The organism is Peribacillus simplex, assembly GCF_001578185.1.
GTDB lineage: Bacteria > Bacillota > Bacilli > Bacillales > DSM-1321 > Peribacillus > Peribacillus simplex_A.
In genome coordinates, this window is sequence record NZ_CP011008.1 from 2,624,945 (window position 1) to 2,682,615 (window position 57,671).

The 57,671-nt window shown below is 37.4% G+C and carries 41 protein-coding genes and 9 pseudogenes (1 of these 50 cut by a window edge); 7 read left to right on the forward strand and 43 right to left on the reverse strand.

Annotated features, from left to right (window positions below; translation table 11 throughout):
• Positions 1–330 carry the 3' portion of a TetR/AcrR family transcriptional regulator gene (locus UP17_RS12240; RefSeq protein ID WP_061463263.1) on the forward strand. Its footprint begins 267 nt before the window's first position, so the window shows 330 of its 597 coding nt (coding positions 268–597); its start codon lies beyond the left edge, outside the window; its stop codon occupies positions 328–330.
• A 594-nt stretch (positions 331–924) separates the two neighbouring features.
• On the opposite strand, the gene UP17_RS12245 is transcribed toward UP17_RS12240, so the two are convergent.
• The 18 genes and pseudogenes from UP17_RS12245 to UP17_RS12330 form a co-directional block, all read right to left on the reverse strand.
• Complete coding sequence (locus tag UP17_RS12245) at positions 925–1,497, reverse strand: site-specific integrase (protein WP_250211804.1); 573 nt, start codon at positions 1,495–1,497, stop codon at positions 925–927.
• Between the two features lie 481 nt (positions 1,498–1,978).
• Positions 1,979–2,950: a UV DNA damage repair endonuclease UvsE gene (gene uvsE / locus UP17_RS12250; protein ID WP_061463264.1), complete on the reverse strand. Its 972-nt coding sequence runs from the start codon at positions 2,948–2,950 to the stop codon at positions 1,979–1,981.
• Positions 2,951–3,147: 197 nt separating this feature from the next.
• The gene (locus UP17_RS12255; protein WP_061463265.1) at positions 3,148–4,323 is read right to left on the reverse strand and encodes a trans-sulfuration enzyme family protein; all 1,176 of its coding nucleotides are present in this window, start codon (positions 4,321–4,323) and stop codon (positions 3,148–3,150) included.
• Positions 4,324–4,383: 60 nt separating this feature from the next.
• Positions 4,384–4,605, reverse strand: coding sequence for a hypothetical protein (locus tag UP17_RS12260; RefSeq protein WP_061463266.1), 222 nt, complete (start codon positions 4,603–4,605; stop codon positions 4,384–4,386).
• A gap of 661 nt (positions 4,606–5,266) precedes the next feature.
• Positions 5,267–5,959, reverse strand: a complete 693-nt coding sequence (locus tag UP17_RS12265) for a hypothetical protein (protein WP_061463267.1) — start codon at positions 5,957–5,959, stop codon at positions 5,267–5,269.
• Positions 5,956–6,696 carry a hypothetical protein gene (locus UP17_RS12270; protein ID WP_061463268.1) on the reverse strand — a complete coding sequence of 247 codons (741 nt, stop codon included), beginning with the start codon at positions 6,694–6,696 and terminating at the stop codon, positions 5,956–5,958. Before UP17_RS12270 ends, UP17_RS12265 begins: the two co-directional genes overlap by 4 nt.
• Positions 6,677–7,579, reverse strand: coding sequence for an ATP-binding cassette domain-containing protein (locus UP17_RS12275; RefSeq protein ID WP_061463269.1), 903 nt, complete (start codon positions 7,577–7,579; stop codon positions 6,677–6,679). The genes UP17_RS12270 and UP17_RS12275 overlap by 20 nt, the downstream gene beginning before the upstream one ends.
• Entirely contained in the window at positions 7,576–7,971 is a 396-nt protein-coding gene (locus UP17_RS12280) for a GntR family transcriptional regulator (protein WP_250211805.1), read from the reverse strand. Before UP17_RS12280 ends, UP17_RS12275 begins: the two co-directional genes overlap by 4 nt.
• Before the next feature lie 272 nt (positions 7,972–8,243).
• A pseudogene (locus UP17_RS28305) lies at positions 8,244–8,947 on the reverse strand (AAA family ATPase).
• 522 nt (positions 8,948–9,469) lie between these two features.
• Positions 9,470–9,973, reverse strand: a complete 504-nt coding sequence (locus UP17_RS12285) for a PCYCGC motif-containing (lipo)protein (protein ID WP_061463270.1) — start codon at positions 9,971–9,973, stop codon at positions 9,470–9,472.
• Positions 9,974–10,431: 458 nt separating this feature from the next.
• Entirely contained in the window at positions 10,432–10,641 is a 210-nt protein-coding gene (locus UP17_RS12290; RefSeq protein WP_061463271.1) for a hypothetical protein, read from the reverse strand.
• Positions 10,628–10,855 (reverse strand): annotated as a pseudogene (locus UP17_RS26500) (hypothetical protein); the annotation flags it as partial. The pseudogene UP17_RS26500 and the gene UP17_RS12290, both read right to left, overlap by 14 nt.
• 297 nt (positions 10,856–11,152) lie before the next feature.
• A pseudogene (gene pulA / locus UP17_RS12295) lies at positions 11,153–13,144 on the reverse strand (type I pullulanase); the annotation flags it as partial.
• A gap of 310 nt (positions 13,145–13,454) precedes the next feature.
• Positions 13,455–15,584, reverse strand: coding sequence for an ATP-dependent Clp protease ATP-binding subunit (locus UP17_RS12305; protein WP_061463274.1), 2,130 nt, complete (start codon positions 15,582–15,584; stop codon positions 13,455–13,457).
• Positions 15,585–16,352: 768 nt separating this feature from the next.
• Positions 16,353–16,796 carry a C40 family peptidase gene (locus UP17_RS12310; RefSeq protein ID WP_250211806.1) on the reverse strand — a complete coding sequence of 148 codons (444 nt, stop codon included), beginning with the start codon at positions 16,794–16,796 and terminating at the stop codon, positions 16,353–16,355.
• Positions 16,797–17,022: 226 nt separating this feature from the next.
• On the reverse strand, positions 17,023–17,649 hold the full coding sequence (locus tag UP17_RS12315) for a metal-dependent hydrolase (protein ID WP_061463275.1): 627 nt from the start codon (positions 17,647–17,649) through the stop codon (positions 17,023–17,025).
• Between the two features lie 498 nt (positions 17,650–18,147).
• Positions 18,148–19,062, reverse strand: coding sequence for a hypothetical protein (locus tag UP17_RS12325; protein ID WP_061463277.1), 915 nt, complete (start codon positions 19,060–19,062; stop codon positions 18,148–18,150).
• Positions 19,063–19,306: 244 nt separating this feature from the next.
• The gene (locus UP17_RS12330) at positions 19,307–20,200 is read right to left on the reverse strand and encodes a selenium metabolism-associated LysR family transcriptional regulator (RefSeq protein WP_061463278.1); all 894 of its coding nucleotides are present in this window, start codon (positions 20,198–20,200) and stop codon (positions 19,307–19,309) included.
• Positions 20,201–20,333: 133 nt separating this feature from the next.
• Here UP17_RS12330 and UP17_RS12335 point away from each other — a divergent pair, with 133 nt between their 5' ends.
• Positions 20,334–21,359, forward strand: coding sequence for a YeiH family protein (locus UP17_RS12335; protein ID WP_061466082.1), 1,026 nt, complete (start codon positions 20,334–20,336; stop codon positions 21,357–21,359).
• Between the two features lie 23 nt (positions 21,360–21,382).
• Here UP17_RS12335 and speD read toward each other — a convergent pair whose 3' ends face one another.
• The 13 genes and pseudogenes from speD to UP17_RS12400 form a co-directional block, all read right to left on the reverse strand.
• The gene (gene speD, locus UP17_RS12340) at positions 21,383–22,219 is read right to left on the reverse strand and encodes an adenosylmethionine decarboxylase (RefSeq protein WP_061463279.1); all 837 of its coding nucleotides are present in this window, start codon (positions 22,217–22,219) and stop codon (positions 21,383–21,385) included.
• Positions 22,220–22,405: 186 nt separating this feature from the next.
• Positions 22,406–23,068, reverse strand: a complete 663-nt coding sequence (locus UP17_RS12345) for an ABC transporter permease (RefSeq protein ID WP_061463280.1) — start codon at positions 23,066–23,068, stop codon at positions 22,406–22,408.
• A gap of 17 nt (positions 23,069–23,085) precedes the next feature.
• Positions 23,086–24,003 carry an osmoprotectant ABC transporter substrate-binding protein gene (locus tag UP17_RS12350; protein ID WP_061463281.1) on the reverse strand — a complete coding sequence of 306 codons (918 nt, stop codon included), beginning with the start codon at positions 24,001–24,003 and terminating at the stop codon, positions 23,086–23,088.
• Between the two features lie 11 nt (positions 24,004–24,014).
• On the reverse strand, positions 24,015–24,668 hold the full coding sequence (locus UP17_RS12355) for an ABC transporter permease (RefSeq protein ID WP_061463282.1): 654 nt from the start codon (positions 24,666–24,668) through the stop codon (positions 24,015–24,017).
• A 12-nt stretch (positions 24,669–24,680) separates the two neighbouring features.
• On the reverse strand, positions 24,681–25,826 hold the full coding sequence (locus UP17_RS12360) for a betaine/proline/choline family ABC transporter ATP-binding protein (protein WP_061463283.1): 1,146 nt from the start codon (positions 25,824–25,826) through the stop codon (positions 24,681–24,683).
• A 202-nt stretch (positions 25,827–26,028) separates the two neighbouring features.
• Positions 26,029–27,204: an acyl-CoA dehydrogenase family protein gene (locus UP17_RS12365; RefSeq protein ID WP_250211807.1), complete on the reverse strand. Its 1,176-nt coding sequence runs from the start codon at positions 27,202–27,204 to the stop codon at positions 26,029–26,031.
• Positions 27,205–27,623: 419 nt separating this feature from the next.
• Positions 27,624–28,095, reverse strand: a pseudogene (locus tag UP17_RS26505) (transposase); the annotation flags it as partial.
• A gap of 362 nt (positions 28,096–28,457) precedes the next feature.
• Positions 28,458–29,285, reverse strand: a complete 828-nt coding sequence (locus UP17_RS12375) for an RnfABCDGE type electron transport complex subunit D (protein WP_061463285.1) — start codon at positions 29,283–29,285, stop codon at positions 28,458–28,460.
• Complete coding sequence (locus UP17_RS12380; protein WP_061463286.1) at positions 29,263–30,174, reverse strand: FAD:protein FMN transferase; 912 nt, start codon at positions 30,172–30,174, stop codon at positions 29,263–29,265. Before UP17_RS12380 ends, UP17_RS12375 begins: the two co-directional genes overlap by 23 nt.
• 9 nt (positions 30,175–30,183) lie before the next feature.
• Positions 30,184–30,690 carry an FMN-binding protein gene (locus UP17_RS12385; RefSeq protein WP_061463287.1) on the reverse strand — a complete coding sequence of 169 codons (507 nt, stop codon included), beginning with the start codon at positions 30,688–30,690 and terminating at the stop codon, positions 30,184–30,186.
• Positions 30,691–30,840: 150 nt separating this feature from the next.
• On the reverse strand, positions 30,841–32,109 hold the full coding sequence (locus UP17_RS12390) for a sensor histidine kinase (protein ID WP_061463288.1): 1,269 nt from the start codon (positions 32,107–32,109) through the stop codon (positions 30,841–30,843).
• Complete coding sequence (locus tag UP17_RS12395) at positions 32,099–32,776, reverse strand: response regulator transcription factor (protein ID WP_061463289.1); 678 nt, start codon at positions 32,774–32,776, stop codon at positions 32,099–32,101. Before UP17_RS12395 ends, UP17_RS12390 begins: the two co-directional genes overlap by 11 nt.
• A gap of 502 nt (positions 32,777–33,278) precedes the next feature.
• Positions 33,279–34,398: pseudogene (locus UP17_RS12400) on the reverse strand (IS3 family transposase).
• A gap of 76 nt (positions 34,399–34,474) precedes the next feature.
• Between UP17_RS12400 and UP17_RS12410 the strand changes: the two are divergent.
• A pseudogene (locus UP17_RS12410) lies at positions 34,475–35,413 on the forward strand (IS4 family transposase); the annotation flags it as partial.
• Positions 35,414–35,656: 243 nt separating this feature from the next.
• Here UP17_RS12410 and UP17_RS29250 read toward each other — a convergent pair.
• The 5 genes from UP17_RS29250 to UP17_RS12430 form a co-directional block, all read right to left on the reverse strand.
• A complete protein-coding gene (locus UP17_RS29250; RefSeq protein ID WP_284149573.1) occupies positions 35,657–35,791 on the reverse strand; it encodes a hypothetical protein in 135 nt (44 codons plus the stop codon).
• A 493-nt stretch (positions 35,792–36,284) separates the two neighbouring features.
• A complete protein-coding gene (locus UP17_RS12415; RefSeq protein WP_061463291.1) occupies positions 36,285–37,550 on the reverse strand; it encodes a glutamate-5-semialdehyde dehydrogenase in 1,266 nt (421 codons plus the stop codon).
• A gap of 21 nt (positions 37,551–37,571) precedes the next feature.
• On the reverse strand, positions 37,572–38,687 hold the full coding sequence (proB, locus tag UP17_RS12420) for a glutamate 5-kinase (protein ID WP_061463292.1): 1,116 nt from the start codon (positions 38,685–38,687) through the stop codon (positions 37,572–37,574).
• Between the two features lie 49 nt (positions 38,688–38,736).
• Positions 38,737–39,579, reverse strand: coding sequence for a pyrroline-5-carboxylate reductase (gene proC, locus UP17_RS12425; RefSeq protein WP_061463293.1), 843 nt, complete (start codon positions 39,577–39,579; stop codon positions 38,737–38,739).
• Between the two features lie 894 nt (positions 39,580–40,473).
• Positions 40,474–41,019, reverse strand: coding sequence for a helix-turn-helix domain-containing protein (locus tag UP17_RS12430; RefSeq protein WP_061463294.1), 546 nt, complete (start codon positions 41,017–41,019; stop codon positions 40,474–40,476).
• Positions 41,020–41,170: 151 nt separating this feature from the next.
• On the opposite strand from UP17_RS12430, the gene UP17_RS12435 reads away from it, so the two are divergent.
• Positions 41,171–42,532 carry a D-serine ammonia-lyase gene (locus UP17_RS12435; protein ID WP_061463295.1) on the forward strand — a complete coding sequence of 454 codons (1,362 nt, stop codon included), beginning with the start codon at positions 41,171–41,173 and terminating at the stop codon, positions 42,530–42,532.
• Positions 42,533–42,659: 127 nt separating this feature from the next.
• Here the strand turns inward: UP17_RS12435 and UP17_RS28800 are convergent.
• The 6 genes and pseudogenes from UP17_RS28800 to UP17_RS12465 all read right to left on the reverse strand — a co-directional run.
• Positions 42,660–43,470, reverse strand: a pseudogene (locus UP17_RS28800) (transposase); the annotation flags it as partial.
• A 636-nt stretch (positions 43,471–44,106) separates the two neighbouring features.
• Positions 44,107–45,464 (reverse strand): annotated as a pseudogene (locus UP17_RS12445) (IS1182 family transposase).
• A gap of 541 nt (positions 45,465–46,005) precedes the next feature.
• On the reverse strand, positions 46,006–47,037 hold the full coding sequence (meaB, locus tag UP17_RS12450) for a methylmalonyl Co-A mutase-associated GTPase MeaB (RefSeq protein WP_250211836.1): 1,032 nt from the start codon (positions 47,035–47,037) through the stop codon (positions 46,006–46,008).
• Between the two features lie 97 nt (positions 47,038–47,134).
• A complete protein-coding gene (gene scpA / locus UP17_RS12455; RefSeq protein ID WP_061463298.1) occupies positions 47,135–49,327 on the reverse strand; it encodes a methylmalonyl-CoA mutase in 2,193 nt (730 codons plus the stop codon).
• Positions 49,324–51,453 carry a methylmalonyl-CoA mutase family protein gene (locus UP17_RS12460; protein ID WP_061463299.1) on the reverse strand — a complete coding sequence of 710 codons (2,130 nt, stop codon included), beginning with the start codon at positions 51,451–51,453 and terminating at the stop codon, positions 49,324–49,326. The genes scpA and UP17_RS12460 overlap by 4 nt, the downstream gene beginning before the upstream one ends.
• A gap of 304 nt (positions 51,454–51,757) precedes the next feature.
• Complete coding sequence (locus tag UP17_RS12465) at positions 51,758–52,411, reverse strand: GntR family transcriptional regulator (RefSeq protein ID WP_061463300.1); 654 nt, start codon at positions 52,409–52,411, stop codon at positions 51,758–51,760.
• 370 nt (positions 52,412–52,781) lie between these two features.
• On the opposite strand from UP17_RS12465, the gene UP17_RS12470 reads away from it, so the two are divergent.
• From UP17_RS12470 to UP17_RS12490, 3 genes and pseudogenes are all read left to right on the forward strand, one after another.
• On the forward strand, positions 52,782–53,996 hold the full coding sequence (locus tag UP17_RS12470; protein WP_061463301.1) for a CaiB/BaiF CoA transferase family protein: 1,215 nt from the start codon (positions 52,782–52,784) through the stop codon (positions 53,994–53,996).
• Between the two features lie 356 nt (positions 53,997–54,352).
• A pseudogene (ilvC, locus tag UP17_RS28310) lies at positions 54,353–54,985 on the forward strand (ketol-acid reductoisomerase); the annotation flags it as partial.
• A 281-nt stretch (positions 54,986–55,266) separates the two neighbouring features.
• Positions 55,267–56,574 (forward strand): SLC13 family permease, encoded by a 1,308-nt coding sequence (locus UP17_RS12490; RefSeq protein ID WP_061463305.1) that lies wholly within the window; start codon positions 55,267–55,269, stop codon positions 56,572–56,574.
• Positions 56,575–57,180: 606 nt separating this feature from the next.
• Here UP17_RS12490 and UP17_RS12495 read toward each other — a convergent pair.
• The gene (locus UP17_RS12495; RefSeq protein WP_061463306.1) at positions 57,181–57,450 is read right to left on the reverse strand and encodes a hypothetical protein; all 270 of its coding nucleotides are present in this window, start codon (positions 57,448–57,450) and stop codon (positions 57,181–57,183) included.
• Positions 57,451–57,671: the final 221 nt, after the last annotated feature.

Below are 57,671 nucleotides of genomic sequence, written 5' to 3' on the forward strand. Positions count from 1 at the left end.
CTTAAATATATAGTCAATGGTGCCATTGATAATATCCATAAAAACCCGGAAGTCCATCGCTTCTATCTACACCTACAAACACAGCCAGAGGCTGATGAAGAGTTGATTAAATACACTCATCTCCTTATCGGGGAAAACACTAGGCAGTTTGAGTTTCAATGCAAAATATTTGAAATAATGGGAGAAAAGGAGCCAAGGAAACGATCGTTATATTTTTCATCTGTGCTCCAAGGTATTATGTTGATGATATCTACCTACCCACAGAAGTTTCCGATAGAAGAAATAAAGAAGCAGATTATAAGGGAGTTTTGTAACAAGTCTATCGTTTAAAAGCCGCTTATCTTGAATAAAGTTTAAACAAGGATCCTTCAACAACTGGGCGCTTTTCTTGAGTGAAAAATTGCGCTCTTTTCACAGATAAGTGTTCATAACAAATAACCAGCTAATATCTTGACCCGATATTGGCTGGTTATTCTCCGATCAAAATGATAAAAACTATGACACTTTCGCTCCCCCGAGTATCAGTTACAATTTTCCCATTTGTTAATAATTTATTTTCCAAGTTCTTATTCCAATTGTATACAATTCCTTCACTTCCGTACGAAAAACAGCGTCCAATTTCATTACTGAATCCAAACTCTTGTAATTTTCAAAACTCTCAGTGAGGTTTTTTCCCTTGTAAAAGGCGTATCCAACTCCTTTCTACATCAACTAAATGGAAAAATGTTTGGATTATGCCCCCACTCCGCTAGTTGTGGAACGGAGAAGCTCTTCCTCTTTCATCTCTCCGATTAAAGACCAGTCTTCTTTAACCATCCAGTTATATCGAAATAATGTTTGCGCTGGAATACCTCCCTATTATAGGAATGTGGTAACCAATAACAAACTGAGTAATACTGGTCGGCTATAAATCGGCCCGGTCAGTTAATAATAGAAATCCATTAATGTTTCGTCCATTAAATCTTGTGTAAGACCTATGTAAATCATCGTATCTTTTGGATTGGAGTGATTTAGGATTTGCTGCAGTAATGCGATATCCTTGAATTTTTGGTAATGCAAATAACCGAAAGTTTTTCTTAAGGTATGTGTACCTACATCCGGAATGTCTGCCATTTCAGCTGCTTTGTTCAAGACCCGGTAGGCTTGTACCCTAGTGATCGGTCCATTCCCTTTTCGACTTGGAAATAAATATTGTTCATTATTCAGGTTCATTTTCCGGACATACTTCTTTACTTCCTTTCGAAGTTGAGGATTGACAATGAACCGTTTAATTTTATCTGTCTTTTGCTCCACAATGACTATATGCGTGCCTTCTAGGATATCTTTCACTCGCAATTGTAAAAGATCCCCTATACGCAAACCAATATTTATCCCAATTGAAAACATCATATAATCCCTGTAGCTGCAATATTTTAATAGTGACTTTTTCATCTTTTCTATGTGATCGAGCCGGCGTATCGGCTGGACATTCTTGATTCTTTGAGAGGTCGCTTGCATGAATGACTCATTCCCCTTTCCCCTTCTTTCATTGTACGTGAACAGGCGAAAAAAAGGCAAGTTTTTTTAATTTCAATACCCTTATAAACCTTGATTTAACGCGATTTCGAATGTATCAATAGAGGCCCTTTGTTACATTCGGAATATTCTTGCGAAATCACCCAATAAGCCCTTAAAATCTGCCAACGTCCTTTAAACGTCTGTATAGAGCCATATAGCGTTTTTAAGACAGTTTTGATTAATGACTCTATGGATTTAAAACAACGGCTTTAAAAACTAAATATGAAGCTCATTTTTTTTAATATTTTTGTAAGTTAATGTATACTTTTGAATATTTCTATCATTTAATCATATTGTTCATTTTTATAAAACCAATTCGATTGACCATAACTATGTTATGTAAACAGTGTCTTCAATTATTATTTATTACATTTGATAAAGAGAATCTTATGCACCCTCTTTATCAAATCACCTCAATTTATTAATGAATATAAAAACTGGCTCCATCAATGATCTCTATATCTTTGTATACTTGCAGCTGATCCATCAACTGGAAAAGTGCTCCATCCTTTTGTTTTGCTTCAATCATACAATCCAATTGTGGTAAACTCCCCTTAATTTGTTGCAAAAAATCCATGAAGATTCCTGTATCCACAAAGTCAGCATGTGCTCGAAATTCTTTATCGGACCTTGGACTTGAAATATGCATTTTAGGAGGCAGTTTGGAATTACTCCAGGTATTTAATATTCGGTCCCAATGATCTTTCCAATTTTCACTTGGTAACCGATGTGCGAGGTAATGGTGATAATCAAAAACTATTGGAATCCCCAATTTCTCACATAAGTAAAGTGTTTCCGTCAAAGTAAAGGTAGTATCATCATTCTCGAGAATGACCATTCTTTGAATCGATTCAGGAATCAACCCCCAATTATGAATAAACTGCTCCAAAGCCTGTACATGTTCGCCATAACCACCGCCAACATGCAGAACACAGCGATGCTCAGGGTTAATCCCCATTTTCTCCAATAAAGTATAATGCATCCTTAATGTTCTTAATGATGTCTTCAGTATATCTATATTTGAACTATTCAAGATGACGTAATGATCTGGGTGAAAATCTATCCTTATTTTTGGATGATTTGTAATAAATGATTTTAATTTGGCAAGTTCCTCCAAAAGAGGATCTATGTAATCCCACTCTGGCATTTCTGGATGATTGGCTAAAGGTATGAGTTTAGAAGAAAGTCTAAAGAATTGAATATTATTAGCTTCGTTATGTATCAGTAAACGCCAACAATTATGAAGATTGGAAATCGAAATGCGTTCAAGTTTCCTTATCGCCGCATCTTTGTCCTTAATTTTCGAAAACTGAGCAAAAGTCATCGTTTGCGATGGTGAACAGTTTGGCACATGAGTACTCATGGCTACATAACCTAGGCGGATTAATGTCAAATGGATATCTCCTTTACATTTTTTGTTTATTGGAAGTATCCCATTAAATCATTAATAAATCCATATGGGAAAAAATCCATCTCTAACAGCAATTATAAAAAATAGATCGCATACACAAATGCCTGTTATACTTAAGTAATTCCCCATTCTAGTGTCAAAAGGATGATACATTTCAGGTTATCCTGCAAACAAAGATCTCATAAATCTAGTGCTTGTTCAAGATCTGCAATTAATTTTTCCGCTGGTTCCATTCCTACAGAGAGACGAATTAACCCAGGGCTTACATGTTCCTTGATTAGATTGTCAGCATTGTTACCTAAGTTTGGAGACATAATAAGACTCTCGAAAGAACCCCAGGACACACCAATTTTAAAGATCCTCACTTTGTTTATCACTTCCTTTACTGCTTCATAATTTGCACTTTTAAGTTCGAAAGTCAATAAACCCGAGAAGCCAGTTAGCTGTTGATTATTTATTTCTGTATTACGCGGCGAGCGAAGTCCAGGGTAATTTACCCTTGATACAACTGGATGGGAAGAAAGGAAACCTGCGATTTGCTTAGCGTTTTCTTGATGTACTTTCATACGTAATGGCAATGTTTGCAATCCCCGCAACAATAGTGAGGCTTCGCGCGGCCCCATCGTTCCACCAAACAATAAATACTCCTTATTAAAAAGATCCTTCATTACTTCACCACTAGTAATTAATGCACCGCCTAACAAGTCACTATGTCCTCCTAAGTATTTAGATGCGGAATGAACTACAATATCAATCCCATAAGTTAAAGGCTTTTGAAAGAGGGGGGTGGCCCATGTATTATCAATGATCGTACGAACACCACAAGACCTTGCCATATCACCAATAACCTTAAGATCGACAAGTTTGAGATTCAAATCTGTTGGATTTTCCAGGTATATTAATTTTGTATTTGGCATGATAGCTCTCTTGATATCTTTCTTCACAGTCGAGTAAACAACTGAATGGTTAATCCCAAACTTCTGCAAATAAGTTAACAGATCCATTGTGGATTTATATATATTACTTATACATAACACATGGTCTCCGGCTTTTACACTGTTGAAAATTGCTGCAGTAATCGCAGCCATTTCTGAAGCAAAACATTTACATTGCTCCCCCTGCTCCAATGCGGCTAATTTTTTTTCGGCGATTTCAACAGTTGGGTTAGTCCCTCGTGTATATACATAATGATTTTGTTGATCATTTTCTGCTTTGACAAACTCTTCATGTGTAGGGTAGACAAATAAAGAATTCCCGAATATTGGAGGAATGATCGCTCCACCAAACAGATCGGACCCCGTATCAAAGTGCATACAAATTTCTTGATCACTAAAGAAGTTCTCAGGATTCTGCATGGTTTCCTCCTTCTATTTACCTTTTTATGAGTAGCTTTAAAAGTGATTACCCTTTTAGGATCAAATCAAGCTCCCTGCTTTATCCAATTCTTTGATTTCTATAATATAAGAAGTTAATTGTATAGTGGCAATCCGGTTCACTTTAATGGATATTTGTATTTCGGGGTCCATATTAACGGGTATAGGAATGTAGGTAGTTGTGGGCTGCAAATGAACATCTTTTAGCGGTAATGGTTTTACACCTTCAATAAGAATAAAACAACTCTCTCCTGTATACTCCATATCCGTATATCCATTAACTCTCATCTGGGCTATTAAAGTATGTCCCTATTCTATAAAATTTATCCGTACTTAATTTTATAAAACAGGTTCATGATTCACAACCACTCTATTTTTTCATACACCCATCCACTCGTTCTGAATGTGTTACTTGCACAATAAAAGAACATTTCCTTTCCCCTTTAAAAACTTGACCCTTAAGTCGTTTCTCTGCTATTTCTTACTACTATCACAAATACCATCTTTAAAATAGAAAATGCTCTGATGACACAACCCCAGAGCATTTTTTACTATTTTAGATATATATTAACATTTTCTGTTAATGGCTTTTACACGAACGTTCGTAAAGTGTTTTCTACCTTTTATAATGCATTATAATAATACATGGAATTATATAGATCTGTTCCTACATCATTATGATAACTTGCATTTCAGTATGGATTAGATGATGCATTATACCTGTTAGAGAAATCCCCATAATCTTATTGATAGTTCACATAACAACTCCGTTTTATCTATTAGGGTTAGGGGTCCTGCCTTAACCATTATCACTTTTTTATTCTCTTCGTTTTCTTCAGAAGTCTTTGATTTTCTATATTCTCATACAACCTTTATAACGTGGTTGTATTCTATGCAAAGAGATGAAAATATCTCAACCATTCGTTTACTTCTCAATAAATTCAAGAAAAACATGATCATCAGCTATTAACTCAAGATTATTGGGTATTCGTAAATAAACGACTTGGTCGGTACTGAAAGATGGATTTATGATCGATTCACCTGTAAATTGTCGTATTGGAAAATCAGCTTTAGTTATTATAAGATTAATATCTTGTTGTTGAAGAAGATTAATGGTAAGGGTATCATCCGTTAACTCAAGATGATAAGGCTTCAGTTTTCTAGAAAAATCGTAACCGTCTATTATTAATCCATTGCCAAAAATGAAGGCTTCAATCGTGTCATCGTTATTTGTCTTTCTTTCTACCAAAATTTGCGAACCGTCACTGTTACTAGATTTGACCTTTATTGTTTTATTTTGGTGATTACTAAAGTTCCTTTCTTTCATTAAATACTTTGCATCAACCTGGTCGATCTCTCCCTTATTAAGATTCGAATATAAATCACTTAATTCCCGGTCTGTATCCACCACTTTTTCCATTCCTTTCTGACTCATCGAATCATCAATGATGAAAGGGACAAAAGCCGTGCCTAGTAGTAGTACGCCAATATAGATGAAGAGAAGCCAGTGAGTTACTTTGGGAGTTGCAAATTTTCCGGCAAACCTAACCATAAAAATGAAAACTCCAAATATAAGAATCAGAATGACTAACGGCAATATTGCTGTCATAACGGTCATCGTCTTACCTCCATTCGATTCAAGATGCTTATAGCAACTGAAAAAAATACAGCAACCGTTACAATCACTTTGATAATAAATAGAGAAAGCGTCGATTCCATCGTATAAAATGTAAATACATTTACGAGAAAAGGCTCTTTTTGAATTGAGGCCTCAAGAAATAGCGTTCCAAATAACAAAACAGAAATAAGAATGATAAACAATTTACTTACTTGGACTAGTGTCCCAATAAAGTAGCCAATGGAGCTAACTAAGAAAACATAAAAAATTGTTACACCTATACCCATAACAAGTTCTTGTAACCCAGAATGAACGCCATAAATCCGCTCATCAAGAAAAATAAAAGCTAAGACTTTCAACAAATTCCCAGCCAGAATGGCAGTGATGCCCCCAACGATACTTGCCGTTAATAAAAAGAGAATATTCGATAGACTACTACTAAGGCGATTGGTTACGAAAGTAAAATCATGATTTCTGTATGGTTTCGTAGTTATTGTAATCGCTGTAACGAAAGCCCAAATGAGTGTGAAACCAATGACTAAATCTGCAGAATAGTATTCTATATTAACACTAATGTTACTTCCTCCCATTCCAGCTGAGCCAACACCACCAATTGAAAAGAGAAGTGCTAATAACTGGATTCCAATGAGTGAACTAAAAGCATCTATATTTGCTTTTAGCTTAAAAAAGTATTGTTTTTTTATCGTTTTCTTCAAATTAACTTTTGTTAAAGACATCATCAATTCCTCCTTTCGTTTCATTGGTTAAGTAAACACATAAATCACTTGATTGAACGGGTAAGATTTCCATTCCTACAATGCGAGCTTTATTAAGTAAGGACTCTGAAAAGTCATTTTTTACAACCGCATACATCGTATTCACACCTAAGTATTCCTTAAAAAGGATTTCCTTTCCACTCGTTAAATTAAGTACTTCTTCCGTTGTTCCTTTTAATCCGATTGCCCATTCCTTTAACTCAGAGATTGACATTTGGAAATGTTTCTTCCCACCTTTAATGAGTAACACATCTTCCAGTAAATCCTCAATTTCATCCAAGTGATGGCTAGATAGAATAATAGTACGTGGATAAGCAATATAATCCTTAAGCAATGCTCGATAGAAGTCTTTTCTTACTGCCACATCCATTCCTGTAGTTGGTTCATCAAAAATTGTTAATGGACAACGGGATGCTAAGCCGATAACCATATTAAAGGTACTTGTTTTTCCTTTCGAAAGCCGATTATGATAAGATTTTGAATCAAAAGAAAAATAGTCAAGTAAGCGCTTAGCTAATTTCCTATCCCAATTTGGATAGAAGTTCCCTGCCACTGTTAATATTTCACCAAGTGGTATGGCTGGTGGAAAACTCATTTGGTCGTCCACAAAGATGGAGTTTATAGAGACGTTCAGGCTGTTATATGGTCTTTCAGAAAAAACCTTGACCTGTCCTGACGTTTCTTTGATGAACCCAGCAATAATTTTAAGTAAGGTCGTTTTTCCAACTCCATTTCGACCAATTAATCCCGTTATTTTATTTTCTTCAATTGAAAAAGAGAGCTTATCTAAAATATTTTTCCTTAAATAAGTTTTCGTTAAATCCGTACATTCAATCACCCTCATTGTTCAGCCTCCTGATTATTTGCTACTTTTATCATTTTGATTAATTCTATTTTACTTATTTGTAATCGATTAGCTTCTAAAACCAACTCCCGTACTAATCGCTTCAATGTTTGGTTTTTTCGTTTATAGATGATGATTTCTTTTGCATCACCAGCGACAAACATACCAAGTCCTCGCTTTTTATACAGGATATTTTCGTCCACCAGAAGATTGAGGCCCTTTGCTGCAGTTGCAGGATTGATCGTATACATTTCAGCTAATTGGTATTGTGAGTACACCTTTTCGTCACTTTTAAAATGACCATTTAAAATTTCCGATTCAATCCACTCTGCAATTTGCACATAAATAGGCTTAGTACTATCCGTATTTAGAATTGTTTCCTCCTCCTTCAAATGTAGTACATTACTGTTGTAATGTAGTATATATTAATTTGGAATATATTACAATAACTGTTTTTATTTGCTTTGTTAGGTTGGTATCTCCAGTTTGTACTTTATTCCATACATAAACGACCGTTTTTTGGTTATAGAAAAGAGATTCTCTAAAAAATATCTGTCATAATTTGCGCTTATTTTAAATGCTATTTTTTCACATTCAAGTTTAAAACCCAGCTACCTTCACATGAGAAGATTAGCTGGGTTCCGTCATTATTTACCTCCAATTACTAGCTAGCTAGTGCAGCTTCTACGACTTCTGTCGTAATGGAAGTCAGTTGATTGATTTCAAGAATACGTTCAATTTGAGTAAATAGCCGATGAATGAGTTTAAAATTGCCGTTGTGACTTTCATGATGTTAGTGAGTGCCTCATAATCGGAAAGGTCCTCTTTATTAATAGAGATCCCGAGTTCATCCAATTAGTATTCTAAGATATGGTGCATCTCGTCTTTACTAAGCTTCTGAAATTCGTGTGCAAAACCGATACGGAAGTAAGGCTGAGGGTAACGCGCAAACCTTATTTCCTTCCCTGGCATCCCGATGAATCATGGCTACGCCATGTTGAACATAAATATCACGAAGTTGTTCCTAATGTTTCAGTTTTAAACGATCGATTTCATGGACTATAATTAAGTGAATCTCCTCGAAAGCGTTAGAAGTGTTCTTTTCTTTCTCACTAATACGTACCCGATAGAAGTCCTTCACTTTATTGAATCTTATCCCCGATACATGAATGGCACTGGTTAATTTCGTTGCAATGACGGGTGGGGCAGTATAGAAAAGTGTATGACAATCTAAGATTTTTTCATCAGCATGAGCATCTATCCATTCAACTTTTTCATAATTGATTTGCTTCTCGAGATATTCCCACTGGGCATACTGTCAGCTGACAGTGTTTTCCCGACACCTGGTAGACCATAACAAATGCCCATATATTGATACTTGATATTGGCATCACAAAACTCGGCAAATCGCTTATATTCCTTCGTTTCAAAAAATGATTGATAATTTCTATAATATTAATAGGCAGCCTTATATAATTCTACTTGGCATTGGAATAGGGGAAGCATAGAGCAGTTTATTGAAACATCGTAAAAAAAATGTTAGTAATTAAGATCTTCGATAATCGGGCGCTTTTCCGGTGTAACGATAAAAGTCCAATTTCTCAATTTTAATGCTGAGAAATTGGACTTTTTTATATTCACTTATAGTACAAAATCACTCCTGAAGTGACACCTCGGGTATTACTATCACTGCCAGCGTTATGATAACAGTAGACAACTTCCTGTTTTTTGTTAGGTTATAACTGTAGTTTTTCCCCAAGTTGCCGTCCAGAACATGTGTATTTTGCCTGACTTTGAACTGAACTGCACCATTTTTTATTTAAGATGTCTGTCTGGTTCTTGAACTACTTCTTTACTAGAAAACACTTAGTTTTTTTACCTTTCGATTCCTTAAACCTCAGGGGTTGGTGTCGGTTTGGCATATCCACTTTTGTATTTTTCATCCACTTTATTCCGGATATCTTTAATGCTCATACCTTCATTCCAATCTAAAATGGATTGTGCAGCTATTTCTAAGCAAACTCCACATCTTGTCCCGTGGTCATCCCAAACCACTTCCCCATTTTTCTTATTCTCATGGATAAAACAATCGTAATTGTTTTTATGGTTCGCTGATTCCCCGCAACCACAGTAACAAGGTATTTTTTCTAGTAAATCTTTATTTTGAGCAACAGCTAAATAGATCGTCTTCATTTCTTCTGGTTTTTCAGATAAGAAATCCGGTGCTATGTCCTTACTGCCTGTCTCTTCCTGAAGGTCACCGGATACTGTATGTGCTGGATGTCCTTCATGACTGCTTTCTTTTTGAACAACACTTTCTCCTTCACTCGAACAGCCTGAAAGTAATAAAGAACAACAGATCCCAAAAGTCATGGTCATTAATTTAGTCTTCATTTATACACTCCTTGAATATTATTGATACTTCCATTTTATGTTATGGGATGCACTTTCTACAAGATAATTCACAAAAGGTACATAAATCTCCTTTAATTGATATGATAAGGGTCTTCGAATCATGATAAGGACTCATAAAAATAATAAAAAGGTTTTCAATTTATTTGCTTCTGTTTATTTCTTTTCGACAAAGTAAGCGGAATGGCTGCGAGCGAAACTCCGGCTGTAATCCAAATCCCAGCTGGTCTTTCGTTTATTTTCGTTCCTTACTGGATCGTAGGACATTCTTGGAAATCGGCCGTTCTATGTCCACTGTTTCATTTGCTTTATACAATTGCTGATTCTCTGGTAATTGGGTGTTTCTTTCTAAATTGCTTGTATCTTCTCCTAAGGAAAGTCATCGCTTGTTTTAATTCTTGGTCATTCAAGGAACGATGTCAAGTATGAGAAGGAGATTTTTAAGCGTATTTGCCGTTTCGGGAGTATCTGCTGTCCTGGCAAGAATGTTCAGCACTTTGTCCCCTTTCTTCTAACCATTGGTAAAATCCCACGGCCTGCATGCCTTTCATCACTTTAAACGATTCTTTAATCACTTCTTTACATTCCAAAAGGGTACTCTCGATATCCTTGAGTTCTGTATAGCAATGCCTGTTAAAATCCTGCTTCACCCTCCATTCCTTTTTCCATCATTGCATTACACGGGCTAACTGTGGAACAGTGTCCACATGATACACATGAGGATTCATTGATTGGAACATTATTATCCAAAATGACACGTGGGCGTTTTGCTTCAATCAAGTCAATGTTTCAGTGGCCTGTCAGCTTGGCATGCTTCAACACTACGGCCGCAAAGGATGCATTGATACGATTATATCGATAGAATAGTTCCTAAACTAGGATGATAACATGAAGCTTACTGTTAGCATTTGTAATATCGTTCGATTACCGTCCAGCCTGGCCTCGGCACCTTTGATTTTTATATGTATTTTATCTGAGAAAAATAATCGCTCCCTTATAAAAAATGATATAATACAGTTTATAATTTTCTACCCCGACATTTTTTTCTCACGTGAGAGTACATAATGGAGGATTTAATTCCGCCAATAGATTTCATATCAAATAATGAACTAAAACGAAGTGAGAAACAGCATTCTCTCACTTCCACTTTAGTTCAATTGATTACAAGTTTATTTTCAATACAAACGAACTTAAAGCTGCAACGGTTGCCTGACTCCCTTTAATCCTTTCTATACCTCCCAGGCCTGCCTGCTGTCCATTCACTAAAACGGACCATTCTCCTTCATGGGGAAGTGTAATGCTTATCGCGTCCCAATTTGCGTTATGAATCACTGCGATTTTGTAATCATTATGTTTTAGAGTGAAGGCAACTGCATTTGGTGGAGCATCGATGAATTGTAAATGCTCCTCAATTTCTTCCGGTGTGCTTAACCTAAATACAGAATGGTTTTTCCTGAGAGAAATCAGCCCTTTCATATACTCCACTTCGCGATCTAACTCCGCTCTTCTTTTCCAATCCAACCTATTAATCCAATCAGAAGATTGATAGCTATTTTCATCCCCACCCTTTGTACGCATAAATTCTTGTCCAGCATGGATCATTGGAATTCCTTGTGCCAGTAAGACAATTGCTGAAGCCAGTTTATGCATCTGTTTACGTGATTGTTCTGTCGCATCAGGATTAGTGATGAGAAGCTTATCCCATAAAGTATAATTATCATGTGCTTCAACATAATTGATCACTTGATCTGGTTTTTTGTATGTGGCGATATTCTCATCATATTTCAAACCACCAGCGATGCCCTTTTTTATAATATCTTCCATACCTGGTTTGCCATTAATGAACCCTTTATCATGTTCATTCATCACAAATCCTTTTAAACCATCGCGGATAGCATCATTAAAATGAGCGATGCCAGGCATTTTAAAAGCATTCTTTTGATTTGCTTTCTGCTCTTGGGCCAAGGGGGTGTTCATATCCCAGCCTTCGCCTAAAACAATAAGGGTCGGATCAATTTCTGCCAGCGCCTTTTTCACTTCATTCATCGTTTCCACATCATGGATTCCCATTAAATCGAAACGAAAACCATCAAGGTTAAATTCTTTCGCCCAATAGGTTACGGATTCAACGATGAATTTCCGCATCATTTTATGTTCAGACGCGGTATCATTTCCTACACCAGTACCATTTGATAAGGTACCGTCACCGTTATACCGAAAAAAGTAGGTGGGAACCAGTTTATTGAAATTTGAATCATCCACGGAATAAACGTGATTATATACAACATCCATGATTACTCGCAATCCGTGATCATGTAAGCCTTGGATCATTTCCTTTAACTCACGGATCCTGACCTTTGGTTGATACGGGTCAGTCGAATAAGAGCCCTCGGGAGCGTTATAATTTTTCGGATCATATCCCCAGTTATATTGTGGTTCATTCAATTTCATTTCATTGACAGTAGCAAAATCGAATATGGGGATAAATTGCACATGGGTTACACCTAAATCTTTTATATGATCAAGACCCGTTTTCACATCCTCTGGACCTTTGGTTCCGGTTTCAATTACTCCTAAGAATTTACCTTTATGATGGATTCCACTTTCGGGATGAATCGACAAATCCCGTGTATGCAATTCATAAATGATAATGTCCTCAGCTTTGTCGAGCGGTGGTTTATCCCGTGTCCACTTTTCAGGGTCCGTGTCCGTTAAATCTATTACGACTCCCTTATTACCATTTACCGTGACTGCACGAACATAGGGATCTACGGCTTCACTCCAGACTTCTCCCACTTTCACTTTATATGTATAAATCAATTCATCCTGATCACCCGTAAGTTCAATGGTCCAGGTTCCCTTTTCCGAACGATCCATCTGAATCTCCATTCCGCCTGAATCATCCAAATGTTTATAAGTAACTAGTTTAGCTTCAGATGCAAGAGGTGCCCATAACCGGAATGCCGTTTTATCCTTTTGATAGGAGTTCCCCAAATCTTTTCCGTCATAGTAATAAGATTCATCTAGTTCTGCCGGGTTCACTGGATTAATATTTGCAATCGGAAGGGTTTCCGACTGGTTTTCGGTTTTTATGTCCACGGGTTTTCGAATATTGGTATTTTCCTCTTCAAAAGAAGAAAGCGAATCTTTAATAGGTCATTCCTCCATTGAAATTCCCAATTAGAACAGGAATTTTTTATTTAAAATCAAGGGTGAATCTTACCGTATGCTATTATTCCGCAGATATTACCCTTCAAAACATCCTCACTGCAGATTATGTTGAAGATTCAGAAATCAATAAGCGGATTTTACAGTTTAAATTACCAAATGCTCCAAGTGATTCAAGTTCCGGACTGGACCTTTGCTATCCTTTTGAATGGCCATTATAAAAAGGAAAACCTGAAAAAGATAAAAAAATGCCTCCATAACAGTTTTACGGTCTTGGAGGCATTTCTAGTACTCTTTATGGTGTTTTAATAATTTTCACAGAAGTACCTTCCACAATTGCAGTGAAGTTCTTAACTTCAGGCTGCTCAAAGATAAAATCAGTGATGCCGTCTTCGAGCTGTTCTTGAAGAACACGGCGGAGCGGTCTCGCTCCGAAAGTTGGATGATATCCAAGTTCAATTAGCCTTTGTTTCGCTTCATGAGTTACATCTAAAGACAAACCATTTGCTGTAAGTGTTTCATCAAGTTCTTGAATCATGATATCAACGATTTGAAGAAGATCTTCTTTCTTTAAAGCTGAGAATTCAATGATACTATCAAAACGGTTCAGGAATTCCGGTTTGAAGAAACTGCCTAATGATTGGAGGATTGATGCTTCTTCTACAGCTGTACTTGTACCGAATCCCATTACTTTTTGTTTTTCACCGACTCCAGCGTTACTCGTCATGATAATCACTGTATCTTTAAAAGCTACTGTCCTGCCTTGACTGTCCGTTAACCGGCCATCTTCCATGATTTGAAGGAACATATGCATTACATCTGGATGAGCCTTTTCGATTTCATCCAATAAAATAATACTGTAAGGTTTGCGGCGAACTTTTTCAGTCAATTGTCCCGCTTCCTCGTGTCCTACGTATCCAGGAGGAGAACCGATTAATTTAGAAACACTATGTTTCTCCATGAATTCACTCATGTCAAGACGGATCATCGCTTCCTTGTCCCCGAATAATTCCTCAGCTAGAGTTTTCGCCAATTCGGTTTTACCGACACCTGTTGGACCAACAAAAAGGAAAGATCCGGTTGGACGTTTTTTGGATTTTAGCCCGGCACGACTTCTTCGGACGGCCTTAGAAACCTTTTTGACAGCCTCTTCCTGCCCGATGACCTTTTTCATAAGTTCCTCTTGAAGATTGACCATTCTTTCTTGCTCATCTTCTTGCAGCTTACCTACAGGAATACCAGTCTTTTGTTCGATGATATTTTGAATGTCTTCAACGTTAACGGTTGGTTTAACTGCATTTTCTCCAACCTGTAAAGATTTTTCCAATTTTTCTTCTTCATCACGAAGAACTGCAGCTTTTTCGTATGCTTCTTCTTTTAAGGCCTTTTCTTTTTCTTTATAGATTTGCGCCAGGCGCTCTTTCATGTTTTCTACCTGGCCGTCTTCAATGGTCAAGTTCAACTTGGAACCTGCTTCATCCATCAAGTCGATTGCCTTGTCCGGCAAGAATCGATCTTGAATGTATCGGTTCGAGAGTTCAACAGCCGCTTTTAGTGCTTTCTCACTATATGTGACTCCATGATAAGATTCATAACTTTCTTTTAAACCCTGTAAGATGACCAATGTCTCAGCTGTTGTCGGCTCATTAACCTGTACAGGCTGAAAGCGTCTCTCAAGGGCACCATCTTTTTCAATTTTCCTATATTCAGATAAAGTGGTGGCTCCGACAAGCTGAAGTTCTCCGCGTGCAAGTGCCGGTTTTAAAATATTTCCTGCATCCATTGACCCTTCGGCTGAGCCCGCACCCACAAGTTGGTGAATTTCATCGATGAATAAAATGACATTTTTTCTTTCCTGTAATTCACTGATCAATTGCTTCATTCGTTCTTCGAATTGACCTCTAATTCCAGTATTCGAAACAAGTGACGCGACATCAAGCATATATACCAGCTTATTACGTAATTTACCAGGCACTGAACCTGAAACAATGGCTAAAGCCAGACCTTCAGCAATGGCTGTTTTACCTACTCCGGGTTCACCAATTAAAACTGGATTATTTTTATTACGTCTATTAAGGACTTCGATGACACGTTTTATTTCTTCATTTCTTCCAATAACCGGATCAATCAGCCCTGCTCTAGCAACATCGGTCAGATTGCGGCCATACTCTTCAAGCAATCCTCCGCCATCATCGTGTTCAACGGAATCCGGTTTAGGAACTTCATTATAATTAAATGGATTGAATGAATTTAGGGATCCGTTATATTGGAAATGCCCTGTATCCATTCCGCCCATCGCTGCTCCAAGTTTACTTCGCTCTTCTTTATAACAAGTGGAGCACAGTTTAACTTCATGCTCCTGACCATTCATATTAAGATGTACTTGAATATTAGCTTGGTTTACATGGCATTTTTCACAAAGCATGTAGTACTCCTCCTTTAGTATTAATATTGGTAATTTCACAAAAAACTTTGACCTTCTTTGACTTTCTGTTTTTATTATACATTGACCTTCTTTGACTTTCAAGGTTTTTGTCTGGGAATTTTTTTGAATAAATTAAAAACTCCCTCGGATTGGTTTGCTAAGCATATTAAACTATCCATTTCCAGTCAAATAAAAAGATTCTATGTATCCTCTTAGTATATTCAGTCATGATTTCTTCGTTCAGGATAACCATAGCCTAAACTATTAACAAAACACCAATTCACCCTTTTTCAGGACTAATCATAATCTTGTCCTCATGCCTCAGCCACTCTCATTTTTTAAAACAAAAAAAAAGACTTCATTAAGTCTCTTACCGACTGTAGACAAACTCGATGAAAATTATCTACAATTTTTTAGGGTCTTTTCAAATTTGATCGTTGCCACCAGGCACTCTATTTCCGTAGGCGGTCCTCCCTTGCGTTTTTCCTGCAGGAATCTCGAACACCCGTTCCAATCTACTTTGTTTTAACTTTTAGATAGAACACTTTTCCCTACAGTCTTTTTTGTTTTTAAAAATAGTAGTATTAAAACTTGAGGTCATAAAGATACTTTCTTATAAGTCCCCTCGTTGTCCAACCCATGCCATGCTTTCCTTATAACTGCTTCAATTCCAATAAAAAATCAAAAAGGTTTCGGAATGATACCATTCCGAAACCTTTTTGACTACAAACTGAAAGAGTTTTTTATATTAAGGTTGATTTTCTTCTATTATATACGTTTCGCACCAATATACTTTGGCTTCCAATAACTATTATTGGTTTTAGCATATGACACTCCTTTAGATGATGCAGAGTGTATGAATTCATTGTTTCCTATGTAAATAGCCACATGTGTAGGTTTTTTCGCTTTATTTGGTGCAAAAAACATTAAGTCACCTTTTTGCAGGCTTTTGACTTTCTTTCCTTTTTTATATATGTCAGCGGCGGTTCTTGGTAAATTCTTACCAGCCTTTTGATATGAATACTTCACTAAACCTGAGCAATCAAAACCTGAAGAAGAAATGCCACCCATTTTATATTTTGTACCTAATTCACTTTTCGCCACTTTAATCGCTTTTGTATGATATGTAGCAGCTTCCACTTGGTCCCCAGCAAAGGATCCGGTTACAAGCATGATAGCCAATGACAATCCGACGACAATTTTCTTAAACAAATTTTTTTACCCCCTGATGTGATTTGCTAAACCTAATATACTAGAATGGGTATATCACTCGCATCACAGGATCTTTACAAATATGTTACATTTGGTAGAAATAGGAAGAATGACCATATAAAACATAAGAATAAGTCGAATCAAGCTTCCAACATCCGCCTTTTTGAAAGCACGTATTTTAAAACTTACTATTCCTCATGGAAAAACAGCGGTAAGAAAACCACTGTCAGAATTCTTTTGAGAAAAATGGTAGAAATAACTTTACCCCACGTTTGTTAAAAGGTAAACATTTCAAATCTGCAAATAAATGACTTATGTATCCGAATAAACAAGTAGTCAAAATTCCGTCAATCCCCATAAAGGCTTCGAATTGAAAAGCAATGATGCCAAAGAAAGCGATACCGGCAATCGAATGGGTATAACTTCTATGTGGTGTAAAGGATGCCAGGATTATATAGGCGCCTAAAAGCCACAACCAGCTTTCCTGCAAAGATATACCGCCGCCTAAAACCGCTAATCCAGTCAAGGTCAGCATATGCCTTTGTCTCATGAATGATGAAATGATGATGATCCCGATTCCTGCTCCTACACCGATCCACTTTTCCTTATCAGTGCCTTCCAAAAGACTATAAATGATCATTAATATACCAATCGTTTGTGCTATCGTTCGGATAAACTTATGTGAAAAAGTAATCCTATTACTTAACTTCCCATCAATATCCATATCGGGCATAAGGCCTGAAATCCCCCCAATGCCAACCAAGAATAAAGTGGTCGTTGGATCTGTTTGAAGTGTGTTTGCCGTTAAGAATCCAACTGTTGCCCCTAATGCCATGTGTGCTGTACCGTTCACTGTCTCTCTCCTGTCCTACTAAGAAGTAATCTCTGTTACCAAGAAACGAATGTTTGTTCGAATCCCAGCATTCTAACTATACAATATTTTTAATGAAATTTCTTTATATTTTATAAAAAAGCCGTAGTAATCAATAATTAGTGCTTATAAATTCCTCGTTCTAATTAAAATCAATTCTTCTAGAATGTCTATAATTCCTTTGTTTAGGTAATTTTCAACAATTAAAACCGCAAAATATTTTTCTGTGAATAGAGGTATTTCATGAAATTTTATCCGTCATATGAATATACTAATCTATAAGGGGAGTGATTCAGATAGCTTTTTTAAATGCCTTCAATAATTTTAAAAAAGGGAAAAAGTCTAAGAAAATAAAGAACATGGATTTTCGGGAACAACACGTAAATAAATCGTCAGAGCTCATTGGAAATAATGTAATTGTACAAAATATTATTAACAATCACCTTTCCAAAAAAAATAACCACTTGTAGGGTGGTTTTTTTATTTATTATCGGAAATCCCTTCATTTTTTTCCATTTTCTCGCTCACACCATAAATATAGTTATACTGCAAATAGTAATCATATATGACATTTTGCAGGATCTTAAGCAGTGATTTATCAAATGTATCGAATTCAGTTTGATAGCTATTTAAGACAGTGACAAATTTCCCGTCCATGTTTTCAAAATAATGGAGAAGAAAATTCTTGTAAAATTCACTATCACTATTGCTTTTATTCGTTATGCACGGATCACCGGTTTGGATAGACTTATCAAGCATCGCTTTGATGGATTTAGGCAGCTTCGCTTTCTTGAACTGGTTCAAGGTATAGATATCATAGGTAAAGGAAAGTCCTAATTGATTGGAATAAAAGTCCATGGCACTGTCCAATGTATAGATTAAGGGGGTTTTAAAGTCCTTGCTGTTGGCAATTTCCTCTGATATTTCCAATTGATATTCCTCTGATGTTAAATACGCAGCAAATTTCATTTTCGAACTGCTCACACTGAACACCTCATAGACGGCTGCATCCTGTTTTTCAATTTCAATTTCTATATTAAAAAACTTAAAGTGCTTTAAACGGTAAAAAGCAATCGGTGCTAATAGGAAAAGCAGTATCCATACAAGGTAAAGAAATAACGTGTTAAAGATAATTTGATAAAATTCTGAAGTTACGATCGGCTCGATGATTAATGTAATCAATGTATGTTCAAAGCCCTCAGAAATAGGGGGATTCTGTGTAATTACCGGATCAACAGCTTCCTCTGGCTTATTCCAAGTTTGGATACCTAAATGAGACATCGCAACAAGCGTATATACAAAAATTAAAATAGTTCCAATCACATATAATTTTGGCATGAACCCTATAATTCTGTCGAAAACAGAAATCCGCTTATCTTTCTGCTCTATAGCCAATGTGGTTGCTCCTTTTAAGATTAATAAATGCGGAAAAGTCCTACAGGGACTGAAAAGTTCCTGGAGACTACCTATTTAATTTATATGTTGGTAATTATGTTAAAATACGTAAAAATTGTTTATTGATTGACATATACCATAATACTTTCGACGTTTTCATTAAAATTAAAAAAAATTCGTCATTCAATAAAAACCCATCCCCTTCATTCATGAAATGTAAAGGATGGGCTTAAAGTGTAAGGTTTTATTTAGGATGACCCTTTATCGCAAAGTCTTCTACCTTCCTTAAAAATAGATCCATGGCTTTTGATGCTTCAAAGTCTAACTTTTTCACGATTGAAAAAGGTCTTATAATGGGTTCATTTTTCAAATGAAAGGTTTTCAATTCATTGGATTTCAATTCTTTTTGTACAGTCAAACGGGATAACAAGGCAATGCCAAGTCCGGCCATCACCGCTTCTTTCACTCCCTGGATACTGGTGAAAATAAAGGTTTTCTTTATGTTTAGTTCCAGACTGCTCAGAAGTTTATCCGAATATGTACGGGTCCCCGATCCTTGCTCCCTAAGTACCCATGTTTGGTTTTGGAGCAATGTGCCCTCGATGATATCCGTCTGTGAAAGTGGATGAACCGGGGGGACGACGACAATCATCTCGTCATTCATGAAGGGTCTGACATCAATATCTTTATAATCCGTTTCCCCTTCTATCAAGCCTATATCAAGCTTATTCGAACGTATTCCTTGTATGACTTCATTAGAATTCGAGATGATGATTTGTATGTCCACCAGCGGATATTGAGCCGCAAATTCTGCTAAAACTTTTGGAAGGTAGTATTCCCCTATCGTGAAGCTTGCACCTATTTTCATCGTTCCGCTAACCACGTTATTAAATTCATTTATTTCTCTTATTGCTGTCTCATAATGATCAAGCATTTGCTTTGCATGTCTATATAAAATTTTTCCCGGCTCTGTTATTTGAACTTGTTTGGGAGAACGATAAATTAATTTCGTTCCTAACTCATTTTCCAGATTCTTAATATGGAGACTGACTCCTGGCTGCGACAGGTTCAGAATATCCCCAGCTTTAGAAAAGTTTTTCTGTTCTATCACGGTTACGAATACTTTTAAAGGATCCATGGTTACCTCCTTATTTACCTATGCATTTTATTTTATCATAAGTAGAAGTAATCATTGAAATAGCAAAAATATATTTCACTTATTCTTAATTAAGCTTTAAAGTAAAGGCATCAACATAGATGGAGTGATCACACTGGAACGAACAGAGGTTGAAACTAGAAAACTTGGATTTACAAAAGGAATAGCTTTAACTTTGCTAATTGCTATTGCAGCTAAATACTTAGCAGAGCTTCCATTCCTTCATATATTGGGACAGCTAGTCATTGCGATACTGATTGGTGTTGTTTGGAAATCGATTTTCGGCGTACCCGCTTACGCCGTCGCTGGGACAAATTATTCTAGTAAAGTCCTTTTGAGAATGGGCATTATCTTATTGGGGATGCGCTTGAACCTGAAGGATATTTTTAACGCCGGCCCGAAAACGTTTGCTGTTGGAGCCATTAGTCTAATATTTGCTATATTGGTAGTTTATGGATTGACTCGTCTATTTAAAGTGGAAAAAAAGCTAGGCTTACTGACAGCTTGTGGTACAGCAATTTGTGGAGCTGCTGCAGTCCTCGCAATTTCCTCCCAAATTAAAGCAAAAGAAAAAGATACAGCAATAGCTGTAGCGACGGTTGCTGTTTTAGGTACAACCTTCACTTTCGGTTACACGATCCTTTATCCCTTTTTGGGGTTATCCGATCCAGGTTACGGTATATTTTCGGGTGCGACACTACATGAAATTGCTCACGTCATCGCTGCTGCAGCACCAGGGGGAAATGAAGCAGTCGACTTGGCAGTCATGGTCAAATTGACTAGGGTGGCCCTGCTCATTCCCGTAGCCCTTTTAATTGGATTCATCATGAGTTGGAAAGAGCGATCAACAGATAAGGGAAAGAGATTTTCCTGGAAGTCCATTCAGATACCTTGGTTTATTTTTGGATTTCTATTAATGAGTGCCCTCTACTCTACAGGGGCAGTTCCTGAACTTATAGCCGAAAAACTTGTTATGCTTTCCTATATCCTCATGGCTATGTCCATGGCAGGACTAGGATTGAATATTGACCTTGTCACTTTTAAAAAATATGGCGGCAAACCTTTTATTGCTGGATTGATTGGCTCAATTTTATTAACGTGTCTCGGTTATGTATTGGTTCATGTTTTCCAGTTAAATTAATATTTCACTTAAACAAGCATCCCTTAATCGGCATGCTTGTTCTTTTCTGTTGGATGCGGGACATTGGCACCATAAAAAATTTCGTCCATCTCCGTTTGAAGCCTTTCTATTATTACCTGCCTTTCTTCTGTTTTCAGCTTTTCCTCTGTATAACCGAATAAGTAATTATTAATATCGAATCTTTTCAGCTTACATTTTGTATGGAATATATTTTCCTGGTATACATTCACATCAATCATGTCATATAAGCCCTTTACTTCATCAGGAATATAGTTTTGAATGGAATTAATATCGTGGTCAATGAACAATTTTCGCCCATCTTTATCTCTCGTAAACCCTCTTACACGGTAATCAATCGTGATAATATCGGTATCGAAGGAATGGATCAGATAATTAAGGGCTTTAAGCGGTGATATTTCTCCACAAGTAGAGACATCGATGTCGGCCCTGAATGTGCTTATGCCTTCATTTGGATGGAATTCAGGGTATGTATGAACAGTAATATGGCTCTTATCCAGTTGCATGACCACATTATCAGGTAAGGGCCCTGGTGATTCCTCATAAGTTCCAGTAGGTACTTCGACGACAGGACCTTCTGAAACAAGAATGGTTACACTGGCGCCTTGAGGGACATAATCCTGCTTGGCCGTATTTAAAACGTGTGCACCTATTAAATCAGAAACGTTGTGCAAGATCTTCGAAAGCCTTTCTGCATTATATTGTTCATCGATATAATCCAGGTAGGCCTCTCTCTCTTCCCTGGTTTTTGTGTAGCAAATATCATACATATTAAAACTTAGAGATTTCGTAAGATTATTAAAGCCGTGAAGTTCAATACGCTGCTCTGGTGTAAGTTTCATGATTGATTCCCCTTATATTTTTTTACAACTATCCTTATAGTTACCCTTTTTCTGAAATAAAAAACTAAGCCGGTCAGTCCCTGCTTGTAACCTTTTAATCGGCAATGGTTATTTTTCTGGCCAAAAAGCTAAGAATATGAGCCATTGCAATAACATGCAATGGCTCTTTCAATGTCCTGGTTTGTTTTAGGCAGAATGAATTTTTTTCTTTTTTATCGGAGAAAGCAACCGTTCCAACCATCCTAGTAAGAGGTCTGACAGAATGGCCATCAATGCCGTTGGGATTGCTCCTGCAAGTATAATGGCCGTTCCATTAGATGCATTCGTTCCCCTGACAATGATATCCCCCAGCCCTCCTGCCCCTACGAATGTCCCTACAGCAGTGACTCCAATTGCAACCACAAGAGCTGTCCGTAATCCAGCCATGATGACAGAGAGGGATAATGGCAGTTCGACCATTCTTAGTAACTGGAGTTTCGTCATCCCCATTGCCTTGCCAGGTTCTAAATAAGCATGATCTATACTTGTAATTCCGACATAAGTGTTCCTAAGGATTGGCAGTAAGGAGTATAAAAACAATGATAAGATAACTGTATTTGTTCCTAACCCCATCACTAGCATAAGAAGAGCAAGCATGGCCAAGGCTGGTGTGGTTTGAATAACATTAGTTATGGAAAATACCCATTTACTCAATTTCTTATGTTTCGCGATGAAAATCCCCATCGGGATGGCTGCGATTGCAGCAAATAAAACTCCATAAGCGGACATTAAAAAGTGGCGATAAAACTCAGTAAGTACATACATCCAATTTTGAGAATAATACGTTCCCAGCTGTTGTAAGGTTTCCATTATTTTGCACCTCCCATTTATTCAAAATATTTATGTGCTTTAAGGAATTCCGAAGCTACGACCGATGGCTCTTTCAAGTTCCCATCAACTTCATAGTTCAGTTCCTGCATGGTTTCAGTATTGATTTCGCCAATTAACTTGTTAAGTTCATCTTCAATTTCAGGGTACCGTTCCAATAATTCTTCGGTAACGACCGGTGAACAATCATATGGAGGGAAATATTGTTTATCATCTTCTAAAAGCATCAAATCATTAACCTTAATCCGTCCATCGGAAGAGTATGCAAGTACAATATCCATCTGACCATTTTTGACTGCATCGTATACCAGGCCAATCTGCATCGGATAAGTTTCCCCGAATTCCAATCCATATGTATTTACGAACCCTTTATAGCCATCCCCTTTTCTTTTCAGCCAAGCACTATCGACACCTAACCTTAAATTATCTGCATCCTTTTCCAAATCCGATATTTTCTTATAACCTTTTTCCTCTGCCAATTCATTTGAAATCGTAAAGGCATAGGTGTTATCGAAACCGTATGAATCAAAAAATTTGAAACCATATTGTTCTTTGAATTCCCTTTGAACAACTTCCATTGCCTTTACTGGGTCCTTTTCAATTTCCTGTCCCAGGACACTCGTTAAATCCGTCCCTGTATATCGAGTTGCGGCTATATCTATATCACCGCTCTCCATCGCTTTTTGCTGAACGAAATTCGAACCTAAGTTTTTGATGATTTTCGTATCAAGATCCGTATTCCGCTCTAGGAGTTGAGCGATCATGTTCGCCAGAATTTCGGATTCGGTCATACTTTGGGCACCGATCTTTACTGTAGTTTCAGAAGATGACCCCAATCCAGGTAAAGAACAGCCACTGATGAATAATGAACAAACTAAAAGGGCTATGAAAATTGAACTTCTCATTTTTTTATACATGCTATTCCTCCTCATGCAACTTCCTTCATACCTTTTAATCCTTTTGGTACGACTTTTCGTTCAATGATCGAGAATACATAATCCACCAGGATAGCCATGATAATTACAGGAACTGCACCTGCGACGATATATTCTGTTTGGTATAAATTCAATCCGATAAAAATGTAATCTCCAAGACCTCCTCCTCCAATAAAGGAAGCCAAGGTTGCCCAACCAATTAAATAGACGGAAGCCGTACGGATACCAGCCATAATGACGGAAAGTGCAAGCGGGAATTCAACCAGACGAATCCTCTCCCAGCTTGTCATCCCGATACCGCGACCGGATTCCAGCAGATTTTCATTTACGCCTTTAATACCTGTGTAAGTATTCCTGAGTATAGGTAAAACAGAATAGAAAAATAACGCAATAATTGCGGGTGTTTTCCCTACTCCGAGGAAAGGAATGAAAAAGGCTAGGACTGCCAGGCTCGGCAATGTCTGCATAATGTTTGCAATTCCGATTATAATGGATGCGCTCCTTTTCATTCGGGTCAACATAATGCCTAGTGGTACGGCGACTATTATTCCAAGTAAAACAGCGATCATGGATATATATAAGTGCTCCCATGCCTTATAAATAAATTCTTGCCAGTTCGTTTGTAAAAAATCGAGCAATGTTTCCATCTAATACACCTCCTAGAACATTTCTGCCACTTGATTTTCTACCTCTCCCCATATACTGTCGTATACGATGTCTACCAATGTTGCCCTAGTGACAATTCCGACCAAATGTTTATTCTGGTCAACAACAGGCACATATTTGAATCCCCGTTTTAATATCTTCTGAACGGAATCACGAATTAATGAATCCTGCTTTACTGAATAGACTTCAGTATTGATGACTTCGCTGATAAATTTTGCTTTTTTTCGGTATTCACTGATCGTTTCAACATCTACGAACCCTTTCAAAACATTTTGCTCATCGACCACAAGTAAAGAATCGACCCTTTTCTCGCGCATTATCGTAATAGCATCCGTAAGGGATTTTTCCTCAGTAATGGATATGGGATTACGGCTCATGATTTGTTCTACCAATTCAACATTTGGTCTTGTTTGAAGCAATCGATCTTTACCTATGAATTCTTCCACGAACTCATTGGCTGGGTATCGGAGGATTTCATCCGGTGTTCCCACTTGGACGACTTCACCAGCTTTTAAGATGACGATCCTGTCGGCTAGCTTAATGGCTTCATCCATATCATGGGTAACAAAAACGATTGTTTTATCAAGTGTGCGCTGCAGATTTTTAAATTCCTCCTGAAGGGCATCGCGGGTGATTGGATCTAGTGCTCCAAAAGGTTCATCCATTAAAATGAGTGGGGGATTTGAAGCAAGAGCTCTCAGAACGCCAATCCTTTGTTGCTGCCCGCCGCTCAATTCGTATGGATACCTTTCTAAATACTCGGGTCCCATATCGACAAGCTGAAGCAATTCCAGTGCACGTTCTTTTTTCTTCTGGTCATTCCACTTTAGAAGTTTTGGAACGAGGGTGATATTTTCAAGAATCGTCATGTGTGGGAAAAGTCCGATTTGCTGGATAACGTACCCGATCTGTCTTCTTAACTCAACTGGATCTTTATCCATTATATTTTCCCCATTAATAAGTATCTTTCCTTCAGTTGGTTCGATTAGACGGTTAATCATTTTCATTGTCGTTGTTTTGCCACATCCACTCGGACCAATGAAGCAAATGAACTCTCCTTTTTTAATATCCAATGATATATTCTTTACAGCTTTCTTTCCTCCCTTATAGATTTTCGATACATTTTCAATTTTTAACACAACAAGCACCTCCATCATTCGCATACAATTACAATTTTTACAAATATGTTACTTTTTATATGCACAGTCTCTTATACCCAGAAAAAAACTACATAAACCATTTTAACAAAAAAACTAGTTCATTGTAATTATATTGAATAAATGGAATAAAAAAACTACCTCATTTTAAGGTAGTTAATAGATTTAAGTTATTAAAAATGAATTATAACCCAATATTTTTAGCAATGAGGATTTTCAGGATTTCATCTGACCCTGTATATAATGTTGTCACAGGAATGTCCCGATGACGCCGGGCAATTTTATAGTCACCCATATTTCCGTATCCATCATGTAACTGCATGCACTTTTCAGATATTCGCTTAGACATCTCCGTGATCCAATATTTAGCCATCGATACTTCCGTTATGATCTTCTCCCCTTTCATATGTTTACAGATCAAACCATCAACAAACGTTCTTCCCAACTGAATATCGGTCGCTATTTCAACGATGGTAAACTGTGCATTTTTAAATTTACTAATTTTCTTACCAAATGCTTTTCGTTCTTTAATAAAATTCACAGTTAAGTCGAGCATATCCTTAGCTGCCATTAAAGACCCAATCGCACACATAAGCCTTTCCTGCTGCAGTTTTTGCATTATATATGAAAGCCCTTTACCTTCCTCCCCAAGAAGGTTCCCAATAGGAACAGAGGCATCATCGAAAAATAGTTCGGCTGTTTCTGAACTTTCCTGGCCTTCTTTGTCAAGTTTTCTTCCTCGTGAAAACCCTGGTGTATCTTTATCAAGGAGCAACAAACTGATTCCGTCATGAGAAGGAACAGCATCTAGATCAGTTTTGCATGCTACTATCAAGAAGTCAGCGTTAAAGCCATTTGTAATAAACGATTTCGCTCCATTGACAATATAATATCCATCTTTCTTGATGGCTGTGGTTCGAATATTCGCTAATTCAGAACCCAGCCCTGGCTCTGTCACTGCAAAGGCAGAAATCATTTCTCCAGTAATGAACTTGGGTAAATATCTATGTTTTTGATCTATTGTGCCGAATGAAGCAATATAAGGGGCCACAACATCAGAGTGAATTGATATTCCTCCTAAGGCTGATCCAACCATTTCCAGTTCCTCTGCCAGTACAACTGAATATCCAAAATCTGCTCCCGCCCCACCGAACTCTACATCAAGCCATGGACATAAAAATCCATTATCCCCAATCTTTTTCCAAAACAAGCGGGGTATCCCCCCCTCTTTTTCCCACTGATCATAATAGGGGGAAGCCTCCTTGTGGAGAAATTCACGAATTGATTGTTTAAATAATAAGTGTTTTTCAGTGAGGAAGGAACGTGAATCATCCATATTGATCGCCATCAAGCTAACCATCTGTTAACCTCCATTCGCTAATGATTTTTTTGATACAATCCATTACCATGAACAAGATAAATATGTTAATTACCTCGATGTAATCAGTTACAATAAAAATCATCAAACGGTAAATTTGCCTACAATATTCATGTTCAACAAAAATAATGAATTCCCTTTTAAAAACTATTTTTAACAAGTGGAATTATTTTTTGATAATAAATACTTAACTGCTAAATTATGTATTCATTTTATATTCTAACGAGGTGATTTTTGAAATATCACTTGTCTTAATTTAAGATTTTATAAGGGTAGCGTCACATCGCCATCAAGCTAAGCGCGCAAGAGATAATATAAAAGTGTGTTCTCTTTAATTTGCTATGGTAACACTAAAAATGCGCATGACAAAAAAACCATCAAATTGGTTTTTTTAAAAAATATTAGGCAGCTTTAAGTTTTTGTGACGTACAATCATACACAATACCTAAGATATCAAAGACCGTTTTCTTGTTATAACGATGACATTTCCGTCCGTTTTTTCTCCAAAAGGTGAAACAGACGTAGAAAAATTTTTGATAATTCTTTGGCGTCCTTTTGTAATCCTTGATAAAACAATAAATAATAGTCTTTTATCATATAGATGGATTTATATTCACTTAACTCCTTCTTTTTCTTATCTAAAAGTAACTGACGCATTCTAAACATCGTAGATGAACAAAGTAAAATGCTAATAAGTTGCCCATACAAGTGACACTCTAAGCGTTCCCTCTTAATCTCTTTGCACTTGTCAATTTGAAAGAAAGATTTCCATGTCTTAAATAGAATTTCAATCTGCCAACGTAACGAATACAGTTCATGAATATGTTCCGTTGGAACGTCTTCAAAAGAAAGATTTGTAATATAGGTGGGTATCTATGATAGGCTTCTTTGCCTGATGAAACCTTAGCTTCAGCCTTTCATGACAAATCGTACCCACAGAGGCTCCAAGTCAAGTCCTTAACCACTTATCTATGCTTTCATGTAAACAAAGATAAAAGTTGCATTCTAACAGTATTTTTAGGATGATACTGTATATAATGGCAGTTTAGTTTAAGTGAAATATTCACATTTTTTACGTTTTGTAATTTTGAAATTTAATTTATTCCATTGATCAGTACATGGTGAGGATGTAAAAACGGGAATCCTATTATTTTTTGGGGATTCCCTATTTTTGATTTTCTTATTAGTTTGTTAACTGCCCCCATTAGCAGGGTTATATAATTTGTTACTTTTTATTAAGAACCATACCTGATAGTTCTTGTTATACCTGTACGTTTGACAGCTCTTTTTGAAAGTGAACGCTTTTTAAGATAGGTAAAAAGATTTCCAAGACATAAACTGATAAACAAATAGATTAGTCCACCAAATATTGCGTAGATGATTGTTCCTGCTGCTGCTGTCAAGAAACCCATTATTACTTGATCTTTATCCTTAGCTGGTGATGTAGGTGGATCTGTAAGCATAAAAAACCCAAAGAAGAGAGTAGTATTTATAAATGGTGGCCTAAGTGCATTAACTGCATCTCCAATATTGAAATGCCCCATTAGAGCCAATAGTACAAAAGAAGTCCCTAAAAATGTAAAAACCTGAGGGAACTTATGAATTCTGTTCGTAATGATGTATCCTCCCACTAAAAGAAAGATAATTATCCATACTGAAAGGTCTCCAAATGCCCCCCACCAGCTTTGTCCCGTTTTTAAAAAAAGGGCAGATAAAAGTAAACCAAATGCTGCAGGATTAAAAATTGGTTTTTTCATATAAACAAGTAGATGCTTTGATAAAATTGCAAGTATAGCGGTAGCTGTAATTATACCTATAGAGGTCGTGGAACTTAAAATAAGGCCAATAATTAAACCTGTAATAACTGCACCGTCTGGCATTGTCCATTTTCTTTTTTTGAGAATATTAAAGATAATGTCAGCGATGACAGCAGTTATAACTGCTACCATGGTATTTTTTATTCCCAATATATTTTTATAGCCGATTGATGCAATAAGAAGATACGCCAACAAGGTAATCGTAACATATCCCTTAGGTGTTTTAAGCCATTTCTTCATTGTCATTACTATCTCCTCCAACATGAACAATCTGTAATTCAGAAGTGATAAAAAGTCCCCTTAAATTAACATCTTCAATTAATTTCTTCCCGTTTTCATTTCCTAACAAAAAGGCTGCAGTCGAAATAGCATCTGCCATCATCGCGAAAGGAGCAATAACAGTTGAACTCACCCAATCATTGGGTGACTCCTTTGTTTGAGGATTAATGATATGATGCATACTGGGAAGTTTTGCATTCTTGCGCTCGTAACTACCTGAAGTACATACTGCTTGATTTGAAATTTCTATTACAGAAATAATCTCATCTTTTTTTTCAGGATGTTGAATGCCAATCTTCCATGGTTCTCCCTTTTGATCAAATCCGCCTGCAAATAGGTCTCCACCTGCGTTGACAACAAATCCTTTAAATTCTTTTAGTTCATTTGTTGCCAAATCGATGGCAAAACCTTTTGCGACCGCTCCTAAATCTATCACTAGGGGCTTGTTTAAAAACAATGTCTGGGATTTTTCGTCTAAAACAATATCTCGATACGTTACGGATTCTGCAGAAGGATTTTGAATAAAGTAACCTGTTAAATAATGACGATTAAATCCTTGCTCCTCCATGATTTTCCCAATTGTAGGATCAAATTCACCGTCCGTTAATTTAGCCATTTCTAAAGCAAATCTCAAGGGCTCAAATAAAAACGGACTTATTTGAACTGGTTTTCCAATCACCTTGGTAACGTTCATTAATTCACTGTCAGGGCTAAAACGGCTGCACGCCTGTTCCACTTTTCGAAACATGTCAAAAGCACGGTTGATCTTTGCTTCAGCCAATTCCTCAGATGTCCCTTCCCCAATAACTACTTGGATATCTACGACTGTATCCATATATAATTTAGTTTTTCTCATTTTTACTCCTTAGGAATTTTGTGCCTTATTGAGAGCATCCTGGACAGCATCTGTAAACGCTTGAGAACTGTAGGTTGCCCCTGAAACAAAATCTACATTAACACTTTGCCGTTTGATAACCTCACCCGGTAGCCCATCTAAATCACTTTCAGAATAGTGCATCCCCCAATTTATAATTTGTGCATCTGTAATTTTGTCCTTATTTAAGGTTACTGCAACTTCTATTTCCCCGCGCCGATTCATTCCTGTACCTTTAAAAGTTCCATCTTTATATTTTTGTCTAGGCTGAACATTTTGTATTTTTGAAGAAGTAACGCTACTTTTATTTCCATTTACTTCGTTAGCTTTGTCTATAACCAAGCTTGAGGGCTGTACTTTGTTTTGCATACTAATTTGTGTGTGGGTTGCCGAATTCATTTTGATTGCTTGTGCTTCTGTTGAAAAATAACCAGTTGCATAAGCAGCAGCTACAGCTGTGGAACAAAGAAGTACCCATTTTTTATTCTTTTTAGACATTTTAAAATCCTTCCTATCTCTTTTGGTTTAGCTTCTAATTAATCGTTAACACCACAAAGTATATTTAATCACTTTTAAAATTCCTTTAAAAACATAATAGAAAATATAGATATCCTTTCTAAATCATTTAAAAATTTTTAAAAAACTCCTTTAAGTGAGTTTAGATGATTGATTCTTAAAGGGAAGTTTTATAATAAACTGACTCCCTTTGTGGAACCTACTTTCTGCAGAAATTTGCCCTCCATGAGCCTCAACAATCCATTTGGCAATAGACAAACCAAGCCCTGTTCCTCCTGTTGCCTTTGTTCTTGCCTTATCACTTCGATAAAAACGATCAAATATGAATGGTAAATCTTTATCTGGTATTCCTGTCCCGGTATCTTCAATGTTTATTCTTAAACTGCTACCTTCTTTTTTGGAAAAAATGGTTATTTTACCGTTTAGGTCCGAGTATTTTAGCGCATTATCCAGCAAGATGACTAAAAGCTGATGAATTCTATCTTTATCTCCAAAGTAAATTATATTTTTTTCTATCTCATCCTCTATTTTGATATCCTTCATATCAGCAATTGGTTCAAACTGTTCCACTATATGTCTAAGCAGTTCATCCATTGAAAATAATTCCTGATTAATAAGCTGTTCATTTGAGTCACTCCTTGCTAAGGTCAATAGATCCTGTACTAATTTACTCAGGCGTTTTACTTCAGTCAGACTTTTATATATTGTCGCACATTCCTCCTCAATTGTATTAGTTGGGTGACGAAAGAGGAGTTCCAAATGAGTTTGAATAACCGAAAGTGGTGTTCGTAATTCATGGGAAGCATCACTAACAAACTGTGTTTGTTTTTCCCAAGACCTTTGAATTGGCACTAATGCTCTACTTGACAAAAATAAACCAACAAAAAAAGAGATCAGCAAACCTATGAAACAGCCAAATCCAATTAATAGCAGCAGTTGTTTTATAACATTCACCTCAGGATCAATGTTATAAACTAGTTGGATGGTTGCAGCAGATGGAAAGCTTTTAAGTTCATCCCTCTTTTTAACATGAGTCAGAATTCTATAGGAATGTCCGCTTATGGTTTGGATGCGCATTTTTTTGTCATTCCTATTTGGTTTAAAAGAGGATATTTCTTTTTTGTAAAAGGCGTTTTTTGGGTTACTTAAAAGGAGATTCCCTTTTTTATCCCAAAATAAATAGGAAACCTTCCGTTCTGATTCCCTTTCATTTTTTTCATCAGGTAAATCTTCAATTGATTTTTGGATCAGATAGGTTTCCTTATTTCGCAAATTATCATCAACTGAGGCAAGAGAAACTTTTTGCATATATAAATAGAGACTAATACCCAAAATACTCAAGACACAAAAGAAAACAAGAGTAAAAAGTAATGCCAACTGGATTTTAGTTTTACGAAACATCCTGATCACCCACTTTTAGCATGAACCCGATTCCTCGTACGGTTACAATCCAGTGGTCCAAATGGAAGGGGGTAAGCTTTTTTCTAAGATGATGAACATACACATCCACAACATTTAATCCTGCTTCTGAACTAAAGCCCCAGATTCGGTTAAAAATTTGATCACGTAACAGGATTTGTTCCTTGTTTAGAATGAAGAATTCCAGCAACTGATATTCCTTTACAGTTAAATTTAATTTCTTCCCATTTACAAATCCGTCATGCTCAATAATTTTTATAGGTCCGTATCCTAGTTCTTCTGCCTGTTCCCCTTTTCCCCGCAAAAGCACACGTATTCGAGCTAATAATTCAGGACCAGCAAAGGGCTTAATTAAATAATCATCTGCACCTAAATCTAATCCCATCACCCTGTCCTTTATACTATCCTTTGCTGTCAGAAGTAAAATAGGAGTTCTCACTGATTCTTTTCTTAATGTTTTTACAATCGAAAAGCCGTCCACTTCAGGAAGCATAATATCGAGTATGATCACATCATAAATGCCTTTTTTTGCAAGCTCAAGTCCATCATAACCATTTAGGGCAATGTCTACATCATAATTTTCTTCTTCTAATATTTTTGAAATTCCCTCAGTTAATGATTTCTCATCATCAACAATTAATATTTTCATGTCTTCCTCCGGTACTGCATTAAATTTTGACTTTTATATTTTAACCTTAGTTTTTTAAAGAATTATTAAAAAGCATTTTGTATATCAGCGTTCCTTATTAACTATACTGATCCTTTAGTCATAATGAACGAAACAGCTCCTATCGCTTAACGTAGGTTGCACTTGGTCATAATTTTACTACCAAAAAAATCCAAGTGTAGAGCTACACACGAAAAGGAGCCGAATATTATGAAGGATGTACAAAAATTTGTTGGTTTAGACGTATCTAAAGTCAATTGCTGTTTTATTCGGTTCGCCTGCCCGTTGAAGAAAGTCATGATTCTCTTGCTTTTTATAGTTTAATTAAAACTACACTTAATGCTTTTTTAATATTTTTTTAGATACACTTAATTTTTTTTGTGTAAATATATGTTAAGTTTTTGGAGTTAGTATAGTTTCATGGACACATTTTAGTTAAGTCCTTACAATGATTTTTGAGAGGATGTGGATTGTCAACACTAAATCAAACAACTTTTTTAAGGGATAATTTTTTATATTCTAGAGGACTTAAGTAGCCAAGAGTTCCATGAATTCTTAGCTTATTAAACCAGTTCACATAGTCTCCAAATTCGAGTGTAAGCTGATCTAAGCTTGCGAATGTTGTTTGATTGGGAACTCAGTCTTAATGATTTTAAAGGTCGCTTCCGCGACAGTGTTATCATAAGGGCAACCTTTCATACTTAGTGAACGACCAATCTCAAATATGGTTAACGTTTCGTCAATCAGCTTGTTTTTAAATTCATTCCCTCGATCTGTGTGGAAGAGCTGAATATCACGGAGGTTCCCTTTGATAGATGCAAACGCTCTAGCTACAAGCTTGGCGTCCTTGTTAGGTCCTGTGCTAAATCCAATGATTTCACGATTAAAGAGATCGACAAAGACACATATGTAATGCCATTTATTTTTGACTTTGACATATGTTAAATCGCTGACCACTACTTTTTTCTCTTCTTCTTGTAGGAATTCCCGATTTAATTCGTTAGCCTGGACTGATTCGTTATTTGAAGTCTTTTGCGGTTTGTACTGAGCGACTGTATATGAGGAAACAAGCCCCTGTTCTTTCATGATCCGGCCAATTCGCCTTCTGGAGACCGTAAAGCCTCTTTTCTTTAATTCAACCTTAATCTTACGTGTTCCGTACGCCTTACGGTTTTTATCAAAAATATCTAAAATGGCGTTTGTGACATCGTCTTCTGAGATTCGTTCTTTTGCTTCGTAATAATAGGTACTCCGTGAAAGCTCTAGGACGCCACACATTGCTGATACCGAGTATTTATCTTTGTTCCGTTTAATGACATTTACTTTCGTCCTAGTATCAGCGCGGCTTGCTTTAAAATATCATTCTCCATCTGTAACTTCTTCAGTTCTTTTCGTAGTTTAATAAGTTCTTGTTCCTCAGGTGAACGGTTATCTTTTTCTTTAAAAGAACCTGTGTTTTCACTCTGTTGTATCCACCGGTCTAAAGAAGAAGGAGTAAGTTCATATTCTTCAATAAGAGCCTTACGGTTTTTCCCATTTTGGTAGAGTTGAATGATCTGTTGTTTAAATTCGGAAGTGAACGTACGGCGTTCTCGCTTGGTCATTTTGAATTCTCCCTTATCTGTAGTGTGTTAAGTGTATCTGCCCTTAAAACTTCTGTCCAGATAAGTGTAGACGATTCAATTTCTTAACGTGCAACTTGGACCAGGAAAGAATAATGATAAAACATACTGTACCATCTGCCTTGAAACCGTAGAGGCAGGCGATTTGTGTTTGCGTGATCTTGGTTACTTCGATTTAGGAGACTTACAAGCCATTCATGATAAAGAGGCTTACTTTATCTCGCGGTTGAAGCTGAATACACGCATTTATATCAAGAACCCTGAGCCCGAATACTTCAACAATGGCACGTTAAAAAAGCAAACCGAATACATCCAGCTTGATATGACACAAATGATGTCTGGTCTACCCCCTGGTGAAACGATAGAAATCCCCGAGGCATACATGGGCCAAAATCAGAAGCTTCCAGCACGTGTCATGATTCATCGTTTAACCGACGACCAAACGCAAACACGCCTGAAAAACCAAGCGATACGTGAAAAGAAGAACGGCATTGTCATGAAGGAGAAAAGTAAGCGCTTGATGGGAATGAACGTCTATATCACGAACACATCGCCAGAAGAAGTCCCCACTGATTATGTCCATTCCCTCTATTCCCTGCGTTGGCAGATTGAGATTTCATTTAAAACATGGAAGTCATTCTTTGAAATCGATGAATGCAAAACGATCAAAAAAGAACGCCTAGAGTGCCATTTATATGGACAACTCATTGGCATTCTCCTCTGTTCTTCTACGATGTTTCAAATGCGACAGCTTCTGCTTGAAAAGAAAAAGCAGGAGTTGAGTGAATACAAAGCGATTTATATGATTAAAGATTACTTTCCGTTACTGTTTCAAGCGATAGCAGTTGGCACAGAAGAACTTTTGAACATTCTGCATCGCCTTTATCAGCTGCTAAAAAAGAACGGTCGTAAATGTCATCGGTATAAGAAGATGACCGTATTTGATATTCTAGGGGTCGTGTATGAAACGACGGTGAAGCATAGACAAGCTGCCTAGCGAAAAAATCGCGTTTTAATAGGCTTCTTTGGCATGCCTACTATTCCATCACTCGCTAGTTTTGAAACAAGGATCATTTCATATCTAGTCATTTACGTTGTTAGCTTGATGGGCATGGGGTAGCGTCACATTGCCATCAAGTTAAAGTTTTGTAGTACCCCCAGTACGAAATTTTGGACTTTCTTGTAACTTATGAGCTCAGTTTATCGTTTTTGGGGAGACGCGGTACCCTTTTTTATCAACTTACTGCCGTTTATAGTCTGATACAAAATTTCTTATTTCTTGTATCGGTATTTCCAAATTAATAACCCTTTGAATGAGTTCAACCAATTCTTTATCAAGTTCTTCTACTGTATCGTTTGCCTCCATACTTAGCATTACTATTCCCCTATCAGTATCAGCGGGTAACCCCCAGGTATCTTTCTCACACCAGATTCACCTTCTTTTTCTTGATAACCCTGTGATTCTTCGAGTAGCAGTTCCGACTGCTCATATAGGCTTTTAGCTGCCTGATAGTCATCGAAATCCACTTTTAAATCTGGCTGTAATTTTCCTTTTAATTCGCGATTTGACTTTTTCCATTCCTCTAAACTTTTTATGTAAAAGAGTTTTGAAAACCTCGGTTTTATATTTTCCCAGTGAAAATAAATAAGATATCACTCCATTGCAACAAATCTTCACGGTATTGTTTTTGTTCTTCTATAAACAGCTTTAAAAGCATATCCCGCATCGGCTAACACGTGCTCAATGTTCAAAATAAGGATGCTGTTATGCCTTTAAGCAAAGGATTTTTGCGAATTTTTTTCTGATTTCCGCAAAAAAAGACCACCCTTACTAAAAAGGATGATCGGTCCTGTTGAAAATAGACTTCTTACCTAATCTGCCCATTCCCACTCATCATATATTTAATCGTTGTCAGTGCAGGCAATCCCATCGGTCCGCGCGCGTGAAGCTTTTGGGTTGAGATGCCGATTTCTGCCCCAAAGCCGAGTGCTCCTCCATCTGTAAATCTAGTGGAAGCATTGTGGTATACTGCGGCTGCATCCACTAATTGCATGAATCGCTTAGCCGTATCATCATTTTCTGTAATGATAGCCTCTGAATGCTTTGTGCCGTACTGATCAATATGCTCAATGGCTTCATCTAGACTGTTGACCGTTTTAACTGCAAGATCTAAGCTTAAATATTCGTTGGCCCAATCTTCTTCGTTTGCAGGGATTACATTGAGCAAGACTGCAGCTGCTTCTTGATCACCATGAATCGTAATGCCATATTCCTTTAACGTTTCTGCAAGGATTTCTTTATTTTCACTCAGCCAATCTTTATGAACGATAAGTGTTTCCGCTGCATTGCATACAGCAGGACGATCTGTCTTGGCATTGAGAATTATGTTTAAAGCTTTTTCTGTCTCAGCTTCTTTATCAAAATAGATGTGGCAATTTCCTACACCTGTTTCAAGGACCGGAACCGTCGCATTTTCTACAACCGCCTTGATTAAAGAAGCACCGCCTCTAGGAATCAAAACGTCGATATGCTCCTTCATGGTAAATAACTTCTGAGTTGTCGCACGGTCTGTTGAAGCAATGAATTGCACGGCTTCTTTAGGTATATTTGTTTTTTCAAGGGCGCGGTGCATCACTTCAACAATCATTTTGTTGGATGAAAGCGCGGATGATCCTCCTTTCAGCACAATTGCATTACCTGATTTCAATGCAAGTCCTGCCGCATCTGCCGTTACATTTGGACGTGCTTCGTAAATCATTCCAATGACACCAAGGGGAACGCGTACCTCTTGCACTTTCAAACCATTTTCAAGCGTCCAGTCGGAAAGAACATCACCCGTTGGATCCGGAAGACCAGCAACCTGGCGCAGTCCCTCTGCAAAGTCCCTGACTCTTTCTTGAGTTAGTGCAAGACGATCCATATACGCCTGGTCAAACCCTTTTTCTCTTCCTTTTTTCAAGTCTTTTTTATTTGCGTCCAAAATGATTCCATATTCTTTTTCTAATTCATTCGCTACAATTGTAAGTGCATCATTTTTTTCCTCAGTTGTCAGCATGCTTAATATTTTCGCTGCTTTTTTCGCTGTGATTGCCTGTTCTTCCACCGTCATTGGTTTAAGCGGTGCAACACTCATCAAAACCCCTCCTGTAAGTTTTTAGCTTGGCACCTTCATTGAGAAATCGAGAGCACATACAAACGTCTCTTGATCAATAGCTGCCGCCGTTTCGTTTTTAGTTTCTTGTGTCAGCTGTTCAGTTGAAAAGTTGATTCTGCCGAGACCGAATTCTTCTCCCTCTTCGTCAAGGATGGTCACAACGGCCCCATCGTTAAATCTTCCGTTCACTTCTTGAATATCGATTGGATATATATTTCTCTGCTGGTCAATTATAGCTGTTTTCGCTTTTTGAGAAATGATGATTTTGCCCTCAGGGCCTGAATGAAACGCAATCCATTGCTTTTTCTTATCAAGGTTAAAGGCATTCGGTTTCGGCTCAAAATACGTACCTCTCGCAGTGCCCTTCACTGCATCCATCAGGATATCCCTTGTGCTTGATTTCCCTAAAAAGGACTGAATGCCGGATGCCATCGCGATTTTAAAGGCTGCAATTTTTGATTTCATGCCGCCTGTACCGACTGGGCTTCCTGTTCCCCCAGCTGCTGCTTCAATTTCAGGTGTGATGGCATCTACTTTTTTAAGCAATTTCGCATCTGGATTATTGTTCGGATTGTCATTAAAAAGTCCATCAATATCAGATAAAATAATCAGGAAATCAGCACCAATCAGCGCGGCCACCTTAGCAGACAGCGTATCATTGTCTCCAAATTTCAATCGATCGACTGTGACTGTATCATTTTCATTTACAATCGGAATAATTCCGCGTTCCAATAAGACATTCATCGTATTTTTCATATTGCCATAGCGTGTTTCATCGGAAAAATCACTTCTTGTAATTAACAGCTGTGAAGCGACGTATCCGTGAGATAAAAAGAGTTCTGAGTAAGATTCCATTAATAGACCCTGTCCGATGGAAGCTGCTGCCTGCTTTTCAGGTAAGGCAGATGGACGCTTGATGCACCCTAACTTACGATAGCCCGCTGCTACTGCTCCAGATGAAACTAAAACCGTTTCATATCCTGCATCCTTTAGCTCTACAATCTGATCCGCCAGCTTCTCAAGTTTTCTGCGGCTTAGCTCACCATGCATGCTGGTCAGTGAACTGCTTCCAATCTTAATAACAACTCTCTTTATCTGTTTCTTTTCTTTGAACATCCTATCCCTCCTGATTTTTCTCCTTTAAACCTACATTCTTAAACCCTGATTAAGACGTCACCAATGCTACTGCCATCTCTTCATTCAGCTCTTTCGAACGTTTCGCCGCTTGATGAATCGCCTGTGAAATGGCTCTGCCGCCATTATTTTTCCTTAAAGCAGCAAGTCCGGATGCTGTCGTTCCATTTGGTGAAGTGACCTTCTCTCTGAGACTTGCCGGTGCTTCGTCGTTCACCAAAATCATCTTGGCTGCGCCTAAAATCGTTTGGGCGACAATCTCACGGACCATCGCTTCATCCATACCCTTTTCAACGCCAGCGTGTTCCATATGCTCCATTAAATAATAGAAGTATGCAGGTCCGCTTCCTGCAATCCCTGTAAAAATATCCATTTGCTCTTCCTCGATTAAGAACACTTTTCCCATACAGCCAAGCAGTTCTTTCACTGCTATCACATTGTCCATCCCTGTATGTCTTCCCGGACATAACGCAGTTGCCGACTCCCGGATCATGCTCGACGTATTCGGCATCAACCGCACAACCTGCTGTCCAGGCTGTAGATGATTTTCCATAAATTCAGTGGAAATGCCCGCTAATACAGAAATCACAACTTGATCCACTCTTACTTTATCTTTGAGTGCATCGAGAGCATCTGCTGCTCCCTGGGGCTTCATTGCCAAAATAAAGAAATCAACTTCTTCATATGGCAATGCATCCTGATGGACCGCATGAACTCCATACACGTGATTCATTTCCTCTAGTCGTAATTGATTGCTGCGATTTGTCACATAAATTCTCTCTGCTGGTATGCTCCCAACCTGCACAATTCCTGAAATCATCGACTCTGCCATCGAACCGGCTCCTAAAAATGCAACAATTTTATCTCTCAACATTATGCCCCCCTAAAAGTTCATTGTTCGTAATTCCGTTCGTATTTTTCAACCTTTTTATCGTAACATGCTGAGATTTAGATTCAAGGGAAGAGAGGACATTCATAAGGAAAAGGCCGAGATAGTGAAAGGAAGCGTTTTCATCCGGTGCTTACATGCCAGTCAGGTCATTTAATCAGGGATAATCCGCTGTAATCGGGGTATTTGGGGATATTTTAGGAAGAAAAACGAAATAAAACAATTCAGTAGCTGTTTTCTCGTTCGAAAAAATATATTAAAAATAGGCGAACGTTCGAAAATGATTTTTGTGGTTTTACAAACGCTCAAAACAGGTGTTTTTAATCAAAAATACCCCATTCGTAAAAGTATACTTTTATGAACGGCAGCGACAATGCTATATTACCTATCTAACTTTATGGGGTCAGTTCAACGTTAAGAAATCGACTTTTTTTACTTTTTCTTAAAGAACAAACGCCCCCGTTAGCCATTCATGAAGCGCAAAAATCAGCGCTTCACCACAGAGAATGAAAATTGATCTCTATGTCGATAATGTTTTAATGGCTGGCGAAGTATCCGTTAGTCTGCCTCCAACGATCCAACGTTACCATCGACTGTCGCTCCCTTTAAGGGCAGCACTCATGGGAGATTAATCAATTTTTGGTCGTCGCCCTAGCCTCTACTTAATTTGCTATAAATGGAGGTTTTTGTTTAACGATTTACCAAACTCAATCATATCGCTCTTAAGGCTTAGCCTTTTTATTGGGTCTATTTTGTTGTTGCTGTGGTTTTTTCTAGATTTTGTGCTTTTTTAATTTTCATGGGAGTTCATTATGAAAAGCGAGTCTTCTTCAATAATCGCGTCTGTTTGTTAAAATATTACACTCGACATTTTTCACATTAAAACGCAGGTGGGGTAACTGAAAATAATACAACAGCATTTTGACTAAAATTATTTTCCCATTTATGTTTCAAATTTGCTGGTATTTTCACACTATCACCAGCTTCTAAAAGATATTCTTCTTCGCCTAAATACAGCTTAATTTTCCCTTCCAAAATAAATGCTACTTCCTCTCCTTTATGTTCTAGAAGATTTTCTGACGAAGAAATATTGGAAGGAACTTTCATAATCGCTGTTGCTAAATTACCCGTAAAATCAGGTGACAATAACTCATAAGACAAATTATCAATGATCATTTTCTTACGTTTACCGGATCTAACGATCAAGTCTTCCGTATTTATTTCTTCAAGTAAAAAACTAAAAGTTGGAACATTCAGGGTTTTAGCTAAAACCTTTAGGGTTTGAATAGAAGGATTCGCCAAACCTCGTTCAATTTGGCTTAACATTGAAGGTGTAATTTCAGCTAATTTTGCCAACTCTCTACTACTCAATCCTTTAGCTTTTCTATATTTTTCAACTTTCTTACCAATATCTATATTTTCCATAATCAATACTCCTTAACAAGTTGTTAAATTTCATTTAAATAAGGTAAATATAAATTAACACAAAGATGATTATGTGTTAAACTGTAATAAATTTTATTTAATTATAATTCACAAAACAACTTGTTACAAGAAAATGAGGAGGATCAAGCAAATGAAAGAGATTGAAAGCAAGGAAATACAAACATGGAAAGACCAATATCCTTTACTAAACAAGCTCATTTCGATGGATGAAGTATTTTGGCTGAATCCAAATGTCGAAAAATATCAAACGGGAATAAAAAAATCCTCCCTTACTCAAGAAGATGTAAAAGATGCAGAGGAAAGGTTGAAGCGTTTTGCTCCATATATCGCCAAGGTTTTCCCTGAAACAAAAGGAACGAACGGTATCATAGAATCTCCTTTAGTGAGAATTCCTGCCATGAAACAATCCTTAGAACAAGATTATCAACAACCTATATCAGGAGAATTATTACTAAAATGTGATAGTCACCTTCCTATATCAGGATCTATTAAAGCAAGAGGCGGGATTTATGAAATTCTCAAACATGCAGAAGAATTAGCTTTTCAACATCAATTGTTAACAAAACAAGATGATTATTCGATTTTAGATAGTGATAGATTCCGGACCCTTTTCTCAAAATATTCAATCGCGGTAGGCTCGACTGGAAACTTAGGACTTAGTATTGGCATCATCAGTGCAAAGTTAGGTTTTAATGTTTCTGTTCATATGTCAGCTGATGCAAAACAGTGGAAAAAAGACTTGCTTAGAAGCAAAAATGTCAAAGTTATTGAATATGAAGCTGATTATAGTAAAGCTGTAGAGGAAGGCCGAATCCAAGCAGATAGTGATCCAACATGTTATTTTGTGGATGATGAAAATTCTCACGACCTATTTTTAGGATATGCAGTGGCTGCATCTCGATTGAAAAAACAATTAGAAGAGCTAGAGATAATAATAGATGAAAATCATCCTTTGTTCGTTTACCTTCCATGTGGAGTAGGTGGTGGCCCTGGAGGCGTAGCTTTTGGTTTGAAATTATTGTACCAAGACCATATTCACTGTTTCTTTGCAGAACCTACCCACTCACCATGTATGTTACTCGGTTTAATGACTGGACTTCATGATAAAGTTTCTGTACAAGATGTTGGTATCGATAATGTAACAGACGCGGATGGACTTGCTGTAGGAAAGCCATCAGGGTTTGTGGGTAAAACTATGGAACCTTTTTTAAGTGGCAATTATACGGTTAGCGATGAACAGTTGTATAAGTTGCTAAAAGAACTAGTCGATACAGAGGGGATCCATTTAGAACCTTCCGCACTAGCAGGCATGATAGGACCAAGTAAATTATGTAAAGAGGGCATCAATTATTTACAAAAGCATAGTTTAACGGAAAAGATGAGTGAAGCTACACATATTATTTGGGGGACTGGTGGAAGCATGGTTCCTGAAGAAATGATGACGCAATATTATCAAAAAGGGTTGAAATTAGCGTTAGAGAAACAGAAGTAATTTTACACGAGGTAGTTTAACCCCGTGTCAGTTTGTAGACCAAAAGGTTTCGGATTGTTCTCATTCCGAAACCTTTTTGATTTTTTATTGGATTTGAAGCTGTTATAGAAAATAGCTGACCTCTCCATTATTTAGACCTTTTCTGGCCCTCGCAAGTCCAGTTGGCCATCTTCTTTACATTAATGGCAGCGGAAAGTAAGCATCGCCTTGCCATGCTTTCCTTTTCCATCTGCGAATACTCGCTCAATTGCTTCTTTGCATTTTGCATAAATTGGCTTTATATCTCGTGATGGCGCAGATGTTCTGCTACTTCCACGTATTTTTGCCAAATGGGACGTATAACTACTTATTGATGATCTTTACTATCCGTACATTGTGCTAAAAAAAAGGGCACGTTGCGCAAATATGTTTTAGTGATTTGTACTCACGATTCACCTGCCCGGCAAAGATAACAGTCAAAGAATTCTTTCGTAAACATATCGTGTTTATGGTAAGGCAGGTGTATTCTCCTGTACAAATAAGTATCTCGTAATCGCAGGTATTTTATAAGCTTTATCTCAGCAACAGCTTCGGGTTTTCCAACTCTTCTAATCACGTTTTCCACTTGTGGCTCTAAGATATTACTATCATGTGTGTTACCTGGTGTTACAATCATACCGACTACAAAACCGTTTCGGTCTAAGGCAACATGGAATGAATAGGCAAACTGTTTTGTACGTTCGTTTTCGACGTAGTATTCACTCTCTGGATCGGTTGTACTTTCTTTCATTTCTTTCTCTTCTTCATTAGTGAACTTTTTTGGAAAGAATGGCTTTTTTTCGTGTTCTTTACGTCCTGGTTAATCTCATTTTGAAGACGTTCTCGAAAAGCATCGGTTTCTTTCCAAACGATTTTCTTTTCAAATTTGTGCAATTCTCATTAGCCTTCACATGTGCCGAAAACGTGTTCTGCAATGATTGGTCTGTCTATCTAATTACCTTTCCTATTAATTGGGGGGGTTACACTATCTAAATTCTGTCTATTATCTTCGATTTTATCAACATAAATCGAAAGAAGTGATAACTAATATACAGTTATTAGGAAATTGTCTGTTGTCAAATTACCCTTCAAAAGTTTTCTTGTATCGAAGCAGTAGGAGGGTTCGAATTAGAAAAAAACTTAACTGCTTCTGCTACGGGGCAGTCCTTGACTTATCTACCAATGAAAGTTTATAAATAGGAATTTAAAAGTTCATAAAAAATATGTCTAAAGCTTATTAATTAGTCAGAGATAGATTACCCATGGTTTCTTAAGGAAGTTAAATTATGTCCCTATCCATTTCCTTATCTAATAAGATAAGGAAATGGATAGGTCAATTGTAAAAGAAATTGTTGGTTGGTAGGTAAGAATAACGACAACAAAAATAACCTTGTTTTTTTACGGAGATTGAGGTAAAAAAAATGAAGGTTGCTATGGCAACCTTTCAGTTTGTCGACAAAAGGGGCTCGGAATGTATTAATTCCGAACCCCTTTTGATATTTTCTTGGAATTTTGCTCAAGATTAAGAGCTTGGGTCTCTACGAGCCCACTATGTTTTAGGCCATTTTTGGACCTTGCCATGTCCAATTGGCCATCTTCTTTAAATTCATGGCAGCGAAAGTAAGCATCGCCTGCATCGACAATTTTTTAAGTCCCCTTAAAGTAGTCCAACGCATACCATGCTTTTCTTTTGCATCTGCGAATACACGCTCAATCGTTTCCTTGCGTTTCGCATAGATAGGTTTTACATCTTGATGATGACGCAGGTGATCTGCTTCTTCCATATTTTCTTGCCAGATATGGCGCGTCACCACTTTTTGATGGTCTTTGCTTTCTGTACACTGTGATAAAAATGAACATGTCTTACAAATGTGTTTGGGAGATTTGTACTCACGATATCCCTCTTTATTTGTTGTTGGGTACTTTAAAATCTCGCCCGATGGGCAAAGATAACAGTCAAAATGTTCATCGTAAACATACTCATGTTTGCGGAAGAATCCTTCTTTTGTTCGAGGCCGTGTATAGGGTAAAGCCGGTGTGATTTCTTTGTCAAAGAGGTAGCTTGTAATGGCTGGTGTTTTATAAGCTGCATCTGCGGCAACGGCTTCAGGCTTTCCAACTTTCTCAATCACTTGTTCAACCAGTGGCTCTAACATATGGCTATCATGCGTATTTCCAGGTGTTACAATCGACCCTAGCACAAAACCATTGCGGTCTGCAGCCGTGTCAAATGAATAGGCAAACTGTTTTGTCCGTTCATCTTTCACATAGTAACCACTTTCAGGATCTGTTGTACTTTCTTTAATCTCTTTGGTTTCTTCCTTATAAAATTTATCTGGTGGAAAAGGTTTCTTTCATGGTTTTCACGATCTTGATTTATTTCTTCTTGAAGGCGTTCTTGATACGCTCGTGTTTCCTCGCGAACGATTTTCTTTGCGAACTTTCGCTTATTTGCACTGGCTTTCACATGAGTGGAATCAACGAATACATGCTCAGCACTTATTAACTTTCTTTCGGAAGCTGTCATTAAGATGCGATAGAAAATCTGTTCAAACAGGTCAGTATCTTTAAAGCGTCGCTCGTAATTTTTCCCAAACGTTGAGAAGTGAGGCACTTTATCATGGAAACCGTAACCTAAAAACCAACGGTAAGCCATATTCGTTTCAACTTCTTCAATTGTTTTACGCATCGAACGAATACCGAAGGTATATTGAATGAATGTCAATTTAACTAAAATAATTGGATCAATACTTGGGCGCCCTATCTCTGAATACATATCTTTCACCAAGTCATAAATGAAATTGAAGTCAATGGCCGCCTCCATTTTACGAACCAAATGGTTCGCTGGCACCAGTTGATCCAAAGTAATCATTTCAAGTTGATCTCGCTGAATAGAATTATGTTTCGAAAGCATCGTCATCACCTCAAGTTTTAATACTCCTATTTTAAAACAAAAAAGACTATAGGCAAAAGCGGTTATATCTAATTGTTAAAACAAAGTTGAATTGGAACGGAAGGTGCGAGACTCCTGCGGGAAAAGCGCGTCCAAGGGAGACCCCACAGGCGCAAAGGCTCCCGGACCGCCCGCGGAAAGCGAGTGCCTGGAGTGGAAATCAACGTTCGAATTTTTAAAACCCTCAAAAAAACTGTAGACAAACTCGATTTTCATCGAGTTTGTCTACAGTCTGGAAGGTTGCTATGGCAACCTTTTTGTTATTGTCATAATGAAGCAGGTTAGTAATTAATTTGCAGCTAAAGTCTAATTAAGAAACTTATTGGATTTTTTTATTGTGGTGTAAATAATATGTCATTAACCTCTTTAGCTAGTTCCAGTATTTCTAATTGCTTGATTTCATTAAACCTGTACCAATAATTATGGCCTTTCCCACTCCTAACTACAGTAATTTTTATCCCGTCATAATGACTAACGTTTAGAATGCTTTCAAGAGTTCATTTTAATATTCAACATTTTTTAACAATTCCTTCGCTGCCATCGTGACGGATAACGTCCCCTCAACAACTGCCTGTTCAATCTGCGGTAGATCCTTAGTTACTTTTGGATGAGTATAGAATTGCACTCGCAGGTACTCTTCAACCATGTAATGTAGCCAATCTAAGGTTTGTTTTTGACGTCTTTTATTAAAGATTCCTGATTCGTTCGTTTTTTTATGGAATATTTCAATGATTGACCATATTTCATCCAGACCTGCTCCCGTTAAAGCAGACACAGCAAACGCCCTTGTTTCCCATCCTTCCGTTGCAGGCTGTAAGAAATGGAGGAGCCGGTTGTATTCCACCTTTACATTCAAAGCAGCCTGCTTGTTTTCACCATCTGCTTTATTGATGAAAATGGCATCGGCTAATTCCATTACACCTTTTTTCATTCCTTGCAATTCATCACCAGCACCAGTCAACATTATTACAAGGAAAAAATCGACCATAGAACGAACAGCTATTTCACTTTGACCGACTCCTATCGTTTCAACGACAATCACGTCATAACCAGCTGCCTCAAAAATAAGCAGGATTTCACGGCTTTTTCTAGTGACTCCACCGAGCGTCCCACTTGAAGGGGATGGACGAACATATGCGTGGGGATGACGAGAAAGCTGTTCCATTCTAGTTTTGTCACCTAAGATGCTTCCTTTTGAAACACTACTCGAAGGATCAACGGCTAGTACAGCTACACGATGATTTTCTTCACAGAGCATCATACCAAATGATTCAATTAGTGTACTCTTACCAGCCCCAGGAACTCCTGTAAATCCAATCCGAATTGATTTTCCTGTATATGGAATGAGTTGTTTCAATACTTGTTGTGCCATTTCTATATGTTTTGGTAAATTGCTCTCTACTAATGTTATCGCTTGAGCAATAATTGCACGATCTCCATTTATCACACCTTGCACATAATCATCAATCGCAAGCTTTTTTCGTCTAGGAATAGGATTCTGTTTATTCGATTGTATATTTTTGCTTACAGTCATCCCATCTTGTTCTCCTTTCACGCCTTTCATGTAGTTTGTAAAGTATGAGCTTTTTAACAAGTTACCGGACTTTTCTGGACTTATTTTATCGTTACCGTTACTCATTTTCTTCCTCGTCGTACCCTAGTCGACGATTTACTTCCTTCAACACTTTTTGTGCAGCAACTGGGATAACCGTTCCTGGTCCGAATATTGCAGCTGCCCCATTTTCTTTTAAGAAATCGTAATCTTGAGCTGGAATAACACCGCCAATCACGACGGAAATATCTTCACGACCTAAACGCTTCAGCTCTTCCACGACTTGAGGTAGTAACGTTTTGTGTCCAGCAGCAAGCGAGCTCATTCCTAGTACGTGTACATCATTTTCAACAGCTTGTAAAGCTGCTTCCAAGGGGGTCTGGAATAAAGGACCAATATCAACATCAAAGCCAAGGTCTGCAAATGCCGTCGCAATCACCTTGGCACCACGGTCATGCCCGTCCTGTCCCATTTTCGCGACCATAATTCGAGGGCGACGTCCTTCAACTTTTTCAAATTGATCCGCCATTTCACGGACAGCCTTCACTTGCTCCACTTCACCGAACTCTGCACTGTACACGCCACTAATTGAACGAATGATTGCTTTATGTCTCCCTACTACTTTTTCGTATGCTTCCGAAATTTCCCCTAAGCTTGCTCTGGCACGAGCTGCATGAATGGCTAGCTCTAAAAGGTTTCCTTCTCCAGTTTCAGCTGCTTTTGTGATCCCTTGTAGTGCAGCTTCTACATTTGCATCATCTCTTTCGGCACGAAGTTTCTCTAAACGCCGAATTTGTGCATCGCGTACTGCAGTATTATCGATATCCAAAATTTCAAGCGGATCCTCTTTTTCTAAACGGTATTTATTCACGCCAATAATTGATTCTTTACCAGAATCAATATGTGCTTGTCTTCTAGCAGCCGCTTCTTCAATTCTCATCTTTGGCAGGCCTGTTTCAATGGCTTTTGCCATTCCACCAAGTGCCTCAATTTCTTCAATATGTGCCCAAGCTTTTTCAAGTAGTTTAGCAGTTAATGACTCCACATAATAAGAACCACCCCAAGGGTCTAATACGTTAGTTATACCTGTTTCATCTTGAAGGTATAATTGTGTATTCCGAGCAATTCGAGCAGAGAAATCAGTCGGTAAAGCAATTGCCTCATCCAGAGCGTTTGTATGAAGGGATTGCGTATGACCTAAGGCAGCGGCCATCGCTTCTATACACGTGCGTGTCACATTATTAAATGGATCTTGCTCGGTTAAGCTCCATCCTGATGTTTGTGAATGTGTTCGAAGTGCTAGCGACTTTTCATTTTTAGGATTAAATCTTTTCATTAATTTCGCCCAAATTAATCGACCAGCACGCATTTTAGCCACTTCCATATAGTAATTCATTCCGATTGCCCAGAAAAAAGAAAGACGTGGAGCAAATCGATCAATATCAATCCCTGCTTTTAAACCCGTTTTGACATATTCTAATCCATCTGCAAGGGTATAGCCCAACTCTATATCAGCTGTAGCACCAGCTTCTTGCATATGATAACCAGAGATACTAATAGAGTTAAATTTCGGCATATGCTGAGACGTATATTCAAAGATATCTGCGATTATTTTCATTGACGGTGCCGGTGGATAAATGTACGTATTTCGGACCATATATTCTTTTAATATATCATTTTGAATTGTTCCAGAAAGTTTATCTTGGGGTACTCCTTGTTCTTCAGCTGCTACGATGTAAAATGCCATAATCGGTAAAACGGCTCCGTTCATCGTCATTGAAACAGACATTTGGTCTAATGGAATTTCATCAAATAAAACCTTCATGTCAAAGATGGAATCAACTGCAACACCAGCTTTTCCTACATCCCCAACGACTCTAGGGTGATCCGAATCATACCCACGATGTGTAGCTAGGTCAAATGCTATAGAAAGGCCCTTTTGTCCTGCAGCTAAGTTTCGACGGTAAAACGCATTACTTTCTTCCGCTGTTGAAAAGCCTGCATATTGACGAACTGTCCAAGGCTGTGTTTTATACATAGCCGGGTATGGACCTCGAAAGAATGGTGCAATGCCTGCCACATAATCTAAATGCTTCATTTCTTTTGTGTCGTTATTTGTGTAGAGAGGCTTTACATCAATTTTTTCATACGTCGGAACTGTTAATTCTTCAAAAGACTTTCCAGAAAGTTTTTCTGCTTGTTTACGCCACTCGCTATATTCTGCTATTCTTTCATCCTTATATTTTACTTGGCTGAAATCTGGTTTTGTCATAATGCAGCAACTCCTTTCTTATCTAGAAGTTGACTTAGCACGTCATAGCAATTTGAGCCAACGTGAATATACTCAGATATTCCAGCCTCTTTAAAGCTGACTTCGTACTCTTCGCTAGGCTTTCCTACTAATAAAACAATTGCTTGTTCTGCTGCATTTTTAATCGTCTTTGCAAGTGGAATCGCTGTTTGTTGGTAGTCTTCGTCTTTTCCACAAATGATGACAATACCGGCGTTTGAAGCAATAGCTGCATCTGCTGCTTCCTTAGCAGAAGTAAATCCATTGTTTTGAATAACATCGAAGCCACCAACTCCAAAAAATCCTGATGCAAATTCAGCTCGCGCTTTAAAAGCTGATATAGGTCCTAAGTTTGCTAGAAAAACTTTCGGACGATTACCTGCCTTTTCTGCATTTTCATTGATGGTTTGACGGAGTTGTTCAAACTGAGTGGAACCTCTCGTAGGACGGATTGCTTTAACGCTAACTACAGCTTCCGACCTTCTACCTGTTGCCTCTGCAATTTCACCTAACGATGCACCTTGTTTCGCTACCTGAATCGACGCTTCTGTTTTATTGGGAATTGAAGCTAAGCTTTTAACCGGTCTATGTGCTCGACCTTTAACCTTATTGATATGATCATCAATTTGAGACGTCTCATCAACAGCTAACCAACCTATTCCTTTTTCGTCAATATTCACATACATATTTGTCCCAACAAATATATCCTTTCGACTAGCGATGTTCCCTACTCGCTTTGAAGCCGTTTGTTCAACCACTTTTTGTGGAAATTCTTCTTTTAAAGCTTCCACAATACCACCTTTTGCTTCTGTTTCTTGGAAAAGCTCCCATGCCTTTTTCGCCACCTCATTTGTCAGTACCTCCACGTACCAAGAGCCACCTGCAGGATCATTTGTCCTCGCAATATAAGCTTCTTCTTTTAAGATAATCGAAGCATTTCGTGCAATTCGTCGTGAAAAAGCGGAGGACTTTTGAATCGCTTCATCAAAACAACTAACATGAATGCTGTCTGCCCCACCTACTGCAGCTGAAAATGCTTCAGTTGTTGCTCGTAACATATTTACATAAGGATCAAAAATCGTTTTTGTCCATGCAGATGTTCGTGCATGCATCGTCATCTTTTGAGCGTCTTCATTCCCACCAAACGTTTCTACAATTCTGGCCCAAAGAGTTCTTGCGGCCCGTAGTTTTGCAATCTCTATAAAATAATCAGAGCCTACTGAGAACGAAAAAAGGATTTTACCTGCAGCTTTATTTATATCCACTCCATGAGTCGTTAGCGCATGTAAATATTCGACTCCTGTTGATAATGCAAATGCCAATTCTTCAACCGCACTGCTTCCGCCATCATGATAGACGTTTCCATGAATAAGAACAGTTTGTAAATTAGGGGTATTCTCAATCGCCCAATTTGTTACATCCGCCATCATTGTATAACATTCTTCCAATTCGTAAACTAATGTTCCATTTTTAACCAATTCTGAAATAGGATCCATACCTATACATCCATGAAATTCTTGCACTGGTCGTTTTTCCTGTTCTAAATGGGCAATAAATAAAGCTAGTAGTGGAATTGAATTTGCCCCCGAGTTAACATGAATGGGGACATGTGCAAGGTCAATATCTTTTAGAACACTAGTTACATCGGTTACCCCTGAAATCGATAGTCCTGCTTTTCCGACCTCTGAAGTAGCGTCGTTCGCATTTAGTCCCCGTTTAGTTGGTGTGTCAAGGACGATATTTAACGAGGTTTGCCCTCGGCCAAGGTCAACCCTTGCAACTTCATTAAAAGCAGAAGGCGTTGCTAGATCTAATTCTTGATTGATTTCCCATCCATCTGAAAGCGTTTGAGTTCCTCGAGTAAAAGGAGCCTTACCTGGCAAAGAATTAAGAAAAGGGAGATTATCCGCATCCTCCTTTCTATACATCGGTTGAAGTGAAATTCCTTCATATGTCTCTGTGATAAGTTTTTTTTCAAATGAAGCTCCTTTCAAAGACATATCTACGATTTGTTTCCACTGCTCATATTTTGGTTTAGGAAACTCATTGAATAAACAAGTTTGCTTGTCTATTATTTTTTGGCCTTCTTTTTGAAGTTCATATACCATAGTGTTTTTACTCCTTCCTGATATATTTCACTGAAGTTAATTAATCTAACCAGTTTAGGCTAAACAATCGATAAAATACTTGTTGCATATCAGTTCTCCTTTTAATTTTAAGGAAAATTCAAAATATAACTTTGGTCGATTGTCGACAATATACACATGCCTAAAGGTTAAATATTTCTTCTGAAATCTAAATCTCAATCATGTTCTGATATAAATATTATTTTTAAACCAAGAGATATCACCTCCTTTTAGAATAAAATTAGATTAGCAACGTCGATTGTCGACTACTTATTAAAACTAAAATTCAATCTTTGAGTGATCCTTCAATTCGTGGAAATACTGCCTCATTATGAGAATTCAATATTGATTTCGCTTTCTCAATCTCACCTAAGGAAAGATACTTTTCAAATTCCTTGTGTTCTTTTAATGAATTTTTGACCACATCATCTTCTCCCATTAAAGAAAATGTTTGTAATGAGATTAACGGAGATCCTAATCTAGAATATATATTCCGAAAAGTCTCACTACCGCTTGCTAAAATTAACTGAAAATGAAATTCATAATTCAGTTGTGCATACTCCCTTATTTCAACTTCTTTTTTTTCCATTTCTAAAATGATCTTCCTCATCTCATGAGTACAATTTTCTCTTGCCTTTAAAGTTAATTTATCAATGGCTAATTGCTCTAAGAAGTTTCTGATTTTTAATATATCTGACATCTCTTCTCTAGAAAAGCCTTTAACTATTGTTCCCTTTCTTGGGATCTTTTTCACAATTCCTTCTATAGTTAAAAGGTAGAATGCTTCTCTTACTGGAGCTCTACTAGTACCAAAAATCTGAGAATACTCTGCTTCGACCAATTTATCTCCAGCCACAATTTCTCCTTTCATAATATCTTCTATTATACTTTCTTTTATTAGTTTGGGAAGAGCATTATCAACCTTTCTGTTTTCAACCATACAATCGACTCCTTTAAAATATTGGGTTTATTTAATGTTTTTCTGATTTCTTCTTTATTATTATTTTACTGTTTATTATAACTCAATTGCATGAGTCTCCGAAACCTAAAATTAAAAAGTTTGTTTTGAAGAAAAAATGCAATAAAAAAGAACTAAATTAGGGGTACGATTATTTAAAAAAGTGATTGACAGAAAATTCTTATTCATTTAGAATTCACATTATGTCGACAATCGACATTTTAAGTTTTTTTAAACAGCTATTTTTCGAAACATTTGATGAATATGCTGAATAAAAAACAAAGATTAAACGGTCAAGTATAAGAATATTATGTGAATTTAGGATTACTATTAAATCAAGGAGGTTAAATTAATGAAACCACTTCAAGGCTTAAAGGTACTAGATTTATCACGTATATTGAGCGGTCCATATTGTACGATGATTCTTGCTGATATGGGAGCTGACGTCATTAAAATTGAAGCGCCTCAAGGTGATGATACCCGTACTTGGGGTCCCCCATTTATTGGAACTGAAAGTTGTTATTTTCTTAGTGTGAACCGAAATAAAAAAAGCTTGGTTCTTAACCTAAAAACCCCAGAAGGAAAAGCAATTTTTTTAGACCTTGTAAAGTCAGCCGACATTGTAGTAGAAAACTTTCGTCCAGGTACACTAGATAAGTTAGGGATCAGCTATAATGTGTTGAAAGAGATTAACGAGAAAATTATCCTTGCATCCATTTCCGGTTTTGGGCAGACTGGACCTTATGCTAAACGCCCTGGGTATGATGTAATTGCTCAGGGAATGGGGGGACTGATGAGTGTTACCGGTGAACCCGACGGCACTCCTATGAAAGCCGGTTTTTCATTTGCTGATTTAGGATCTGGAATGTGGGCATTAATCGGTATCCTGATGGCTTTGCAAGCAAGGAATAGTACCAGAAAAGGACAATGGGTTGATGCATCTCTTTTAGATACAATGATTTCTTGGCAAACTTATTTAGCAACTGGTTTCTTTGCAACCGGAAGAAATCCCCAACCTATGGGAAATGCTCATCCTAGCATTTGTCCCTACCAAGTTTTTCAAGCAAACGATGGCTACTTTAATGTTGGTGTTGGAAATGAAACTCAATGGAATAAGTTTTGTCAAATTATGAAGCTAAATATAGCTAATGATCCACGTTTTTTAACAAATTCAAAGCGTGTAGAGAATCGTGATCAATTGATTCCAATTCTAGAAAATCTCTTTAAGGCAGAATCATTTAAATATTGGGTTAAAATTCTAGATGACGGCGGCATCCCAGCCGGTCCTGTGTATCAACTGTCTGATTTATATGCTGACCCCCATGTATCAGAGCGAGAGATGTTACTTTCACTACAGCATCCAACAATTGGTGAGATTAAACAAGTGGGCATACCTATTAAGCTTTCTGATACGCCTGGAGAGTTAAAAACTCCTCCACCTTTATTAGGAGAACATTCCTATGAAATTTTGGAAGAGCTTGGATATAGTAATGAGGATATTATTAAATTTTATAATAATGGCGTTTCTGGTGGAAAAAATACAATTTTTCAAAATGCAAAAAAATAAATTGCTATCATGGCCGATAAAAAGATGCATTTAGGTAAATGATACTTTCTGCAATATATTATTTGACTTTTCTGAAAAATAATTGCTATAATTTAATTGTCGACAATCGACTTAAAAAGCAAAAAGAAAGTTATGAACAAAACTGGACATTAAAAGGGGGACTTCAAACAAAAAAATGAAATAAAAAAGTATAAAAATGTATTTTGAAAGCGCTTTTACTGCGGTATCTGCCAGCAGGCACTGCTTATCTTTTACTTTATAACACAACTTTTTTCTAAAAAAATTCTTAAATCTACCAACGGAGTACTATGAGAGTTTTGTCAACCTCAGTTAACAGATAATGAGGAAAATGATTGACACAAGCTGGACAATACGGGTTTATAGTGATGACCGTTACCGAAGCTATACAAGTTAGGGATATTATCCAGATTCTTATTCCAGATGAGTGTTCGTGATAGTGTATCAAGACAAAGTCACACCGTATCTTCGTACTGGACAAACGCTACTTTTTTCACACGGATTTAACATCCATATTGGACAGAGTAATCCGCCACAGGATATTGATGTTGCACTGGTTGCCCCTAAGAGTCCTAAGCATCTTCTTCATCAAGTGTATAAACAATCTCCTGGCGTACCTGGATTACTCGCGATCCATCAAGATGCAACCGGGGAAGCATAAGATATTGTACTAGCTTATGCTAAAGCTATCGGATGTCCTCGTTCTGGTTTATGTAAGACTACGTTTCGTAAAGAAACAGAAACCGATGAAAAGGCTGTTCTTTGTGGAGGGGATCACAGCACTGGTAAAATCCGGTTTTGAAGCATTGGTTGAAGCAGGCTATAGCCTAGAAATTAAATATTTTGAGTGTCTTCATGAATTAAAACTAATTATTGACCTCATAAATGAGGGTTGCATGGCAAAGATGCGTTATTCTGTGTCTGACACAGCAGAATTTGGTGACTACCCTTGCTGGCCCTCTATTGTTACTTAAGGAACAAAGAAAGAAATGAGGTGAAGCTTATTGTTTGATAAGACTTTAGGGATCGATTGGGATTTTTGGTATCAGAGAGGCCAAGTCTATATGAAGGTAGATTCGTATAATCAAAATAATTATGAGACCCTGGCTCGGGTTCTCCAGCCGGGATGGCCTAACGCGGCGCCAGCATCTGTATTTTGTAGCAGGTCGGTATGTAAGCAGGTCACTGTTTTCGCAACATGGTTTTGCCCCCAGACCTTGAGCTCACTTTCAAAACTTAGGAGGAGGAGACTATGAGCATAGAAATCGTTGCTATTATTGTACTTTTAGTCATGTTTATCATTGGAGCCATTTTTCCAATAAACATCGGGATTATTGGTTTTGTTGCTGCTTTTATCATGGGTGTGGTAGTTAGCGGGTTGAGCGTTGACGACATCTTCAATGCCTTTCCTGCAGATTTATTCGTCCTACTTTCAGGAGTCACATTCCTATTCGCTATTGTCCAAAAAAATGGAACCATTGACTTGATTAGTAGATGGGGACTCCTCTTAGTTAGAGGTAACACCGGCTTGATTCCATGGGTTATGTTCGCACTGGGCGCTCTTTTGACAAGCATCGGTACATCTGCAATTGCTGCTGCATCTATCTTAATTCCCATTGCGTTACGGATTGCTAACCAATACAAGATTAATCCTCTTATGATGGGCTTAATGCTCCTTATAGGGGTGACTGCAGGTGGCTTCTCACCACTTCATCTTTTCGGTGTGGTTGTGAACGGTATGATGGATTCCCAAAATATCCCACATTCACCAGGCTTGCTTTTTTTAAACACCTTTATATTATGTGTAATCGTTGCGATTATAGTATTCATTCTTTTTAGCGGACTTCGTAAGTTTATTAGGAAAGATTCTGTTAAACATTATTCAGCGGCTGCAACAGAAATAATCGATATAAATGTAAATCAGGAAGAAGAAAGTTCAGAAGATAGTTTAAAAGAACGTTTGACTTGGTATAAAGGATTCACACTTATTGGAATAGCTCTTCTAGTCATACTAGCACTTGGTTACAATGTGCACATGGGTTTTGCCGCGTTCGGAGTAGGATTGGTACTATCCTTGATTGCTCCAAAAAGACAAGAAGGCGTCTTACAAAGTATACCTTGGCCAATTATCCTTATGGTAACAGGGATTGTAACATATGTAGGGGTACTAGAACAAATCGGTGTTATAAAATATATGACTCATCTTATAGCTGGCATGAATAATCCTATAATAGCAACGCTTACAGCATCATATATAGGGGGAATTATCTCATCTTTCGCCTCAACAACAGGTTTTTTGGCAGCCATTATCCCGCTCGCCATTCCAATTCTCAAGGATCCACATGTTTCATCCATAGGTGTTATATCATCCATCTCGTTTGCATCGAGCATTGTGGATATAAGTCCCTTCTCGACAAATGGGGCTATGTTGCTTGCAAATGCACAAGGTATGAACCAAAATGAATTTTTCAGAAAACTCTTAATTGCATCCGTATGCTTTATTGCTCTCGGACCTGGACTTGCTTGGGTTATTTTTGTGGTAATTGGAACACCATGGTAAAAGTTGGGGAAAAACATATACCAGCATTCAAACCAGGTAAAGAGTAAAAGAATCTGTAAAATAAGTAGTTAATTAAAAAGCGCTAAGAGAGCTTTTATGTTCTCTCTTAGCGTTTTATGGTCTGTACAGGTATGATCTATTCCGCAAGAACTTTCCCAAACAGGGGCCAGAACAAAAAACGCGAATATGGTACGCTGAGCAAATTTGAATATAAGATTGATTGATAAAATCGAAATCACGTCACAATCCGTACACATCACGCTTTTGCTTATAATTTGAATTACATATGTTTTTATAAGGAGTTTGCCCAGTATGCCACTAGAATAATAATGATTACAGTAACAATAACAAGCAGTTTTTTACTGTAATTTCTATCTTCTTTCTATCCCCTTATTTTCTCTCTATATTTCATTTGTACCTTTTTCTTTTTATCATCTAATTTCATATTGCAGGTAGACTCCTTAATGAAGATAATTAAGTTGATTTTTCACCATAAAAAATCACATTCATACTTCAACTACCCTGCCCCTTTCGTGCCATAAAAAAAAGGCTACGGCAGCAACCTTCCTTATTGACGTAAAGCACCTTTCCAGTTGAATAACCAATTTAAAATCCATTACCATGGAATACTATTCTCATTAATTCGATGGCAATAAAGTAAACGAAACCAGCAAATATACTAAGACCTAAAGCTAATTTTCTCCAAAGTCCTTTCTCACTGAGAAAAGAAAAAGAGAACGATATAATGATTCCACATATCATTAATACACGAAAAGTTGTTACTCCAGGATCAATTACTTGTGTTATATTCGCAGTAAAAAAACAAATAACCAAGATAATTAAAGCAAACGAAATAACCCCTAAATATTTTGTCATGATTCCCCACCCTTCTCCTCTAATCTAATTTACTAATTTATGGTTAAAATGTATATTTTTATTTGATTATCTTGCCCTATAGTTTCATAAAGAAAAGCTTCCTTAAAGACCCCTCAATTTTCAACGAATGCACCGTTAGCCATTCATGAAGCGCAAAAATCAGCGCTTCACCACAGAGAATGAAAATTGGTATCTATATCGATACTGTTTTAATGGCTGGC

What these genes read in the sequence shown, in the direction of transcription:
- UP17_RS12490 (WP_061463305.1), top strand. Translation starts at nt 55,267, where the DNA reads ATGAGCATAGAAATCGTTGCTATTATTGTACTTTTAGTCATGTTTATC.
- proB (WP_061463292.1), bottom strand. Translation starts at nt 38,687, where the DNA reads ATGTTCAAAGAAAAGAAACAGATAAAGAGAGTTGTTATTAAGATTGGA.
- UP17_RS29250 (WP_284149573.1), bottom strand. Translation starts at nt 35,791, where the DNA reads ATGCTAAGTATGGAGGCAAACGATACAGTAGAAGAACTTGATAAAGAA.
- UP17_RS12330 (WP_061463278.1), bottom strand. Translation starts at nt 20,200, where the DNA reads ATGGATCCTTTAAAAGTATTCGTAACCGTGATAGAACAGAAAAACTTT.
- UP17_RS12415 (WP_061463291.1), bottom strand. Translation starts at nt 37,550, where the DNA reads ATGAGTGTTGCACCGCTTAAACCAATGACGGTGGAAGAACAGGCAATC.
- UP17_RS12495 (WP_061463306.1), bottom strand. Translation starts at nt 57,450, where the DNA reads ATGACAAAATATTTAGGGGTTATTTCGTTTGCTTTAATTATCTTGGTT.
- UP17_RS12270 (WP_061463268.1), bottom strand. Translation starts at nt 6,696, where the DNA reads ATGTCTTTAACAAAAGTTAATTTGAAGAAAACGATAAAAAAACAATAC.
- speD (WP_061463279.1), bottom strand. Translation starts at nt 22,219, where the DNA reads ATGAAACTTACACCAGAGCAGCGTATTGAACTTCACGGCTTTAATAAT.
- UP17_RS12355 (WP_061463282.1), bottom strand. Translation starts at nt 24,668, where the DNA reads ATGGAAACATTGCTCGATTTTTTACAAACGAACTGGCAAGAATTTATT.
- UP17_RS12375 (WP_061463285.1), bottom strand. Translation starts at nt 29,285, where the DNA reads ATGACAATGAAGAAATGGCTTAAAACACCTAAGGGATATGTTACGATT.
- UP17_RS12470 (WP_061463301.1), top strand. Translation starts at nt 52,782, where the DNA reads ATGAAACCACTTCAAGGCTTAAAGGTACTAGATTTATCACGTATATTG.
- UP17_RS12285 (WP_061463270.1), bottom strand. Translation starts at nt 9,973, where the DNA reads ATGAAGACTAAATTAATGACCATGACTTTTGGGATCTGTTGTTCTTTA.
- UP17_RS12345 (WP_061463280.1), bottom strand. Translation starts at nt 23,068, where the DNA reads ATGGAAACCTTACAACAGCTGGGAACGTATTATTCTCAAAATTGGATG.
- UP17_RS12390 (WP_061463288.1), bottom strand. Translation starts at nt 32,109, where the DNA reads ATGTTTCGTAAAACTAAAATCCAGTTGGCATTACTTTTTACTCTTGTT.
- proC (WP_061463293.1), bottom strand. Translation starts at nt 39,579, where the DNA reads ATGTTGAGAGATAAAATTGTTGCATTTTTAGGAGCCGGTTCGATGGCA.
- UP17_RS12255 (WP_061463265.1), bottom strand. Translation starts at nt 4,323, where the DNA reads ATGCAGAATCCTGAGAACTTCTTTAGTGATCAAGAAATTTGTATGCAC.
- UP17_RS12395 (WP_061463289.1), bottom strand. Translation starts at nt 32,776, where the DNA reads ATGAAAATATTAATTGTTGATGATGAGAAATCATTAACTGAGGGAATT.
- meaB (WP_250211836.1), bottom strand. Translation starts at nt 47,037, where the DNA reads ATGACTGTAAGCAAAAATATACAATCGAATAAACAGAATCCTATTCCT.
- UP17_RS12465 (WP_061463300.1), bottom strand. Translation starts at nt 52,411, where the DNA reads ATGGTTGAAAACAGAAAGGTTGATAATGCTCTTCCCAAACTAATAAAA.
- UP17_RS12380 (WP_061463286.1), bottom strand. Translation starts at nt 30,174, where the DNA reads ATGAGAAAAACTAAATTATATATGGATACAGTCGTAGATATCCAAGTA.
- UP17_RS12385 (WP_061463287.1), bottom strand. Translation starts at nt 30,690, where the DNA reads ATGTCTAAAAAGAATAAAAAATGGGTACTTCTTTGTTCCACAGCTGTA.
- UP17_RS12350 (WP_061463281.1), bottom strand. Translation starts at nt 24,003, where the DNA reads ATGTATAAAAAAATGAGAAGTTCAATTTTCATAGCCCTTTTAGTTTGT.
- scpA (WP_061463298.1), bottom strand. Translation starts at nt 49,327, where the DNA reads ATGACAAAACCAGATTTCAGCCAAGTAAAATATAAGGATGAAAGAATA.
- UP17_RS12460 (WP_061463299.1), bottom strand. Translation starts at nt 51,453, where the DNA reads ATGGTATATGAACTTCAAAAAGAAGGCCAAAAAATAATAGACAAGCAA.
- UP17_RS12430 (WP_061463294.1), bottom strand. Translation starts at nt 41,019, where the DNA reads ATGGAAAATATAGATATTGGTAAGAAAGTTGAAAAATATAGAAAAGCT.
- UP17_RS12365 (WP_250211807.1), bottom strand. Translation starts at nt 27,204, where the DNA reads ATGGTTAGCTTGATGGCGATCAATATGGATGATTCACGTTCCTTCCTC.
- UP17_RS12435 (WP_061463295.1), top strand. Translation starts at nt 41,171, where the DNA reads ATGAAAGAGATTGAAAGCAAGGAAATACAAACATGGAAAGACCAATAT.
- UP17_RS12275 (WP_061463269.1), bottom strand. Translation starts at nt 7,579, where the DNA reads ATGAGGGTGATTGAATGTACGGATTTAACGAAAACTTATTTAAGGAAA.
- UP17_RS12245 (WP_250211804.1), bottom strand. Translation starts at nt 1,497, where the DNA reads ATGCAAGCGACCTCTCAAAGAATCAAGAATGTCCAGCCGATACGCCGG.
- UP17_RS12265 (WP_061463267.1), bottom strand. Translation starts at nt 5,959, where the DNA reads ATGACCGTTATGACAGCAATATTGCCGTTAGTCATTCTGATTCTTATA.
- UP17_RS12260 (WP_061463266.1), bottom strand. Translation starts at nt 4,605, where the DNA reads ATGGAGTATACAGGAGAGAGTTGTTTTATTCTTATTGAAGGTGTAAAA.
- UP17_RS12305 (WP_061463274.1), bottom strand. Translation starts at nt 15,584, where the DNA reads ATGCTTTGTGAAAAATGCCATGTAAACCAAGCTAATATTCAAGTACAT.